Source organism: Flavobacterium silvaticum, assembly GCF_012911565.1.
Classification (GTDB): Bacteria; Bacteroidota; Bacteroidia; order Flavobacteriales; family Flavobacteriaceae; genus Flavobacterium; species Flavobacterium silvaticum.
Map to the genome: position 1 here is coordinate 173,015 of NZ_JAAMPU010000104.1, position 57,671 is coordinate 230,685.

Here is a 57,671-nt window from a genome sequence, read left to right on the forward strand (position 1 = left end):
GTTCAAGAAACTATCGCATTCCGTCGTTCAATGATTTGTATTGGGCAGATGGAGGTAATCCTGATCTCAAACCGGAATCTTCGTATCAGGCCGAAATTGGTCAGGACTTCCAATGGAAGAATCTATCCGCCGGATTGACGGTTTTTTACATGGATATTTCAGATATGATCCAATGGCTTCCGGGAACTACAGCAGCCTGGCGTCCGGTAAACGTGAATGAAGTCGAATCTTTTGGGCTTGAATTTTCAGGGAAACATTCATTTGAATCGGGTTCGCATAAATTGGTTTCGGCCGTGTTGTATTCGTACACCAATTCGCAAAATGCAGAAACCGAAAAACAGCTAATATATGTGCCCAAACACAAAGCAACGGCGGCATTGGATTATACGTACGACCGTTTTGGTGTTGGGCTTCAGGGACTTTTTACAGGTTCGGTCCCGACGCGTTCCGATAATAATCCGAGGTATGACCTTGACGGCTATTTTGTGGGCAATGGATTGGTTTCGTACCGATTCGGGAAACAAAAAAGCATAGTGGTCGAAGCCCAGGTCCGCAATGTTTTCGACCAGGAATACCAAACCATGATCAACCGTCCGTATCCCGGGCGACACTATACTTTTTCACTAACTCTAATGCTTTAAAAATGAACATCAAAAAACTACTTTTACTATCGTTTACAGCTGCGTTTTTTGCTTCTTGTAGCAATGATGATGACAACCGCGCACCACTCGGCGATTACGACAATGGCGTACTGGTACTCAACGAAGGCGGAACCGGAACCGTGACGTATATCAGCGACGATTTCAACACCGTCCAACAGGATATTTTTTACGAAGTGAATGGGGAAACACAGGATTTGGGACAATACACCCAATCGATTTTCTTTGATGGCGACCGTGCGTTCGTTATTTCGGGGTCGAACAAAATCACTGTGGTGAACCGATACACGTTTGAATATATCGCGACGATCGATTCTGGTTTTGCAGCGCCACGTTACGGAACTGTTGCCAATGGAAAGGCATATGTGACCAATTCAAATACGTTTGATTTTCCGGCCACTGATGATTATGTATCGGTTATCAACCTGCAGACTTTGGCAGTTGTGGGAACGATAAACACGAATGCATCGGCTGAAAGAATCATTGAGGCCAACGGTAAAATCTATGTTTCAAACGGATTCTTCGGAAGCGGAAATTCGATTACGGTAATCGATCCATCAACAGATGCTATAACTGCCACTATAGAAACAGATTTTGCCCCGAATTCGTTCGACATTGAAAACGGACAACTATACGCGCTTTGTGCCGGATTTTCAGGAGCTGGTGAACTGATAAAGATCAACACCCAAAACAATACGCTTTCACAGACAATCGAATTGCCGGAAACGCAATCGGGGCTTGCAAACCTTGATGTGGACAATGGGAATTTCTATTACACGGCTTCGGGCAATATCTATAAATACGCGTTGAACGCAACTGCTTTTACTGATACGGCATTTGTAGCTACGGGCTCGACGAATCCGTATATGGGTTATGGTTTTGCCGTGAACAACGGGCGTATCTATATTTCTGAAGCAGCTGAAGATTTTACTTCGGACGGAAAAATATTCGTCTATGACAATTCCAACGGAACACTTTTGAACCAGACGACGGTTGGGCTCGGGCCGAATGGTTTTTACTTTAACTAAGCAACAAATTCAACTAAGCAAAAAAGGCTTTCCGATTGGAGAGCCTTTTTTTATTATTTCTGCGGAAGATCGTCCATAAAATCGACGAGTGTCTTTGCGATTTGTTGCTGCGAATTTTCATCGGTCAGGAACTTTCGGTCGGCTTCATTCGTCACATAACCCAGTTCGATGATCATAGATGGCGCTTCTGATTTTTTCAAGACATGAAAAGGAGCTTCATCTATTTTTGGAACGGCGCGGTTCAGTATAGTCCCGAATCTGTAACCTAATCTTTCGGCCAATTCCTGGGACTGTTTTTTATAGTTGCTTTCTTTGGCGATGTAAAATTCGGTTCCTGATTTCTGACTGTTTTCACTCGCATTGATGTGGAGTGATACTACAACGTCCGGTTTTATGCCGTTGATTTTTTGTGTCCTGTCGTCAAGCTTTACATAATCGTCGTTTTCACGAGTAAGGTAAATGTCGATTTCGCGGCCTTTGCTCAATTCAAGGATTTTGGAACTGATTCCGGCGACAATGTCTTTTTCGAGAAGGCCATCGTGCTGTGCGCCAAAATCAATTCCGCCATGGCCGGCATCAATGACTACTTTGAGATGTTCACGTTCCTTAACAGGTTTCTGGATAAAGGCAAGTGCCGGAAGTATCGCGCAAGCCAAAAGCAATTTGAGGTTTGTTTTCATGGTTTGAGATTTAAGGTTGAATTGATAACGCAAACTAAATTGACTTAATTGCCTGTGTGTGGATTTTAAAACTTTCGGTGCATCGGCGGAATTTTGTTGGAATACATCTGATCCCGCAATCCGTCCATCGATTTTGAATCGCTGAATTTCCTGAAAATTATTTCTGGTTCAACCACAGCGCGTCTTCCACTGACCGTGATGGTATTGATAGCCGTACTCAAAAGTGGTTCCAATGTGTCTCCGAGAATTCCAAGGTTGGAAATATCTTCTACCTGATCGATATCCGGATCAAGTCCGTTGGTATAATCGCCAAAGCCATCCTTATTGACAATCTTTAAAACAATTGGCTGCATGGCGTAATAATGTGACGGATCCGCGCCTTCTTTCTGGAAATTTTCGGAATCATATAAAGTGACTGATCCCACGTTTTTGCCTACGGTATCGTCTCCAATCTGCACCACATTTATATAAGGTGCCAGACCATTGATTATAAGTTCGCTGGCCGAAGCCGTACTGCCCGAGGTTATGATGTAGATTTTACTCAGGTTCAGTGAATTGATGGCAGGACCATTATCTATTGAAGTTGTGAAACGATTGATGATATCTTCTGAACCATTCTGATTAAAATAATCCATGAGTTTTGCATTCCATTGTTCCTTGGCAAAAACCTGATCTGTAAATTGCCCCGTAATCATGCTCGCCAGATACGTTGCGGTTTGGACTGAGCCGCCTGAATTGTATCGCAAATCAAGCACGAGATCTGAAATTCCCGCCGATTGAAAACCTGCAAAAGCAGCATTGAGCTGATTGTCGTAATCGGGGTAGAATCCGTTATACATCAAATATCCAATTTTATGGCCGGGATAATCATAGGTTTGATGGATGTAGACCGGATTCTCGGAAAGTACGCCTTTTGTAAGTGAAACCGACTGTCCGTTTGCTGTGATGTTTCCACCATCATAATCGGCAAGGCCAAGTGTGTAGCTCGTGTTTGCGAGTAGTTGCTGGTAATTGTCCACCGTAAGTTGTGTACCATTGACTGTAGTGAACAAGTCACCACGTTGGATGTCTTGCGTCGATGCGTTGGAATTTGGAAGGATGTATCTGACCCAACCGAAAATTTCAGTCGTGCTTCCGGGCTTGTACCGGAGTGAAAAATCGACCCCGTTGTTTTCTGTCGTTCCGGACAAAATGCCTTCGAGTTCGCGATAATCACTGAATATGACACTGAATCGGTCAATCGATCGGTCAACAAGTAAATGTTCGAATAAATTTTCCGGAACTGGGTACTGGCGCAGGAAAGTATTAAGTTCATCCTGATTGGCGAACCGGTCATCGGCTAAATCCGGCTCGTCTGTCTGCCACAGATAATATAGGTTGAGGCCTTTCCATACAAAGTTCTGGACTTTGATATCGTCAGGAACGTGATAGGAATCGTCTTCCTGGCATGCTTGTATTCCTCCTAAGACCAATAGGCCAAGCAGGAAGTAGATACTTTTTTTCATTGCAATTTTTTCATTAGCAGATACCTTACAGGCATCCTGAGTAAATTTATAAAAAAAAACGTGGGTTGCGTGTTACAAATTGTAACGACTTCCGTCAGGACTTAAAACAAGCGAAAGCTATCATGGAACAAATCGAGTTCTTAAAACTGATCGAACCTTTCCGGAACAAGATTTTCCGGCTTGCACGCCGCCTTTTGGTGAGCGTCCAGGAGGCAGAAGACGCAACCCAGGAAGTCTACATAAAACTCTGGAACAAGAACGACGGACTTCGCGAATACCAAAGTGTGGAAGCACTCGCGATGACCATGACAAAGAATTATTGCCTCGACCAGTTGAGGAGTAAAAGAGCCGGAAATCTGAGTATCGTCCATAACAATTACAAAGACCGCGAGGCGCCACTTCAAACACAGGTGGAAGACAGGGACAACTGGAGTTGGGTTGAAAAAGCAATCGCTTCGTTACCTGAACAACAACAAATAATCGTCCAGATGCGAGACATCGAACAGTACGATTACACTGAAATTGCCGAAATGCTTCAAATGAACGAAACGGCAATACGCGTAGCACTTTCACGGGCACGCAAACAAATAAGGGAATTCATTACAAAAACACACGCCTATGGAATCGCATGAAATAAAGAGCTTGCTTGAGAAGTACATGGACGCGATGACGTCTGTGGAAGAAGAAAAAAGCCTCGCGGACTATTTTAGGAACAACGCTGTTTCACCTGAATTTGAGGAATACAAATCGATGTTCGGCTATTTTGAAGACCAACGATCTGTAGTTCCGGAAAAGAATTTCAGAATTTCTGACACAAAAAAACGTCGTCGTACGTGGATTCCGGCAGCTGCAGCCGCTGTATTATTACTTGGAGTCGGAATATATGGCTGGCAAAACCAAACGCCGCCGCAAACAAGTGAACTCGGAACTTTCGACGATCCCGAAGTAGCGCTCAGGGAAACCAGAAAAGCACTCGACTTGCTTTCTTCCAAAGTCAATACCGGAATGGAAAGCGTGAATTACCTCAATGAATACGAACAATCAAAAAACGTAATATTTAAAAATTAATCAATCCAAAAACCATGAAAAAAGTAGTTTTAACAATCGCACTGATGCTGATGCCAATCCTTTTCTTTGGGCAGACAGCTTTTGATAAATTCGACGGACAGGACGATGTCACCACCGTAGTCGTCACTCCAAAAATGTTCAAGATGATGGGAAGCGCAAAAAGTGACGAATCCCAGGAATTCCTCGACCTGGTCAAGAAACTGACAAGTCTTAAAGTGTTTACCACCAAAAGTGTTGCAGTGAGCAAAGAAATGAAAGCCACTGCAGACGGTTACATCAAAACCTCAGGACTTGAAGAGTTGATGCGCGTCACGGAAAACGGCCAGAACATCAAGATTATGGTGAAAACCGGTACTTCTGATACCAACGTGCGCGAGTTGTTTATGTTCATTGATGGGACAGCTGGCAAACAAGACACAGTGTTGTTATCTTTGACTGGGAATTTTGACCTGAACGATGTTTCAACCCTTACCGAAGAAATGAAATTTCCCGGCGGGGACAAACTCAACAAAGCATCAAAAGGAAGCAAAGGTCCAAAAGGTCCAAAAGGAAAAAAATAAATTATGAAATCAGTACTGCTGTTTTTGGTGACTTGCCTGTTTCTATCATGTGCCAAACGTGAAGACAAAACGCTTCAGGAATATATGGTGACCAAGTCACAGGAACCGGATTATTTTTCGGTAGATTTCAATCCGTCGATGTTCAAACCTGCCACATCAAATTTGACTTCGAACGAACAACAGGCATTGAAAGGTGTTGAAAAATTGAATGTAATTGCCTATCATTCCGATAGTATCCCTGCAGCATTCTATAAATCTGAAACAACAAAAATCAAAAAGTTCCTTACTCAAGATTCGCAATATCAGGAATTGATGCATGTCAATTCCGGAAAAGACGGTGGAATGATATCTTATGTCGGAAACGATGAACATATAGATGAGTTGGTTCTTTTCGGTAAACAACATGACAACGGTTTTGCAATTGTTCGTGTAATTGGGAAAGATATGACACCGGAAACTGTCTTCGCTCTTTTCAAAGTAATTCGGGAACGCGGATTCGGAGTCAAGGAGCTCAAGCCAATAGAACAAGCAATGGATCCGACCAGGACATTCAAAGGTTAATTAAAAACAAAGCCCCAATTGTGGGGCTTTTTTTATTCGAACAAACTACTTTGTTGAGTTGATTGGCGCTGCGGAATATGGATTTTCAAACCGAATGCGGCATTCATTTTTTCAATGAAATGCGTTGCCAGCAAAGGCGACTCGAGTTCGATATTCTGGTGGACGAAAAAATACAGTTTATTCAATCCTTCGGGCCGCCATTGTTTGATCCGTTCGACCCAATCGTCAAGTCGTTGTATATCTGTCGGATGATTTGCACCTACGTATCTGATAAAAGCCGCGTCGTTAGTCAATCGCATATGGAGCATATCGCGTCTTCCGGCCGTATCTACAATAATGTTGCTCATGCCAAGTTGTTCGAGAAGGTTTTCAAGTTTTGATTTGGCTTCGATGTCACTAAACCATTCATTGTTCCGGACTTCTACACCCAGGGGAACACCTTTTGGAAATTCGCGCAAAGCCTTTTCCAGACGTGTAAAATCCTTCGGTTTAAAATTATCGTGAAGCTGCAAAAAAGCCATTCCGAGTTTGTCGTCGAAATTGCTGATGGCATTGCAAAACGTATCGACAACTTCCCTGACTTCAATGAGTCGCTTGAAATGCGAAATCGTATTGGTCAGTTTGGGAAAGAATTTGAAACCTTCCGGTGTTTTGTCTTTCCAGGTTTCAACCTGCTTCCAATCTGGCATTCCGTAGAAAGTCGCGTTGAGTTCTATCGAATTGAATTGTGTCGAATAATACGTAAGTTCATCTTTTGTACCTCGCGGATAAAATCCTTTGAGATCAGATTTATTCCATTTCGCACAACCGATAAACACTTCGAACGGCTGTTCTTTTTTACGTGTTTTCAAAACACGTTTTGTTTCGGGAGAATCTGGTGGTAACGTAAAATCTACTTCGCCCGGATTGGGCACTTGTCCAAAAATCATAGGTTGAATTTTAGCTCCAAATTACAATAATGAGTTGAACCTGAATAATTTTTTCTTTTATAAAACTGAAATGTTTTTTGTTTCATAAAAAGAAATTTCTTACTATTGTTTGCTAAAAGTGTAATTAGTCGATAAAATCGTCTTTTTATCTTTTAAAGACTTCCCCAAGTCTAACCAAAAACAAACATCTTGAGAAACATTATCTACGCTATAGCTGTAGTTTTTTGTTTTGGGTCTGTGCATGCACAATTCACGCTGGAACAAAAAACACTGCCCGAGGAAATTTCCATTCTGGAATATGCCTCTATTGCCAATGCGGGCAATAAATTGTTATCTGTCCAAGAAGTTGAAAATGACAATATAACTTTCAACAAATTATCGGGTGAATTGGGAAACCTTGGTTTTACAGATGAAAATTTCTGGCTCAGGTTCTCTCTCAAAAATGCTACAGATTCACCTCTGTTATATTACCTCGAAACAGCGGAGCCTGTAACCGACAATGTAAATCTTTATCTCAAAAGCAATATATCGAATCCGGAAATCCAGCAAAGTGGTGACAACCTTGAATTTTACAAAAGAAGCGTGGCCAACCGACGCACATTGTTTGAAATCAGGTTAAAACCGGGCGAACAGAAAAGTGTCTTGATGGAAATCCGAAACGACGGCGAAAAAAACAGTTTGCCGCTAAAACTCATCAGCCAGAAAATGATGTTGGAAAATACCTATTACGATCAGTTAATCATGGGGGTTTTCTACGGAATATTGTTGGTCATCGCGCTTACTTATTTCTTTTTCTACTTCGCGCTGAAGGAATCCATTTTCCTGCATTATTCGCTTTATGTCACGTTTATGGGATTTTGTCAGTTCGCGCTTGACGGTTTCTACCACGAATACATCGGTCGCGGTAATTCCTGGCTGAGTCTTCATATTGTAATTCTGTCGGCTATCTTAAGTTGTTATTTCTTTGGAAAGTATAGCACGATGGCGCTTGAAATAAGGGAAAACAATCCAAAAATCTATCGGTGTTTCCAATATTTGTATGCCTTTCTTTCGGTGGCGTTTGTCGCGGTGATTCTATTCCCGGATTTTCTCAACTATTCGTACCCAATCATAAATATGTTGACTGTTTTGGGAATCGGATTGATTTTCGTGACTATTGGCACCATGTTTTTCCGTCGGCAGAAAGTAGATCCGTTCTACCTGAGCGGCATCTTGATTTTGTTCGGGTGCATCATCCTTGCCGTACTGATGAACTTTGGCATCATGCCGGACGGTTTCTCGATGGACAATGTAACCAAACCCGGAATCGGTCTTGAAATCATCGCGCTATCCTTATCGATGGCGAACAAAATCCGGATACTCAAAACCAAAAAAGAAGAACTTCAGGCAGCGGCATTACAAAAATCCGAAGAAATGAACGAGGTCAAATCCTTCTTCCTTTCGAACATGAGCCATGAATTGCGTACACCATTAAATGCAATCCTGGGTTTGGCGAGTGCTATGGAACAGGACAGCAACGATCCAAAAATCAAAGCAGATTGTGAGGTCATACGTTATGCCTCATACGGATTGATATCTTCCGTGAACGACATCCTTGATTTTTCACGTATCGAAAAAGGCGAACTCCAATTGGAAAAAGGCGAATTCCGACTCAGTGATGTGCTCGCGAAATTGGCCAGAGCAATGAAAAAGCAGCACAAAGACAAAGGACTCAAATTCAAATTTGAAAGTTCAATAGCACCTGAAATCCGTGTGTCGGGTGATGAAAGACGATTGGAACAACTGCTGTACAACCTGCTTGGAAATGCACTCAAATTCACGAATTCAGGTAAGGTGAAATTCAACGTTTCGCATCAGATTATCGATGGGAAAATACGTTTGGAATTTGTCATAAAAGACACTGGAACCGGGATAGAAAAAGAAAAACTCGAAAGTGTCTTCGAACTGTTTTCACAGAGCAATTTCGACAACAAGCGCAAATTCGGCGGATTCGGCATAGGGCTCAGTATTGTCAAGGCATTGGTCGATTTGCACGGTGGAAAAATCGACATAAAAAGTAAAGTCGGCAAAGGAACAACCTGTCGCGTAATCCTCGATTACGATGTTGTGTGTGAACCCGTAAAATTGGAACATCTGCCTACAAAAACCATCGGTTCACGAAATATCCTGATCGTAGAAGACAACGCGATGAATCAGATGGTCATGAAAATGATACTCAAAACACTTCCTGATACCACTTTCAGTATCGCGAACGACGGTTCCGAATGTCTGCGGATGATGCAAAACGAACAATTCAATTTAGTGCTTATGGATTTGCAGATGCCGGTTATGGACGGATACGAAGCGACCGATGCCATCCGAAAAGGTGAAGCCGGAGCAAAATATACAACCATCCCGATAATCGTCATCACGGCAGACATCACGCCCGAAAGCAAAGAACGCGCATACGCATTAGGCGCCAATGATTACCTGACCAAACCCGTCGACAAAAAACTGCTGATCGAAAAGATAGAAAATATGGATCTGCCCAAACTATTGTCGGCAGAAGAAGAGGCGGAAATGGCACTTGAAATGGACGAAAGCGATGCGTCCGAAGCTCCGATCGAACCTGTGATTCCAAAGAAAAAGCGACGGTTCAAAGGTGTTGAAATGATCCGGTCGTTCTTTTTGAGTTATGTGTTGTAAATCAAGCTGTGGCCAGTTTTTTTATGTCTGAAATTTCAAGGTTGGTTTTGGAATAACCGGATTCGGATACTTTTATCATCGCTTTGCCAACTTCGGCCAATGTCAACACACTTTTGGAAGCAAATAACTGGATGATTTTCGTCAGCACTTTATAAATCCATTTCCAGTTTTTCTGGCCTTCGAACGGAAGCATCACGCCGGGCCGGAAGTTGAATTCACTGCGGAATCCGAGATTTGCCAAATCGTCTTCGGTCTTTCCCTTGACACGTTGCCACATGAGTCTTCCGTTTCTGTCGGTTCCGCTTCCGGATACGTAACAAAAACACATGGAATCGTTCACTGAGAGCACTGATTTTGCAAATGCGAGCGTCGTATCATACGTAATCTGGGTGAATTTTTCCTCGTTCATTCCAACCGAACTGATTCCCGCTCCAAAAAAGCAGGCGTCATAACCTGAAATATCGGTTGCAAAATCGCTGAGTTTAGTAAAATCGGGCACGATCAATTCCCTTACTTTTGGATTTTGGATGCCGTACGATTTTCTCGAAATAGATAAGATTTCTGAAATTTTGGGATTTTCCAGACATTCAAACAAAATGCCTTCACCTACCATTCCGGTGGCTCCCGTGACGATTACTTTCATGGTTTATCCTTGTCTTTTACTTCGGGATTTTTTGACTCTTCTGTCGTGACCGGCGTTACGGCACCTTGTGGTTGGGTAATGACATCTTTTCCTTTGTATTCAGACTGCGGAACTTCATCGGTGGTTTTACTGAACACTTTTATTTTAGGGTCAGATTGCGTTCCTGTAACGGCCAAAGGAATTCCAATCAATCCCAAAGGCGGAAGCCCTAGTCGGATTTTTAATGCCAGTTGGCCATCGAAGCTGGTTTTTCCCTCGAATTTCAATCTAAACAAAGCGATTTTCATTTTGGTCTCGTCCACAAAAATCACGTTGTCTTTGATGTGTGTCTTGATATCGACTTTTGAAAGATCGGGATCGTTTATTCCGTCGGAACCTGTTTTTTGGCTCAGTCCGCTGAACAATTTCAATCCTTTGACTTTGATTTTTTTGAGCGAAACCACACCGTTGCCTTCAAGCGAATTGTAAACCGGATTCATATTGCCGTCGAGCACGCCTTTGAGTTTGTAGTCGACCGAAATAATTCCCTGTGCATTTCCGGCCGATGTAGCCAGTTCCTTGAACATCTCGATTTCTTTGAATGCGCGTTGAATGTCGAAATTTTTGGCCTGGAAACGCAAGTCGAAACCGGCTTTTAGCGCCGATTCGTCGTCGTACATGCCATCGAGATTTAATGTGGCGCCTATAATGTCGATCTGCGTTCCGCGAAACGTCAATTGACCTTTACTTATGCCCACAGTTCCGCGAAGGTTTTCCAGGTTGAATTTGTCGTATGTAATCTTTTGGGCATTGGCGGTAAGAGAAACATCGAGGTTCGTCGGTAACACCACAACGCCGCTTGAACTTGGAGCAACTGATTCGGCTGCTTTTGTCTCTGCTTTTTCCTTTGGATTATTACCTGGTTTCAAAGCCATGAATTCATTGACGTTGATGTATTTTGAATTCAGTACGAAATTGCCGTGGAGCGTTGCATGCTTTTCAAAAAAGTAATTGATGGCATTGACGAGCTTTCCGTTCAAATTGAAATCGCTTTGCCCGTAAGTCGCATTGAAACTGTCAAAATTCATGTCCTGTTGTTTGAACGTGAACAAGCCGTTTTCAATCAAAAATGATTTCGGGAAACTTTCCATCGAAGCCTTGATTTTCCTGACTTCCAATGTTCCGCGGTTATCGAGTTTTGAAAATTCTCCGTTGGTCGCATAACTCTGGCGGCCTTTTAGACGCAAATCGGCACGGATCATTCCATCCACATCGATTCCTTTCTGTGCAAATACACGATAGACTTTTCCAACGTTTACGAGTCCTTTCGCAGACACATCATAAGCAACATCGTCGAGGTTGCTGAACGTGGCATTCAAATCAAACGGTTCGCCTTCGAAAGTGAGCGTTGCGGGAGAAATTTTGATCCAGGTGTCGCTGTATTTTCCGTTTGTGTTTTCGGCATTGATATCGAGGTTGATTTTTGTGATTGGGTTCGGATAATAGTCCGTTTTGATAAATCCGTACTTGATCAACACACGGCCTTTGGTCTTTGGAAACAAATGTTCTTTGGCGTTATAGATTCCATTCACATTGACATCGGCCATAAGCAAGCCTTTCATGTCGATATTCTTGAGCCCGATGGATTTGTCCAATGTTTCCATGTCGAGCTTTCCTTTCAGGCTCGCTTTGACGGACATATTTTCCATGCCTTTTATCGCGATGTAAGACCTGAATTTTTCTTTGCCCAATTTAAAAGTCAGCGAATCCAGTTTGATGCTGAGTTCTTCCGGATTCAGCGATGGCAATATGGCATCGAGGTTGAGGTTGATGTCAGATGTAGCAACCGGCGCTTTTTTGTATTCGATATAACCGTCGCGAACGGCCGTGTGGAATTTTATGGTCGGCTGACGGTTCGTTGTGGCATCGTATCGGCCTTTCATGGTAAGCGCGATATCAATTTCACCCTTGACTTTTGTACTGTCGAGCCACGTGATGTATTCGGGCGGCAACGCGGTGAACAGGTCTTCAAAATCGCTTCCCATGGATTTGACCGAAAGATCTATGTCGTATCCGTTTTTAAGGATATTCAAAACACCTTTAAAGTTGATGGGAAGTTTGTTGATTTTTAAGTCGTTTCGTTGAAGGGAAAAAGTAAGGGCATTGGTGTTGATACGTGTCAGCAATTCTGCCTGAAGGTTCTTTTTGAGCAGGTAATGTTCTCCATCTAATTCAAAATCGAGAGAACCTATTTTAGCGTCAGATGCCAGATCGAAAATCGCCTGGTCCAGACTGCCTTTTCCAACATAATTGAAATCATCTGCCGAAACCACTATTTTCGCCGATGCATCGTGATACCTGAGGTTGCAATGTGAGATTTTAATCTTGTCAAGTCGCAATGAGGTATTTGAAACGGTGTCTTTCGGGGCATTATCATCTGAAATATAGACGTTATAGTTGGCCTGGCCTTTTTCGTTGACCTTGACGTTAATATCTGAATTTCCCACGTAAATCTCATCGATTACAATCTCGCCGTCAAAAAGAAGTCGTTTGAGGTTGATTCCAAACCCAATGTCTTCTGCCGCAACCAACGTATCTTTCTGGAAAGGCGCGGAACCTTTGAGGGAAAAGTCGTCAAGCGTTACCGTAAGTGATGGAAAATGGTCAAAGAAAGACAGGCGCGCTTTGGAGAAATTTAGTTCACCTGTAAGTTTTTTGTTCGCGAATCCTTTTACCTGTTCGGCAATCTGGCCCGGAAATAAAATTGGCAACAGGAACATCAGCAACAATAAAGAACCGATTCCGATTCCCGTCCATTTCAATGTCTTTACTATAATTGTCTTTAGTCTGGCATTCATATTTTAAAGGTATGGTAAGCCCAAAAGTCACGCGTTACACTTTTGTCAAAATTTGCAATATAACTTCCCGATTTCCGGCGTGTAAAGATACAGCCTGATCTACTGTGCCTGGAGATTTTTTGGTCAGATTTTTCACGGCAATATATTAGTGTACAGATGTATCACAAAAATTCGCCAAATAAATTGCTGAATAATACCGATTGGTATAATTTTGCAGGTAACAATCCAAACAATGCCAAAATGGGCAAAGCCGAACAAACCCGACTGTTTATCATAGAAAAAACAGCCCCGATATTCAACGCCAAAGGCTATGCAGGAACTTCTTTGCAAGACATTACCGCAGCGACGGGATTGACTAAAGGAAGCATCTACGGAAACTTTTCCAATAAAGACGAAGTCGCAGTCGAGGCTTTTGCCTACAACGTAAAACAATTGCAGGACGCTTTCAACCAGGAAATAGAAACCAAAAAAAACTATCGGGAGAAATTGCTGGTTTTTCCGTCCCGATATGAAAAGATGTTTGAAAGCCAGCTGATGGAGAAGGGCGGATGTCCTATTTTGAATACGGCAATCGATTCAGATGACACGCATCCGGAGCTTCGAGTGAAAGCATTCCAGGCTGTGATTTCGTGGAAAAAGACAATCGAATCGTTACTTGTGAAAGGAATGGAAGCAGGCGAGTTCCGGAAAGACATCGACAATCCGGAAAGTATCGCCCTGACCCTGATTGCAACCATAGAAGGCGCGGTTATGATCTCAAAACTTTCCGGAAAAGAGGCGCATATCAAAACCATCATGCAATCGGTCAAAAAAACAATTGAAGAATTAAGCTGATATTTTTTTATCTAATAAAATACCAATCGGTATAAAATAATCAAATTATGAAAAGAGTTGTAGTTACAGGTTTGGGCATTATTTCGCCTTTGGGGAATTCGGTTAGTGAATTCTGGCAGCATATCGTAGACGGAAAAAGCGGAGCCGCACCCATCACCAAATTCGATGCATCGAAGTTCAAAACGCAGTTCGCATGTGAAGTCAGGGATTTTGACCCGACGAAATATTTCGAGCACAAGCAAATCCGCAAATACGATCTATTTACCCAATATGCCATTGCCGCATCGGATGAAGCCATAAAAGATTCCGGTCTTGATTTCGAAGCTTTGGATCAGTCAGAAAGAACAAGGATCGGTGTCATCTGGGCGTCAGGTTACGGAGGAATCGGAACGTTCGAAGAGCAATTGCAAGAGTTTTATTCTGGCGATGGAACTCCGAGGTTCAATCCGTTTTTCATCCCAAAAATAATCGTCGATATCGCTGCCGGCGCCATTTCGATTAGACATAAATTGCACGGCCCGAATTACGCCACGGTTTCTGCCTGCGCCTCATCGAACACCGCACTCATCAACGCTTTCGACACAATCCGGTTGGGCAAAGCAGATGTTATCATCACCGGCGGATCGGAAGCCGCCATCACGCCTTCATCTTTCGGTGGCTTCAATGCATCCCACGCACTTTCCAAAAGAAACGATGACCCTAAATCTGCCTCAAGACCTTTCGATAAAGATCGCGATGGTTTCGTGGCCGGAGAAGGAGCAGGTGCATTGATCCTTGAAGAACTCGAACACGCCCTGAACCGCGGCGCGACTATCTATGCCGAAGTCGCCGGTGGCGGAATGGCTGCCGATGCCTATCATTTGACCGGAACGCCGCCTGACGGATACGGAGCTGTCGCCGGAATCACAGCCGCATTGAAAGACGCCAACATCGAACCTGAAAAAATCGATTACATCAATGCCCACGCGACTTCTACTGGTCAGGGTGATATCAGTGAATTGACTGGGATCAAGACGGTTTTCGGGAATCTTCCGGTAAAAATCAGCGCAACCAAATCCATGACGGGACATTTACTTGGCGCGGCTGGTGGCGTCGAAAGCATCATCTCGGTGCTGTCGGTGAAGAACGATATCATTCCGGGAACGATCAATTCTATTGAAATCGATGAGAAGATCCCGCAACTGAATCTCGTCCTCGGGAAATCCATCAAGGCCAAAGTTGATTATGCGCTTAATAACACCTTTGGATTTGGCGGTCACACCGCTACGAGCATTTTTAAGAAGTTCGATGGCGTCCCGGCGGCAAAACCGATTGAATAAAAAGAAACTTTCCGTGTGCCGCCGTCGGGCTGTCCGCTATATCTTTTGCGCTTAAGAACGCTGCAAAAGTATGCCGCTTCTATCCCTGACGCGTGCGTGTAAATTGGGATTGTCTACCTATTGTTTACCACTCAACATCCGGCACTTTCAGCAAAAAATCTACATTTGCTGCATACCAATCGAAGCATGAGGTTGAAAGCGCCGTTGTTGATTTTAGTTTTCTTTTTTTCCGGCGTTTGCTTTGGAAATGATTTTGGCAATCCCACGATCGAGAAAGGCTGGAACGAACTTGTCAAAGACCATGAAAAGGAAGCGCTCGGCTATTTCTGGCAGGCGAACCGCGTTGCCATCGCCCAAAACAACATCGGCGATATTGCAGAATCCTATTTTTACTTAGGTATCTGTTCGTATGGATCAAGCCTTGAAAACGGATTGCAATTCGCCACAAAAGCACTTTCTGAATATAAGAAACTCGAAAAGTCAGATTTGCATCGGGCGACAATCGGGCGAAGCAAATGCCTGCAATTGATCAGCACCATTTACAGCCGCCAGAAAAAATACACAGCAGCACTAAAACTCAGCAAGGAAGTTGTGCATCATCTGCAAAGCACCAATTACGACAATGCAACTTTGGGATTGGCTTACAGAAGCATTGGCGAATTATACGAACTTCAAAACAAAAAAGATTCGTCAAAAGTATTTTACCATCTCGCATTTGAGGTGTTTGAAAAATCAAAAAGTATCGCGTATCTGCCGGGCATATATTCCAAACTCGGCATGCTTTCAATGGACGAAAAAAGCAAAGCCGTCAGTTTAAATTATTTCAAAAAGGCGCTTCTATTATCGGAGCAAACCCAAAATAAGCAGGCCGAAGTCATTTCATTGATCGGTCTTGGGAAATGGCATCTGGAATTGGAAAATAAGGTATCAGAAGCCGAAAACCTGTTTGAAAAAGCCTGCAACATATCGGAACAACTTTCAGATAAGACCTTTGAAATAAAGGCAATAGAAGCATTGATTGGAGTCCGAAAAAAGCAAAACAATTTTGTCGAAGTCAGTCGGTTGCAGCAAAAAATCATTGCTATAAAAGATTCGGTTTCATCATCTGAAAAAGAGCTGATGACCAAAAAGCTCGAGGTGCAATTTGAAGTATCTGAAATAAACCGCAAGTTTGAATTGATCGCCAAACAAAAAGAGGTTTCGCGCCTGACGAATTACCTGCTCGCGACCGTAATTTTCCTTTTTATAATCGTGTTTTTGTTTTTTCGCAGAATATACAAACGCGATAAAGTACTATTGGCGACCAAGGAAGAACTCGTTTTGGCCCTCGAAGACCAAAAGTCTTTAAAGGAACTTCAGTTCACAAATGATCTTGAATACAAAGAAGGCCAACTCAGTGCCGTGGCTTTCCAGATGTTGCAGAAAAACGAATTGCTGGAAGAAATCAGGAATGTTTTGCAACAAAAAGAGGCGCAGTGGGAAGACCGGTTAACCAAAATAGTCAACACCAATCTGTCATCTGACACTAACTGGAAAGATTTCGACAAATATTTTGAAAGCGTCAACAAGAATTTCTACACTAAAGTCAAAAGCAATTATCCCGAAATCAGCCAGAACGACTTGAAGTTGTGTGCGCTTATCAAGCTCAATCTGTCGATAAAAGAAATGGCATCGATCTTAAATATTTCGCCCGATAGTGTCAAGACGGCACGGTACAGGCTCCGCAAAAAACTCGGTTTGAATACAGAAGACAACCTTACGGATTTCATTCTTTCCATTTGATACAATCCGTGTATACTCAATTTACACCAGCTATTTATAAATTGTCTACCTTTTGTCCACCTCGTTTTTTAGGCTGTTGGAAAGAGACAGGATAATTTAGCCGGACAGTTTCATCACTAATCAAAAACACAGGCTATGAAAAATCTTTACTTGTTTTTAGCAGTTACAGCCACGGCTTTCTCTTGGGCACAAGTGCCGAATGCAAGCTTTGAGGAATTTACCGGATACGGAAATGAAACCCGGTTCTGGGGTCCGAATCCAATTATAATCAGTATTACGATTCCGATTGACGGCGGCCCGTCTGTCGCGACCCCGACAATCGTTTATGAAGAAGGAACATACAATTACTGTTTTTTTACAGACGAGGCGCATACCGGAAACCGCGCCATGGAATTGCGGAATGCCTACAACCTCACCGACGCTGTCGTGGTTCCGGGGAAAATGATTCTTTTTAATGAAGATCAGGGAAGCACCACGGCCAGCGGTTGGAATGCAGGTTATCAAATGACACCGGAAACCGTTGTCGAAGGCCTTGGGTTTTACTATAAATTTTTTCCGATGGGTAACGATGTCGCTCAGGCTAAGATTGAACTTTTCAATAGTTCGAGTGGGCTTGTCGGGAGTGCGGTGGTGAACCTTTCGGGAACGCATTCGGAATACACGTATGCCTGGAGTCCGATCCAATTGCTGTCTGACGATGTGCCTACTTTTATGAGGGTGGATTTTTCAATGACTGACGGAATTTCTTCACCGACTTTAGGCAGCAGGCTTGTAGTTGACGATATCGCAACGGTCAACGTTGTATTGTCTGATGCTACTTTGAGTCAAAAACAGTTTCAGGTATACCCTACATTGGCCGATCATGAAATCAATTTGGTAAAAGGGAGTGGTATTTCGGATGGTTCGAAATCGGTAGAAATTTTTACGGCTGACGGAAAGTCCGTAAGCAATCAATTGATTGAATTCTTTGGAAACAATCCGGCGAAGATAAATGTGAGTACATTATCTCACGGGATTTACTTTTTGCGGATTGAAAACAACGTCTTGAAATTTGTCAAACGCTGATACGTATCTGAATTAAAATAATGAAGCTCCGGAAAATGGAGCTTTTTTGTTTTGACCTATCTGAATCAATTACTGCTGTTGCTTATCGGCAATCCGTTTCCGAATCCGGCTCAACGACTGGTTTTTGATCCCGAGGTAAGAAGCGATATGGAAGGCAGGTATTCGTGACACTATTTCCGGATGTTCCGCGAGCAGGTTTACGTATCGCTCTTCATGGGTAAGGAACAGTAGTTCTTCGGCACGGCGTTGTGACTGGATAAAAAAGTGTTCGGCCAGGATACGACCGAAACGCTGCCAAGCCCCATGACTGGAATAAATATTTTGGAGGTAGTTGTAGGGAATGTATATGATTTCGGCATCTTCCAAAGCTTCAATGTAATACCGGCAAGGATGCTGGTAAATAAAACTCCCGAACGACACGATGAACTGGCCCTGGGAGAAGAAGAACATGTTTTTTTCTTCGCCGGTTTCCGGATCATAATGATAAAAACGAAAAATTCCCTTGACCACGATTCCCAGGTCTTTGCACACTACATTCTGCTTGTTGTAGAAATCCCCTTTGGGTATTGTCCGGTTTTGCCAATAGGGCAAACTGACGGACACTTCGTCCAGAGTCATTCCCGCAAATGAAATCAGCCTGTCCTTTAAAATGTCGATCATATCACTCATTCCTTTAACGGAAATAAAATTAGCAGATTTATCGCATAATCTCTCTTAGTCTATCTGGTTGAGCCTTTTTTGTTTGATGAACTGGTACACAGATCCGCTTACGAACAGCAATAAAAACACAAGTAATGTTTGGGCTATTATTGGGTCGGTTGGAGCTTTTGCGAGAGGTTTGCCTACAGGAATCCGGGTCAGTGTTTCGTTTACCGTAGGAATCATAGACAGAAATAGACTAAACGACAGCAGGAAATTCTCAAAATAACGTGCCTTTTTAGCGTACCCTTTTTTGCGATTCAGATAGTAAGCAATTGTAATCAGCACCACAATGAAAAGCGAAAACACATGGCCAATGTTGAAACCTCCGTTCCGTGAAAGCCCCAACGCCGTCAGTGATGTCACAGTCGTAAACCAGAAATAGATTTTGCCAGAAACAGATCCCAGATCAATTTTACCAAATCGAACCAAAGATACCAACGCAGCCCCAATGGCTACAACCCCAATTACGGTATGAAAAATACCCAAAACAGAAAGTCCCATAATTTTTTTCTGCAAATTTTTGGTGAAAAAATAATGAGCGCGTTCACTTAAGTTAATTATCGAATCAAATTAAATGTTCAGATGTGATTGGTTAGGGCGTTGCGGCGGCAGGATCAGTTTTTACAGGTTGGGCATTTTTTTCCGCCGCCAGGCTGCCCGCTATTGGTCCGCGCCGCAATTACCGCCGTTGCAGCCCAATTGGCGAGCTCCGTTGTCGCTGCCACTCAGGCGCAACGGCCGGTAATTGTGGCTGTGGGCCAGTCGCTTGCATCCTTAACGCGTGCGTGGTTGGGTTGCACCGTATTCATTGTATTTGTCATTTCAATGGAGTCGACCCTATAGACTTTATTGTTGTGTGGGATTTTTTGTGTGGATTTTTTTTAACACGGAAAAGTTCACACGGTTCTTATTGTGGGGTTCTTTAGAATGGGGTGGGAATCAAAGCTTCTCTTTGAGATCAGATGGATGTTCACGAATGGGATTCCGCTTTGATGATACAATGATTTTTAAGTGGCTTTCAGGTTATTGCACCCATAGTTCACGAATGGGATTTACTTCGTACAGTTCGGACAAGGCCTCGGGTCCGCTTTGCGGCATCCCTCAAAGCGGAGCTTTGAGAAAAGGATTCAAAAGAAAAAAGCGCTCAAGCAGAGCTTGGCGCTTTTTTCTTTTGAATCCTTTTCATTCGTGACCTCGATGGGATTACCTTCGGTGATCTCGGTTAGCTCCGCTTTGAGAAAGTTAATCCTTGGCTTTCTGCGAAAGCCTTGGTCTTTTTTATTACAAATAAAATCCGTGAAACTTCCTGCGTCGTTTCCGGCTTTTATTTGTAATAAAAAATCCCGCTCTATCGAGCAGGATTTACTTTCATTCGTGACCTCGATGGGATTCGAACCCATACGCCTTGCAGCACCACCCCCTCAAGATGGCGAGTCTACCAATTTCTCCACGAGGCCAATAAAAAAATCGGTGGTTAAACCGATTTGTGACCCGACTGGGGCTCGAACCCAGGACCCCAACATTAAAAGTGTTGTGCTCTACCAACTGAGCTATCGAGTCAATGCTTTAGAGAAAATACGGTCAATTTTGTGACCCGACTGGGGCTCGAACCCAGGACCCCAACATTAAAAGTGTTGTGCTCTACCAACTGAGCTATCGAGTCATTAGCATTTCTCCAATGCGGGTGCAAATATACGTGCTTATAATTAATTTTTCAAACCAATTTAATTTTAAATTTACCTTTTTTACGCAATCCATTTCGAGCCCTTAATTTGTAAGGTTTTATGACAAAAAATAAACTGGTGTTATGCGGATATATGGGCTCCGGAAAGTCTGTAATTGGTCATCTTTTAGCTAAAAAGGCCAATATTCCGTTTCTCGATCTGGACGAATATGCACAGCAAAAGGAAGGGGAATCGATTTCTGAAATCATCAAAACCAAAGGCGAAATGTATTTCAGGCGTCAGGAAAGCGTCTATTTTAACGAACTTATGGATTCCAAAGAGGCATTTGTGCTTTCACTCGGTGGCGGAACTCCGGTATATGCCGGGAACCACAATAGACTAAAGGATGGTAACGTGGAATCGTTTTACCTCAAGGCATCAATTCCGGTTCTGGTTGAAAGATTATCTTCAGAAAAAGAACACAGACCTTTGATTTCAAGTCTCGAAGGCATCGAACTGGAAGAATTTATAGGGAAGCATCTGCTGGAACGACAGGAATTCTATTTTTCAGCCAAGCATGTGATTTCAGTCGATGCCAAATCTGTTGAGGAAATCGTCGGTGAAATAAACTCGATCTTATCAGCCGATTGAAGCCGAAGCCGCATTCTCTTTCAAAACCACCTTCACATGTTCCATGTAGGATGTCGATAATGAAATGCCTTTAAAATCAGCCTTTACGGGATATTTTTTGTGATTGCGGTCAACCAATACGGCTGTCTTGAATTTTTTGAGAGGGACTTCGAGAAAATGACGTACACCATAAATCAGGGTTGTTCCGGAGTTCAAAACATCATCTACCAAAACCAAACCTCTATTGCTGTATTCATCAGGTTTTAAAGATGTCTTTACAGCAGAAAATGGATGCTGCTTATCAATCTTGACTTCACACAGCAACACCTTTATATCTGAAATTTCACTGACGGTGGCAGCGATTCTTTTAGCCAGGACAAATCCGTTCGAGGCAATTCCGGCCAATACGATTTCTTCTTCTTCTACAAAGGTTTCGTAGATCTGGAAGGCGATACGGCGAATTTTGTGCTCGATTTGCTGATTGGTCAGGATAATGTTTTTTGCCATGGTTTTTGGTTTAGTCTTCGGTATGGATTTCGTCTTCGGCATCTTCATAATAGCCATCAATGTCGCGTCTGTCTTTTTTGGTCGGACGTCCTTCGCCTGCACGCCTGTAATGTTCTTTTGCCAGTTTCATGAGTTCCATTTGCTGGAAAAGTTCGGGAGGTGTTTCGTCTTTTCGGTATATATCGACCAATTTGGCACCCACACGGCTTAACGGAACATCGAGTACCTTAATGGTATACGTGATTTGGTCTTTGCGAAAGGTAATCGTATCGCCGGGAAAAACCTCACGCGATGGCTTGGCAACGTTAGCATTTACCGTAATCTGGTTTTTGCGCGCCGCCTCGGTGACCATATTGCGTGTCTTATAATACCTGACGCACCAAAGATATTTGTCTATACGCATGTAATTTTTCTAAAAGCGGCGTTAATATGGACACAAAAATAAATCAATATTGTATCTTGCGCACCTTAAAATTTATCAAAAAATGAGGAAATTTTTATCGGTTTTAGGCCTTGCGGTTTTAGCTTTGAGCATCAATGGCTGCAAACCGGATGACGATTCGAGTTCAGAGCCTTTACGCGATTATCAGACCCAGTACAATGTCGAAAAGGCGAATATTGAGGATTTCCTTAAAAGTCACACCTATTCAAGCACCGATGGGCAAGGATCTTTTGAAGACGCTGTTTTTGACAGTGTCGCATACAATGACCCTACTTGCCTTTGGAACGATCCGCGGCTTGGTCACAGAGAAGTTACGGCTAATGATGTGACTTACACTGTATATTGGCTAAAGCTTAATGAGGGAGCAAGTGCACATCCGTGCAATGTGGATCAGGTGCTTACTTCGTATCAGGGTTTGTATATCTATGACAATATCAATTCGGAAGACGATGATTTGACGCCTGTCGAATTTGAAACCAACAATTATCCGCAAACTGCTTTCAGCCTTGAATCTACCATTCGCGGTTGGGGTGAGATTTTACCTGAGTTCGGAACTGCCGGAAGTGTGATAAATGTTCCGGGCGAGCCTTTATCGTATAATGATTTTGGAGCAGGAGTGATGTTCATTCCATCTGGATTAGCATATTACAGCGTTTATCAGGGAACGATTCCTTCTTATTCGACACTTATTTTCAAGTTCAAACTGTATTCATTGACACGTTTGGATCACGACGGAGACGGAATTCCTTCATGGCTTGAAGATGTTGACCAGGAAGATGCAACATGGAATCCGGAAGACCCAATGAAGCCGCGTTACATGTATTACTTTGAGGATTCCGTGACAGACGATACAGATGGAGACGGCATTCCGGATTATCGCGATGTTGATGATGATGGAGATAATGTATTGACAAAGGTAGAAAGCCGTATTCCCGGAAGTGAAGTAGATGGTGAGTGGCAGTATTATCCGTTCGCTTCATCTCCTGAAGATCCTCAGGGCATACCAAGTTGTAGTGGCGATTATACCACACCTACAAGGCTCAGGAAACATATGGATCCGAGTTGCCAATAAAATAAAAAATAAATCCCGCCTTTCGAGCGGGATTTTTTATGTGAAATATCCAGAGATTATTTTCTGCTGATGGCTTTCTCAGAAGCTGCAATGATGGCAGCGCTGTTCAATTTATATTTGTCCATCAATTGTTCAGGCGTTCCCGATTCACCAAAGCTGTCAAAAACCGCAACGAATTCCTGAGGTAAAGGATTATTCAGTGCAAGCACACGTGAAACGCTTTCGCCAAGGCCGCCAAGAAAATTGTGTTCTTCGGCTGTTACGATGCACCCCGTCTTTTTGACTGACTTGAGGATAGCTTCTTCGTCAAGCGGCTTGATCGTGTGGATGTTGATGACTTCGGCAGAAATTCCTTTCGCTTCCAAAGCTTCTGCTGCAATAAGTGCTTCCCAAACCAAATGGCCCGTGGCTACAATCGTAACATCTGAACCTTCATTGAGCAAAATCGCTTTCCCGATTTCGAATTTCTGGTCGGCAGGAGTGAAGTTCGCCACCACCGGACGCCCGAAACGCAGGTAAACCGGCCCGTGATGATCGGCAATGGCAATAGTCGCAGCTTTGGTCTGATTGTAATCACACGTATTGATAACCGTCATTCCCGGAAGCATCTTCATAAGACCGATGTCTTCCAGGATTTGATGTGTCGCTCCGTCTTCACCCAGAGTAAGTCCGGCATGAGAGGCACAGATTTTTACATTTTTATCGGAATAAGCTACCGATTGACGAATCTGGTCGTAAACGCGTCCTGTAGAAAAATTCGCGAATGTTCCGGTAAACGGAATTTTCCCGCCGATTGTAAGTCCAGCGGCGATTCCAATCATATTGGCTTCTGCAATCCCAATCTGGAAAAAACGCTCCGGATTGTTCTTGATGAACTCTTCCATTTTAAGCGAACCGACAAGATCGGCGCACAAAGCCACCACATTCTCGTTTGTCTTTCCTAATTCTGCAAGGCCGGCCCCGAATCCGGAACGTGTGTCCTTGCTGCCTGTATTTTCGTATTTAGTCATTTTTTAGTCTTGAGTCTTGAGTCTTGAGTCTTGAGTCTTGAGTCGAATCTGGATTAGATTTTTTCTCATTTCTCACGACCCATTACTCATATCTATTAATAGTCAGATTCGGTGTCGGTATAATTCTGTGCAAGCGCTGCTTCGAGTTGGGCGTCATTGGGCGCTTTTCCATGCCAGGCGTGAGTTCCCATCATATAATCTACACCGTGCCCCATAATGGTATGCAACATGATGGCAACCGGTTTTCCTTTTCCGGTACGTGATTTGGCATCGGTCAATCCGGCAATGATAGCCTCGATGTCGTTTCCTTTTTCAATGTGGAGCACATCCCATCCGAAAGCGGCAAATTTTGCTCCAAGGTCGCCCAGATCCAAAACCTGTTTCGTCGAACCGTCAATTTGTTGTCCGTTATAATCTACAGTTGAAATCAGGTTGTCTATTTTTTTTGCACCGGCATACATGATGGCTTCCCAATTCTGGCCTTCCTGCATTTCTCCATCGCCGTGAAGCGAATAGACCAGATGATTATCGTTATTCAGTTTTTTGGCCTGGCATGCGCCGATGGCAACCGACATTCCCTGACCCAAAGATCCAGAAGCAACTCTTACGCCCGGCAAACCTTCATGCGTAGTCGGGTGTCCCTGAAGCCTTGAATTGAGCAGGCGGAATGTTGCCAGTTCAGAAACCGGGAAGTATCCGCTTCGTGCCAGTATGCTGTAAAATACCGGAGAAATGTGGCCGTTTGAAAGGAAGAAAATATCCTCCCCAATTCCATTCATGTCAAATCCTTCCTTGCGATCCATGATGTTTTGGTACAAAGCGACGAAAAATTCGGTGCAACCCAATGAACCTCCGGGATGGCCGGAATTCACAGCGTGGACCATACGAACGATATCGCGACGGACCTGGATTGCTAAATCATTTAATTGTTGTATGTTACGTTTCATTTACGTTAAAAAGTTAGTAATGTAAAGATATTCAATTGCTGATGTAAGACAGGTATCTGTAATTAACAATATGCAAGTATTAATCAACAAATAACGTCGGCCAAATATAAGTGTTTATTTTACATTTATTGTTATTAGTCAAAAAAAATCCCGGCTGGTTAACCGGGTTTTTTTTAAGTAGGGTCAAAAAGAGTATCAATTTTTCCAGATTTTCCACATTCTTCCGTAGAATCTGTCGTAAACAGCTCCCTGGGTTGACGTGGCTTTTGCAACTTCGATCTGCTTTCGGAGCAAAGCCAGTTTTTCTGTGTTGGATTTCAAGGCGTTCCATTGCAATTCGATGGGTTCGGCTATAGAGGCGAGTTTCTGGCGGACTTCGCTGTATGAAAACTCCTCATTGTCAAGCTGGGAGTCAAAATCTCCAATGATGCCGAACAACGGATAATTATATCTCGAGTCGAAATCGCGACACGAGCGTACAATCCGGAACAGGTTTCCATCTTCAAGAATCTGCGTTAAGCTGTTCCCGAATTTGAAGATGGCATATTCGTCAAGATCGAAATTGCGCAAAAGTTTGGAGAATTCGTAACCGATGTTCCCTGAACCGGATGCGTAATTGAACGACAGGAAGGTTTTCCAGAGTTTGTCGTGTTTGACTTCTTCCGAGTTTTCCTGGGATTGAAGCCAGTTCCTGAATTCTTCCAGCGAAAGTTTGCGTTCCAATACTTCGAAGTATTTTGTGGCCAGCGTTTTCATGATGATTGTAATTATAGTGATGATGATAAATTATGGTAAAAAAAAAGCACCTGTCTAAAACAAGTGCCTCTGGATATCTGACCGGTTACGGAAATCAACAATGATGCTGATGATATGTAAGGCACTTACGGAAGACCTGCTTCCAAGACAACGACGACATCGCGACACAATCCGACGGCTTCGCAGCGAGGCAATGGATATAGGTGGTCTGGATGTTCGAAATGGTCTTCATTTTCTATTTTGAAATTCTAATGGTGCAAAGAAAAGTAATCTATTTTGATTAAGCAAGAAAAAATTAAATTATTTCATTGAAAATCAATTACTTACAAGTTTATTAAACATAAGATAACCGTCCGCCTGGATTATAGTATAGGCAGAAAGCGATTGAAATTACCCGATAAAAAAAGCGCCCGATTTTTCAAAAGGGCGCTTTCTATATATTTTGACCAAAATGGCTCTCGTCATAAAATACAAAAAACGCCGTACGCATGCATCGCAGGTTTCAGGACCTGTTGGATGGTGCAGATGGATTTGTTCCAGATAGCTGTTGTACGTGTCATGGTCGCGAAGATAAGCAAAATGTTTTGGTTTAGACCGATTTTTTTTACAACCGGGTGCCGAGATTTTTCAATGTAGACGTAAATGACTCCAGGATTTTGTGTTCCGATCGATGCTGATTGCGCTCGATTTTCCACTCTCCGCCAACCATTGTTCCGAGTAAATTCGATCTGTCCGAAGCATAAATCAATGTATTGCAAAGGTTTTTGACAGATGACGAAGCTACCAACGGTGAATCGGCATCGAGAACAACGGCATCAAAAGGTTTTCCTACCTCGAAGAAATCCGACGGTTTTTCTCCCATGGCTGCACGTCCTGAATTCCACGACATTTTAATGGCATTGAATCCGCTGTCGCCAAGATTGGGTTTGTAGAAAGTCGTCCGCTTGTGTGATATCAACCGTTGCCCGTAATCGAGCAACCGCAATTCTTCCATCGGATTCAGGCTTACATGACTATCGGTTCCAATCGACCAATTTCCGCCTGCATACTGGAAATCGGCAAACCGGAACAAGCCGTCGCCTAAATTTCCTTCGGTAGTGGGGCACAAAACCACGTGCGCACCAGATTTTGCTATGCCTGTAACTTCCGAATCATCGAGATGTGTCGCATGGACCAAATGGAAATTCCCGTCAACAGCGACATGATCCAAAAGCCATTGAACCGGGCGTTTTTTATGGAAAGCCACGCTGTCTTGTATTTCTTTAATCTGTTCCGATACATGGATGTGGAACGGCAGGTTTTTATCACGGCCACTTATATAGGTAATCACGTCTTCCGGTTTTACGGCTCTGAGCGAGTGGATTCCGGTTCCAATCGATGCTTTGCCATAAGTCGAAACGGCCTTGGCACTGCTTTCCCAAAGTTTCTGGTAATCGTCAATCGAGGCACTCAAAAAGCGCCGTTGCTTTTCGCCTGCCGGTTGTCCGAATCCGCCCATCTGGTAAAACATCGGAACCAATGTAATGCGTATTCCTGCCGTTTTTGCTGCAGCGACCAATCGTTCGCCCATTTCAGCCAGGTTTGCATAAGGCTTCCCGTTTTGGTCGTGGTGCACATAATGGAATTCAGCGACCGAAGTGTATCCGTGACGCAACATTTCAGTGTATAACATTGTCGCGACCGCTTCCATATCGTCCGGAGAAAGCGTCAAAGCCAGATTGTACATTGCGGTGCGCCAACTCCAGAAATCATCAGGTACGCCAGTACCTTCGTGGTATTCGGCCAAACCTGCCATGGCGTATTGGAAGGCATGGGAATGTGCGTTTTGGAAGCCCGGAAAAGCATATCCATTTATGGTTTCGCCTTTTCCATCCGCATTGATACTGAAAATATTTCCATTGTCGTCAACGGAAACCGAAGCATTTTCGATCCAGCCTTTTTGGGTCAGCAGGCCTTTGAAGTGATATTGTTTTGCCATTAGGTCAATGCTAGGATCAGGTTTTCAAATGTCGATTGGAGCAGCGTCCGCATCTTATCGGCACGTTCCTTATTATATGCCGTTTCAGAATCATCCATATAATTGATTTTGGCCATTTCGAGTTGGAGCGCGTGGAAATTCCCACCCGGATTTCCGAAAGATCTTGTGATGTATCCGCCTTTGAACGGGTTGTTGTGTTCGAGTTTATATCCGCCTTTATTCAAGGTTTCAAAAGCGGTTGCGATTATTGCAGATGAAGCCGAATTCAAATCGTTATCACCTAAAATCAAATCCGGAAACTTTTCACTTCTGATTCCAGGGACAAACTGACGGATCGAATGCGCGTCCCACAACAACACCTTACCGAATTCGGAATGCAGTTCGTTTAATAATTCATCGATTTTTGAATGATACGGAACAAAATACCTGCTGACTCTTTCCTCGATTTCCGCGTCGTCAGGAACACCATAATCGTAAAGCGGCAAACCATTGAAATCTGTCGTCGGAACCAAGCCTGTGATCACGCGGCCGTCCGAATACAAAGGCGCCTGTTTTGGATCGCGGTTCAAATCGATGACCCAACGCGAATAATTTGCCGTAATCATCGTGATGCCGAGAGCAGGAGCGAAGTCATATAAAGTATCTATGAACCAATCGGTGTCGTCCGGTTTTGCCGCTAGATCAGGCTTGATGCGTCGCTTGATGTCTTCGGGAAAAAAAGTTCCGGAATGAGGCGAACTGATAACGATCGGGACGCGATTTCCGGAAGGTTTTATCACATTGAAAAGTTCCATTCAAATAAATTTCATCAAAGGTAGTAAAGTCAAAACAGGCAATCGTGCAAAAATCATCCGCAATTGTGTCAGTGCCTTCAAACAGTGGGAAATTATCTTTGGGCCAACTAAAAATCAGCACATGAAAAAATTGCTTTACCTTGTTTTGCTGTCGCCGATTGCCGTTTTTTCGCAGCATGACCATATGCAAATGGCACCTGATTCCACGTCGACTCACAATCATTCCGAAATGCCGGGAATGAACCACGCATTTTCCCTCAACCTGCCGATGTCGCGAAACGGTTCGGGGACATCATGGCTGCCCGATGATTCGCCAATTTATGGCGGGATGTTCCATGCCAAAGACTGGATGTTCATGGCACACGGGAATTTGTTCGTCAGATACAATCATCAGGATGTTTCGCGGAAAGGTTCGAGAGGCGCAGAGGAATTCGATGCCCCAAACTGGTTTATGTTCATGGGGCAACGAAAAGTAGGTGAAAAAGGCCTGTTTCATTTCAATGCTATGTTTTCATTTGATGCTTTGACGGGTGGAAATTCCGGTTATCCGTTGTTATTTCAAAGTGGTGAGGCGTATCGCGGAAATGCTTTGGTCGACCGACAACATCCGCATGATTTGTTCTCGGAATTATCGGTCAGTTACACTCAGGCGTTCTCTGAAAAATCAGATGTATTCGTCTACGTCGGATATCCTGGCGAACCTGCATTGGGGCCAACGGCTTTTATGCATCGTCCGTCGGCACTTTATAATCCGGATGCGCCTTTGACACACCATTGGGTAGATGCGACACACATTACTTTTGGAGTGGCGACAATCGGTTACAGATATTCCAGATTCAAGATTGAAGCCTCTTCCTTTACCGGACGCGAACCGGATGAACACCGATATAATTTCGATACACCGCGATTCGACAGTTACAGTGCGCGTTTGTCGTTCAACCCGAATCAGAACTGGTCTTTACAGGTGTCACATGGCTTTCTCAAATCGCCGGAAGCCTTGCATTTGAATGAAGATGTGAACCGAACGACGACATCGGCCAATTATGCCAAAAAACTGGAAAACGGATCATTCAATGCAGTTGCTTTATGGGGAATGAATAAATCTGCAGGCCATGATTCCGAAAATGCGGCGTTGCTTGAAGCTTCGTGGCAAAAGCGCAAACTGGCCATTTATGGGCGCTATGAATTTGTCGAGAAATCATCAGAAGAATTAAGTCTTGAAAATACATTCGGGGAACGGATTTTTCCGGTGAATGTCATTACGTTGGGGGCGAATTATGAATTGCTGTCGGTAGGGAAATTGCGTCTTGCCGGCGGCGGACAATTTTCGGTTTACGCTGCCTCGTCATCACTTGATAACCTATATGGAAAGAATCCGGTTGCTGTTGAAGCCTATATTAGGTTATATCCGGGGTTGATGATGTGATAATTTTGTTGGATACTTCTTTGCGAGTTTTAACAAAATGTACATAAAAAATGTACTTCAATTAATCCGGGATTTCGTAGGGACACGATTGGCCCCTCCCCACGGCCAAGGTAGCTATCGGATCGATACACTGAATACAGAAAAAATGCCTGAAATGTTAAAATTAAATTCAGCAAGCTCCAAATAAGTTGCCCAGTATCAAAACCAACCAAAATATTAGTCTTTGTCCTACCTACATTGACTAATCCATCTTCAATTTAAACAAACGTCCTCTTGAATGCACGAACCAGAAATTCCAGTATTCGCTAATTACGAAAAAATCGTTTCCGTCGCTTGCAATGCCTTCGGTTTGCCTGAACCGGCTTTTGATCTTTATTTTTTTTGCATCTCCCGAAAAGAAATCGGTGTCTTTGAAGTTCGAGAAAACCAGTAAAAAAGGACGCAGCGTGAGACTGTATCCCAAAAGGGTAAGCGTGTTCGGGTCGTTTGAATAATAAGCGCCGGTTACAAGGATTTTTGTCTTCAGAGTGCGTATGTATTTCGCGGTATATTTTCCGGGACGTTTTGGAATCGAAAAGATTTTTGTCTCACATCGTGTTTTGTGTTCTTTGGTGAAAAGATAAATTAAATCATTAATGATTACCATGGCTTCACAATTGAAATTTATCTTTTGCTTTATACCGTCATTCGTAGTTTCAGGCCATACAAACGTCAGCTTTTCTATGTTGGGTTTTGAAGAATCGATCAGTGATTTTTTATCGATACGGTAAATGTGAAGCGTATCGGTATCGCCAAGGTTGTTCCCGATGTCGCCAAGATAAAAATAAGTCGAATCCTGGGTCAGTTCTTCAAAATCGCGATTCCTTATTCCCGGCAATTTATATTCCTTTACGACCGATGCCGTGTTTGGATCCAAAGCGAATAAGGTAGCTGGATGACCACCGTCGTTATGTGTCCAGAGTTGGTCGTTCCAGAAGACAAGGCCCGATGCCTCGGGAATCTTTCCATCAACAATGAAAGATGCCGAAGGCTTTATTGCACTGCGTTTGAAATCCGGATCGAAGACATTTTTTTGTGCGCTTGCAGCTAAACTCAACAAAAGCAGCAGGTAATAATATCGGATTGGCATTTTATTTTTAAGATTGGAATATCAGATGATTCTATAAAGGAAATAAAAAAACCGCCGAAGCGGTCTGTATCACTATTCGTTTTCTTCTTCGGCGACTTTTCGCAACCCGTCGAGGACCTGTTCCCAGTTCTGTTTCGAATGCCCGAGCGCTTCTTCATTGACAAAACCTACTTGTTCCAGAGTGAGTTTGCTGAACTCGTCATCTGTCGTTTCTATCGAATAATTGAGTACCGAATAATTCTCAGGATTGTCTTCAAGCATACTGCTCAGGTAACTCATGCTGATTGAATTTCCGGGGTCTATGTCAAGTATTTCGCCTTTTTCCTCATACGCTTTTCCATCCCATTCACCTCGCCAGAAAATGGGGCTTCCGGGTTGCCAGCTGGTTTCGATTTCGGTATTGAAGAAATATTTTTTTACGAGTTCCGGATTGGTGATCGTGTCCCAGACTACATCGGCGGTTGCGTGGATGTCTATGGTTGTCGAGAATTTCAATGAATTGTCCATGATTGTATTTTTTATAAAGATAGTAGTTGGATCAGATTAGGATCTTCTGTTTTTTGAAATGTGTTTTACAGATTTTACGGTCAGTTCCCGTTCCAGGCTTTTTCGAGTTCGGCCAAATCGAGCCTGACCATTTTGAGCATGGCCTGCATCAGCCGGCTGTTTTGCTCTTTGGTTCCTTTCTTCATCATTTCATCCATCTGGACTGGGACAATCTGCCATGAAAACCCGAATTTATCTTTAAGCCAGCCACATTGTGACGGTTTTCCACCTTCGAGCAATGCGTTCCAGTATCGGTTTATTTCCTTCTGGTCACGACAATTGACTACAAGGGAGACGGCTTCGGAAAATTTGAATTGGGGGCCACCGTTCAGCGCCAGGTATTCATTTCCGTTGATTTCAAAAGTTACCAGCATGGCCTGCCCTTCTGGGCCAGGTTCGTCTTTTCCGTAGTAAGCAATGTGTTTGATACGTGAATTGTCAAAGACCGAAACATAGAAATTTGCAGCTTCTTCGCCATTTTTGTCAAACCACAGGCAGGTCGAGATTTGCGGATGATGTAGTGCTCCCATAATTTAATGTTGTTGTGTCATTTAAAGTTAGTGAGATTTCTGAATCTGATAAAATAAAAAAAGGCCGCCTTTTGAGACGACCTTTTTACAAACTAACTTCGAATTATAACTTATCGTTTAACAATCCTAAGGGTTTTGACATCGGCTTTCTGGCTGATGATGACATTATAAACACCTGCCGGATAGCTGCTTCCAAACTGCTGGAGTTCCAATTCCGATGGTTCGTATGATGCATCCTGCAACAGTTTTCCGGTCATGTCAAAAATACGAACCTGTACTTTCTCCGTTGCGGCTGATTCCATTTTGATACTGAATTCAGTGGCAAACGGACTCGGATAAGCTACGGCAGCAAAGCGAATCGAAGCGACATCAGGTTTTGGCTCAACATATACCTGACGTGCTGCACCCGGAGCAGTCACGGAACAAGTCGGTCCGTAAGGCGACCAGGTGTCTGCCGTGTGTACCGAAACACGCACATTATACGTCCTGCCTGAAGCATAACCGGGAACGTTGTTGAACGTGAAGAATGCGGTAGGCCTGTTGACCACAATAACTTCTGAGGTCACGGTATCGGTCAGCTCGAAGCGATACTGATTCGATTTTAGCAGGCTTAGCGTCGCGATGGTCGTACTTGCCGTAGGGATCATGGCGTTGCAGTTGGACAAAGCCGGAACCGCAGGTGTCTCTATAGTACAAGGTGAGCCATATTCGGTATATATTCCGTTTACAAGGGTTGAAATTTCAATCTGGTATGTTGTTCCATAGGCATAACTCGCCAGCATTTGAAGGCTGAAGAAATTCTGCGGACGCGTAATTACCTGGATTTGGTTCGGTGCCGACGGATCTGTGAGGTTCGTAATGCGGTATCTGTAACCCTGGGCTGCATTCAGGCTTTGCGTCGAAATAAGCGTCGTGATGGTTGGCAATATGCCTCCGCATTGTGCCTGTGAAATCACTGAAGGCCCGGGCGTAGTCGCCGGCGGAGAAGTTACCTGGCAAACCGGCCCGTAAATTCCGGTCCATGTCCCGTTGTACTCGATCTGGACAGCCAAACTGTATGTGGCCCCATACGCAATGGACGGCAAATACATCAGGTTGTATTCCGGAGTGTTGCCTGTGTATACGAGTACCTGACCGTTTGGTTTTGTCACGCGTACCCGATATGCGGTGGCTCCGATTACAGGATCGATATGAATTGGAGTTCCGATAGATTCCAATGTAGCACCACATTGTGCGGCTGCTACCTGTGTCAGTGGAATTTCCGTTCCTTCATCTATGGTACCATTACAGTTGTCGTCTATGCCATTTCCGGGAATTTCCTGCGCCCCCGGATTAGCTGATGCATTCTGGTCGTCGCAATCCATTCCGGATGTGGTTTCCGCATAACCTTCAGGTACTTCTGAACCATAACAAACGGTCTGTGCCGAATCGTCCGGAGAATAGCCATCGCCGTCTTCGTCCGTAAAGAATTGCCCATTTTGGTAGATGGTGGCATCAAAATCGTTACAATCTGAATTGTCCGTGGCGTAACCTGTGGGCGCTGTACCGGCATTTTCGGCGCAAACATTTACCGCTTCACCAGAACCGAATCCGTCGCTATCTGCATCTGTATAAAAATCAAATCCCTGATGTACAAGCGCATTCTGGTCGTCACAGTCTGAGTTGTTTAAAGAGTAGCCTTCAGGCGCCATTTCAGGGTTGTTCGTACAGACATTTACCATTTCTCCCAAACCGAATCCGTCGTTATCTGAATCGACATAAAAGTCATAACCCTGGAAAATGGCACCATTCGTATCGTCGCAATCTGTTCCGAGTGTTGCTGCGGAAAATCCTTCGGGAAGCGAACTGCCGTAGCAAATCGTCTGGCTTCCGGCATCATAACCGTCCGCGTCCATATCTATGAATACATCAGCAGATTGATAAATAGTGGCATCCGAATCGTTGCAATCCGTATCTGAAAGCGAGTAACCGGATGGGGCAATACCAGCATCTGCCGTACAAACCGCAGCGCTTACCGTAGACCCGAATCCGTCGCCGTCTTCATCCACGAAGAAATCAAATGCGGCATGTGCCGTGGCGTCGCTGTCGTCGCAATCCGTTCCTAAAGTAGAGGCTGCATATCCGTCAGGCACGGTTTCCCCGGCACAAACAACGGCGGTTCCGGCATCGTAACCATCATCATCCGTATCGATGAAGAATGTTGTTCCTGCAAAAAGTGCTGCATTGGTATCGTCGCAGTCTGTGCCCAGGGTTGCATCTGAATATCCGTCTGGGATGCCTGCTCCATGGCATACGGTCGTCTGTCCGTTATCGTAACCATCGCCGTCCGCATCTACATAATATTCTGTATTCTGATAGACAGAAGCATTGGTGTCGTCGCAATCTGAGCCGTCAAGAGAATATCCGGCCGGAGGGGAATCGGGGCCGTCAGCCGTGACCAGAACCGTTTCACCTGTACCGAATCCGTCACCGTCTTCGTCTGCATAAAAAGGGAACTGGGTAGAAACGGTAATGCTTATGGCTTTACGCGTACTCTCGCAACTGTTGAGTGTTTGAGTTACGTAATAGGTTCCAGTTGAAAGAGCGGTGTCAGGAGATAGCGCGCTGCCTCCGGTAAGTGCCGCATACCATTGGATCACGCTTCCCGTAGCCGCCAGGTCTGCAACCGTGGCCGTTCCAACGAAATCCTGTGGAGAGGCAGCGACAGGCTGAGGAGTGGCGTTGACTGTAACGGTAACTGCAACTCTTTCGCTTTCAAAACCACCGATAGTCTGGGTTGCATAGTAAGAGCCCGACGTAAGCAACGTGGTTGGAGACAGGGCAGAACCTCCACTGGCATTTGCGTACCACTTGATGTCGGTTCCTTCTGCCTGTAAATCAGCTACAGTTGCGCCCTGGCAGAATTCCTGATTCGGGACAACAGGCGGCACCGCAACAATTTCGATGACTTCCAATACTACTTTATTATTATCCTGGCAACTTACGCTGAAGGTATAAAGCAGGCCTTCACGTGCTGCTGTAGCCTGGCTCTGGAGTTCACATGAGCTGATGGAGTCCGAAGTAGCCACGGTGAACGAATCGTGCAGGGCAGGAGCGAAGCCTAAGTTTACGGTTACGGATCCGGCTAAGTTTGAATTGCCGTCAATGGCCAGTAAATCATAATCAGCGGTATCTGTTCCGTTAAGATCGACAGCAATCCTGGATGATTCGCTTCCTTTGAAAAAGCCGGAAACAGCAAGCGTACCCGGATTTCCACCCGGGGCGAATGTTCCGTCGTTGGTGAAATTGGCAGCTGTGGAAGGCAATAGGATGGAGCCTGTTCCCGTGATGACACCCGTCGTGGTGTTGTCGAGCCCGTTTGAACTGGTAAAATTGAATGCTCCTGTCGATTGGATGATGCCGTAATTGTTGACCTCGACATAAACGACGGTCGACCCGGCATTCGACTTGAGAAATTGCCCGTGGTTGTTGAAAACGTGAGATCCTGATCCGCTCCAGGTTAATTGATAATCGGACTGGAAATCGAATATCCCTGTAGCAGTCGTGTTCAGCGTTCCATCGTTTATTGATAATGATCCCTCAGTCTGAGCTAATGTAGATGAAACATTGAGCGTGCTTTCACCTGAAATGTATTTTGTGTTTCCGGAAATCGATTGGACAGGGCTATTGAGATTGAGTGTTCCACTTACAAGAGAGCCGGCGAACCAACTGACTGGCTGGCTTCCGCCAAAGTTGAACGTAGTTTCGGCTCCTGTTTCCGCAGCCAGGTTTCCGTTCCAGCGCAATGTCCCGTCGAGTGTCCCGGAAAGCGTTCCTTGAAGGTTGACGTTGCCAGAAAGCTCCAGCAAAGCGCCGCTTGAAACGTTATACGTACCCGTTCCCAAGACGATAGCATCATTGCTGAAATTCATGCTCCCGGACTGAATATCAATCGTTCCGTCGTTATGAAGCTCCTGATAAACCACTGTATTCCCTGTCGCCTCCGTCTTGCGGATAAGCCCGTGGTTATTGAATACGTGAGATCCGTTGCTGCTCCAGGTAAGCTGGTAATCTGATTTGAGATCGAAAATACTGTTCGGCTGGTTGTTGAAAACACCGTTGTTGATGCTGAAAGCTCCTTCTGTAGCCAATACCGTAGACGTGTTATTCACCGTGGTTCCGCCTTCAAGGTATTTGGTATTTCCGCTGATGAACTCTATTGGAGTCGATACGTTAAGGGTTCCGCCCCCGGATAAGGTTCCGCTGTACCATTTGAACGGTGTGTTTCCGCCAAAATTAAATGTGGTTGAGGCCGGAATGTTGAGTGTGGCATACAGGATGAAGTCGCCGTTCAGTGTTCCACCCAGCATTCCGTCTGCCATAATCGAATCGCCTATTTTAATGGACGCGCCGGAAGATATATTATACAGACTTCCGTCGTGGAAAACGGTGGACGTGTTGTTGAGGTTGAAACTTCCGGTTTGCATTTGAAGTGTTCCGTAATTATGTAACTCCGCATACACCGTGTTTTCTCCGGTGGCTATTGTTTTTTTGAGCAGACCATAGTTGTTGAACACATGTGATCCGGAACCTGACCACGTAAGCTGATAGTCCGACTGCCAGTCAAAGATTGCGCCGGCAAGGTTGTTCAAAACACCGCTATTTATTGAAAAGGCTCCCGACTGTCCGTAAATCGTTCCTGAATTATTGAGTGTGGTTCCACCTGAAATGTATTTTGTATTTCCGCTCGTAAGCGTGAAGTTTCCGGTGTTGTTCAGTATGCCGCCTCCGCCAACGGAATTGGAATACCAATAGATTTGTGAAGCTCCTGTAAAGCTAAGCGTGGCAGGGTTTCCATCGATAATATTGACATCTGCGCTCCATTGGAACGGCCCGTTCAATACACCGGTCAGGTTTCCCTGGATTATCATGGTATTGTCGTTTTCCAATTGGGCACCGGCCGAAACAGTGTAAATACCACCGTCAAGCAAGATAGTCGGCGCATTCAGCACCAATATCCCCGAAGCCACCTGGATGGTTCCGGTATTGGTAAAATCAACCACAATTGAGCTGCCAGATGTACTTCCGGTTTTTTTGAGAAGCCCACTGTTTGTGAAATGGTGGATTCCGCCTGAGTAGGTAATCTGTGAACCATCCGAAGCGATGTCTATGATTCCTGAAACTTGATTGTTTAGAGATCCGTCTGAAATCTGAAGCGCACAGGTATCTGAAAAAGTAAGGGTAGACGTATTGCTGATTGTAGTGCCGCCGGAAACATATTTCGTATTCCCGGATGTAAGATGTAGCGGTGATTGCAGGTTAAGCGTTCCTCCGCCGGTGATGTATCCGCTGTACCATTGCAAAGCTGTTCCCGTAAAATGGAACGTACTTGATGCGGCCACCGACCACGCCGAATTAATAACAAAATTACCCTGAAGGTTTCCGGTAAGCGTTCCTGAAACAGCGGTGTTTGAAATCGTTGTCAGCGTTGCCCCCGAACTTACGTTATAAACACCGCCTGTAAACATATTTTCGCTGTTATTAAGCGTCATTGATCCTGACTGGACGGCGATAGTCCCTGTATTGTGGATTGCTGCCACCATTTGGCATTCTCCCGTATTCGAGGTCTTTTTGATTGTCCCGCTGTTGTTGATCACATTGGCACCGCTGTACGTAGTTCCGTATGTTCCCTGAAAATCGATAGTCCCGGAATTATTCACAGTAGCGGCTTGCAGATAAAAAACTCCTTCCATACTGTTGATGGTTCCGGAATTGTTCAGGATTCCCGACAGGTATTTGGTATTGCCGGTTATAAAATTAATGGTTCCCGATGCGGAAAGTACGCCGTTCGCAGCTATGGAGTTGCTGTTCCAGTTTACTGTACTGGTACCTGAAAAAGAGGATGCATCGGAAAAAGCCAGGTTGGCGTTGATGTCCAACACGGCTGTTCCCTGAAGTGAGAGCGATTTGATCGAGGTGTTGACGTTCAGGTTGACAGTACTTCCTGTTGGGATAATGACATCGTCCGTATCGTCCGGAATACCGGATGGCGTCCAGTTCGCCCCAACGTTCCAGGAAGAATCCGCAGAACCGTTCCAGGTCTTTTGCGCCTGTGCCGATATAGAAAGGACAAAAGCGATTAATAATAAAATTCGTTTCATAAAAATTAAATTGGTGAGATAATAAAGGTTAAAAGTGACTGAAATACGTTCTGTTCTATTGACGAAAGCAACTTGCAGAATTCCTGTCCGGGAAATTTGAATTCCGGAATCGGATCTGTTTTTTAAAATGAAGGATGCTGAAAATGCCATCTTTGAAATTCGATTTACAAAGCATAGCACAAGAGGAGAAGTGTGATAGATTAGGTAGCCGAAAAGTACCCAGCTGTTCCGTTTACGATGTGCAGAAAAATGCGAAACCGCAAAAATCAGAACTCATTTTTTCAGGATTAAGCGTAAGAAAAAGATTCATATCTGCATGTAAGGCATTACCTTTTTGGCTTTTGAAAGCTGTAATATTGCTGATTATCAGGTGTGTTTGGATTTTTTTACAATCGTGTATTTTCAGGTCGATTTTTACTTAATGCAATAGCTTGAATCCAGGGTAGGAAAGTGCAAAAAATGGCCAATTCGCAATTTTTGGAACGTATAACGGACTTTTTTTAGGTGTCTGAAGTGTCGCTTACGATGGGATTGCAGGCATTTTTTCAAAAACAGACTGTCGGTAACCGGAAGGAGTAAACCCGGTCAGTTTTTTAAACGTACCATTAAAAGTAGTTTTGGAAGCAAATCCGGCTTCAAGCCCTATTGCCGTAATCGTGTAGTTTTCATAGGTGCGGTCTGCCAGATACATCTTTGCTTCTTCGACGCGCAATTTGTTGAGGTAATCCGGAAAACTCGTTCCTGATCCGTTGAGGACGCGCGACAAATGACTTTTACTTATGTCCATATCAGAAGCGATCCTTTCCATGTTGAGGTGGGGATCAAGATAGCGCTTTTCCGTTTTTACAAAATCTTCGAATTCCTGAAGCATCGCACTTTTTCCAGACTGTGTTTTTCGTACAATGACACGAAGATTTTGATTGGGAACCGTCACTTTTTTTCGCAGCATCTCTGTATGGCCGAGTGCATAAATGATAACGGACATATTTATATAAACGATATTCCAGTATTCGATATCAAAAAAGTAATCGGCTACGGTTACGAAAGCCCAGGCCGTGCACGTAATCATAAGGAACCACGTAGAAATCCTGGTTTGTCTTAAAACGATGGATTTTTTCAATATGCCGAGGCGCATCAGGTAAATGAGCACTGAAAAATCCAGGATGATGCAGGCGAATTCAAAAATCATTTCCATATAGAGCCATATGCTTTCGATTCCAGGACCAGGAAAAATCAACTCCTTCAATTTAACGGCAAAACTGTAAGCTAAGGCAGTGAAAAAAGGCAGGAATAGCCAGCGGTTTGTTTTTGCGTTTGGCATAGGCATGCCTGAAATGGACAAATTATAGAGCAAATACAATGGCGCACTCAGGAAACCGTAGGGAAGAAAAAGGGCAACAAGCGTCTGTTCAGAGATCCATTCGCAGTCTGCTGCAAAATATTGCAGGTTGTCAAGAGCAAAAGATAAGACTAGAATGCCAAGATAGAAACGTTGCTTTTCATTCCTCCGTAGCAATAGCGCAGCCAATACAAAACCCTGCACGATTCCAACAATGATCAGGCTTTGTAAAAAACTCAGGTTCACGCGATGTTCTTTTTGAGTATTGTGTTGCCGAATTGGCTTTTGTATTCAGACGGTGTCTGGCCGGTGACTTTCTTAAAGGTCTGGTTGAACGTTGTTTTGGAGGAAAAACCAGCTTCAAGACCAATAGCTATCAGCGTATAGTTTTCGAAATCCGGATTGGTGAGGTAGGATTTGGCTTCCTCTATCCTCAGGTTGTTCACATAATCCGGAAAGCCCGTTTCGAGTTCCGAATTGATGAGGCGTGACAAATGGGTTTTACTGATTTTAAGCTCATCGGCAACCAGGTCAAGCGTCAGGTTTGGGTCGAGATAGCGCTTCCCGGTGTTGACAAACCGGATAAATGACGCAATGGTTTCGCTCTGAGGTTTTTCATAAACGGTTTCCCGTGTATGTTCTATACGGAAGGTCCTGATTTTTTTGCGTTCTTCCTGAACCCCGAATTTATATACGCCAATGTGCCCAAGCCAGTAAATCATTACCGAAATGGCGATCCAGATGATATACCACCAATTCCCTATAGCATTCAGGGCCAGCAGCGTAACAGCCAGCCAGACGAAACTCAACCCAAAGAAAGACCACAGGATGCTGCGGAACCAGCCAAGTTCAGGCCGGACGGTTTGCATAGGAGCTTCGTGCTTTGATACCTTCCTGATTTGCCCGATGAGATACAATACAATACTGATGTCGAACAAAATGGAGAACAACTCGATTCCGGCCAAAACATACGTAGAGAAACGGAAGTACGCTTCATCATACAAGCCCATGCCCCGGTAAGTTTTGTAAATGCTGCTGTATGTAAATCCAACCAGGAAAGGAATCAGCATCATATAATTTTTGCGTGTTATCCGGCGATCCGGATAAATCAGGCGAAGCCCATAAAACAGTATAAGTGGCCCTGAAAGCAGCTGGAACGGAATGAAAACCAGCGTATACAATTGGTCTGAAGTGATGATACGCGCATTCCCAAGGTAATATTGCAGGTTATTTAGCGAAAATATCGCAATAAGCAAACCAAGCCATCGCGTTGCCGGAGCCTTGTATTTTGGGGAAAACAAAATGACTGCGCCAAATACGAATCCCTGTAAAATGCCCGCAAGGATAATACTGTTAAAAATATTGAAATTCAAAAGCCTGGTGTTTGAACCAAATGTATGAAATATAGGTATTTGCAGACCTATGGATTTTTGACATTAACGTTAAGATTTCAGGATGGCGATTTACACCTCTTGCCAACTCAATGTTCTGTTTCAGACTTCAGGAGGTTCATTAGTCCTGTCTTAAAATCAGATTAAATTTGGATAGCGAACGTCTTTAACGACTATATTTGCCGGCCAAACAAGTAACCGCTTTACATGATATTTGACCTGATCCATACCGACCCGCAAACCAAAGCCAGAGCCGGTAAAATCACCACTGACCACGGAGTGATCGAAACTCCCATTTTTATGCCTGTAGGAACGGTTGCTTCTGTCAAAGGCGTGCATCAGCGCGAATTGAAGAACGATATTAATCCGGACATTATCCTTGGGAATACGTATCATCTATATCTTCGGCCACAAACCGACATCCTTGAAAAAGCCGGCGGATTGCACAAATTCATGAATTGGGACAGGAATATCCTGACGGATTCGGGCGGTTATCAGGTGTATTCGTTATCGGCTAACAGAAAAATCAAGGAAGAAGGCGTCAAGTTCAAATCGCATATCGACGGATCATACCATGTGTTCACACCGGAAAATGTGATGGAAATCCAGCGCACGATTGGTGCCGATATCATTATGGCTTTTGACGAATGTACGCCGTATCCTTGCGATTACCGCTACGCCCAACGATCGATGCATATGACGCACCGCTGGCTCGACCGATGCATCAATCATCTGGGCAAACTGCCTTATAAATACGGTTACGAACAAGCGTTTTTTCCTATCATCCAAGGAAGTACGTATAAAGATTTGCGTCGTCAATCGGCGGAATATATTGCCAATTCCAACCAATCCGGAAACGCTATCGGCGGATTATCGGTAGGAGAACCAGCCGAGGAAATGTACGCGATGACCGAAGTCGTGACCGAAGTGCTTCCGACAGATAAACCGCGTTACCTGATGGGTGTGGGAACACCTATCAACATTCTGGAAAATATCGCCCTCGGAATTGACATGTTCGATTGCGTCATGCCGACGAGAAACGCACGGAACGGTATGTTGTTCACGGCAAACGGAACCATCAACATCAAAAATAAAAAATGGGCTGACGATTTTTCACCACTTGATGAAATGGGGCATACGTTTGTAGATGTCGAATACACAAAGGCTTACCTGCGCCATTTATTTGTTGCCGATGAATATCTGGGGAAACAAATCGCTACGATACATAACCTAGGGTTTTATATGTGGTTGGTACGCGAAGCCAGAAAACATATCTTAGCGGGAGATTTCAGAGGCTGGAAAGAGATGATGGTGAAGCAGATGGATCAGCGGTTGTAATTGATTAAAGAGTATCAGATTTACAGAAACTGACAGTATAAAACTTAATTGTTATTACGGATTATCACATAATTTAGAATCCGATAATCCAAAAATCCCCTTCATGAAAATCATCGATCTCTACATCCTCAAACGCTACCTCGCCACCTTCACGGTGATGTTGCTCATGTTCATTCCGATCGGGATTGTGATTGATGTATCTGAAAAAGTCAACAAAATGATCGAGAACAAGATTCCGTTCCCGGCCATTGCGATGTATTACCTCAATTTTACTATTTATTTTGCCAATTTACTGTTCCCGATTTTCCTGTTTTTATCGGTTATCTGGTTTACATCGAAGTTGGCAAACAACACAGAGATTATTGCGATTTTAAGTTCCGGGATTTCGTTTACGAGATTTTTGCGGCCTTACATCATTGGGGCTTCAATCGTTTCTATAGGCGTTTTGCTCGCCGGTTTTTTCATTGTCCCAAAAGCAAGTGAAGGTTTCAACGACTTTCGATATACCTATCTTAAAGGTGGCGGAAAAGAAGCCATGCGCAAATCCCAGGACGTTTACCGACAGCTTGGCGACCAGACTTTTGTGCATGTGGCGAGTGTGAATTCCGTAAGTAAAGTAGGTTTCAATTTCATGCTCGAGAAGTTCGATAAGAACAACAAGCTCCAATACAAGATCACTGCAAATCGCATCAAATACAACAAAAAGAAAAAGAACTACACGTTGTTTACCTATCAAAGGCGGAATGTTGGCCCGCTTGGCGATAAACTGACTTCAATCGAAAAAAAAGATACGGTCTTCAACTTTGATTTCGAAGATCTTACACCGACCGTTTACATCGCGGAAACATTGTCGCTTGGTCAACTAAACGACTTCATTGCCCGTGAACGCAAACGAGGTTCTGGAAATATCGATACGTATCTGGTTGTTTTATACAAAAAGTACAGTCTTCCCGTATCGGCTTTTATCCTCACGATTATTGCGGTTTCGGTTTCTTCCATGAAGCGTCGGGGCGGAATGGGAATGAACCTGGCAATCGGGATCGGCATCGCTTTTACGTTTGTGTTCTTTGATAAAATCTTCGGGACATTGGCTGAAAAATCATCCATACCGCCGTTTGTCGCCGTGTGGTTGCCGAACTTCCTTTTCGGGATTCTGGCCGTTTACCTTTTGCGCAATGCAAGGCGGTAGTCTGAAATCCTATCTGAATCTTCACCTCATAGTCTTTATCTGGGGCTTTACCGGAGTGCTTGGCGGACTCATCAGCGTGAGGGGCGCAAGTTTGGTTTGGTACAGAATGCTGCTGGCTTCTTTGTTTATGCTGATATGGCTCATGGCCAATAAAGTTCCGTTGAAGCTTCCGTGGCGCGAAGCCCTCAAACTGCTTTTTACGGGAGTGCTTATAGGAATTCACTGGATTTTGTTTTTTACGGCAATCGACATTTCAAATGTTTCTGTCACACTCGCCATGTTTTCGATGGGCGCTTTTTTTGCCGCCATCTTCGAACCTATTTTCTACGGACGCAAAATGCTGTGGTATGAAGTCTTTTTCGGTTTGCTTATCATCGGTTCGCTTTGCCTGATTTTAAAGGTAGAATTCAAATACCTCGCGGGAATGGTATGTGCGCTGGCTTCTGTTTTTTTCGGCGTTATGTTTACGCTTGTCAACGGAAAACTGACTCAAAAATACCGGCCGGATGTTATCACGCTTTACGAATTCATTGCCGGTTTTGTCTTTGTCAGTTTGTGGCTGACATTCAACAATAGCTTTACTGTCGACTTCTTCAATGTTCCTTTAAACGACTGGTGGCTTATTTTGCTGCTGGCTTCGGTCTGTACCGCTTATGCCTTTACCGCATCGGTCAACATCATGCGAAAACTCACGCCTTATACGGTGATGCTCACCACTAACCTTGAACCTGTGTATGGAATTTTACTCGCCTATTTCATAATCGGGGAAGCCGAACACATGAGCCCGGCGTTTTATTTTGGGGCGGCGATTATTATTTTGGTGGTCATTACCAACGGCGTAGTCAAGCATAAGTTCAAAAAAGAGGTTTCTTAGTTTTTGGAGCTGATCCCGCTGCCCGCTTTTAGTCCTCGCTCCTTCAGCCGTTTTTACTCAACATTGCCACGGCTTCCGGTGGTCGCCGCGCCATGTTGGTAAAAACGGGCTGCCGGCACTGTGGGCTAACCGCTCGCATCGGGGCTAGACCATAGGATGGTTGTATCTTTCATGGATTATTTTGGCCCTGATGGAATTAGCGAAATGGGAGTTGATTAGGGGCAAATATTTAACGGGCGATTTTAACAAAAAGTACATAAAAAATGTACCTCAATACATTCCAGATTTTGTAGGGACACCATTGGCCCCTCCCCAGTGGCAATATCGTTTTTGTATCGATACGGCTGATACATGAAATCTGCCTTTAATGTTAAATTTACTTACTGCGGCTTCTTCATTCCATTAACTTGGGACAGGCTTTGCCCTAATATCACCTTAGCCATTCCAAACTTTTCGTGCTTTATCTTTTATCATTAGTCTTTCGTCTTTCATCATACATTCCTATCTTTGCCTTTCGTACCAAAACTAAAATGCCACTATGGAATATTTAGATTTTGAGCTTCCTATCAAGGAACTCGAAGAACAATTGGACAAATGCCAGATCATTGGCCAGGAATCCAATGTAGATGTGACCAACACCTGCAAGCAGATCGAAAAGAAACTCGAAGACACCAAAAAGAAAATATATAAAAACCTGACGGCCTGGCAGCGCGTCCAGTTATCGCGTCACCCGAACCGTCCGTATACCATGGATTACGTCCGTGCGTTATGTGGAGAAACGTTCCTGGAACTGTTCGGTGACAGAAGTTTCAAAGATGATAAAGCCATGATTGGCGGTCTGGGTAAAATTGGTGGCAAATCGTTCATGGTCATCGGCCAGCAAAAAGGTTATAATACCAAAACACGTCAGTACCGCAACTTCGGTATGGCCAATCCGGAAGGTTACCGCAAGGCATTGCGCCTGATGAAGATGGCCGAAAAGTTCAATATTCCCGTGGTGACTTTCATTGATACGCCCGGCGCTTATCCTGGGCTTGAAGCCGAAGAACGCGGACAAGGTGAAGCCATAGCAAGGAACATCTTTGAAATGGTGCGTCTTAAAGTCCCTGTCATTGCAATCATTGTTGGAGAAGGGGCTTCAGGCGGTGCACTTGGAATTGGCGTAGGAGATAAAGTATATATGATGGAGAATACCTGGTATTCAGTTATTTCTCCCGAAAGCTGTTCTTCCATCCTTTGGAAAAGCTGGGATTTCAAGGAACAGGCTGCCGAAGCCCTGAAACTGACATCGACCGATATGAAAAAGCAAAAGCTTGTAGACGATGTAATCCCGGAACCTCTTGGTGGCGCACATTACGACCGCGAAACCGCTTTCCGTTCGGTAGAAGAATACATTCTGAAAGGCTATAACGAGCTCAAGGATTTATCAACAGAACAGCTCGTCAACAAACGCATGGATAAATACAGTAAAATGGGAGAATTCCGCGAGTAAGTTGCGACAATCCCAACAAAACAGTCCGAGGCCTTATCGTTTCGGATTTTTTTTGCGTTATAAACAGGTAATGAACAGCTTTTCAACATCCAAGGGCCAATAAGTCCGGGAACCATTTCTTTAAAATTAATTTACTTTCGCTTCATGGAAAATTTCAGAAGTATCCAACCGGTCCGGGTCGAAAAATCGGCCTTGATAAACCTTGAAAGAGGCAAGCTTCCGCCACAGGCAGTCGAGCTTGAGGAGGCCGTATTGGGTGCTATGATGATCGATAAAAAAGGGGTCGATGAGGTCATCGATATTTTGCAACCTGATGCTTTTTACAAAGAGGCGCATCAATACATTTATCAGGCGATAACCGACTTATTCAACGATTCGCAGCCCATCGACTTATTAACCGTTTCCGCACAGTTAAAAAAGTCAGCGAAACTCGATTTGTCTGGCGGTGATTTTTATCTGATCCAGCTTACACAAAAGATTTCGTCCTCGGCCCATATCGAATTCCACTCGCGTATCATTTTACAGAAATACATCCAGCGAAGCCTGATCCGGATATCGAATGAGATTATCGAAGAATCTTACGACGAAACCACAGACGTTTTCGATTTGCTTGACAAAGCAGAATCACGCTTGTACGAAGTGACCCAGGGAAATATCAAACGAAGTTCAGAAACCGCACAAAGCCTCGTAATCCAGGCCAAAAAGCGAATCCAGGAAATAGCTACCAAAGAAGGTTTGAGCGGAATAGCAACTGGTTTTGAAAAGCTCGATCAGGTAACTTCAGGTTGGCAGCCAAGCGATTTGATCATCATTGCGGCTCGTCCGGGTATGGGTAAGACGGCATTTGTATTGTCGATGGCAAGGAATATGGCGATTGATTTCAATCAGCCGGTCGCCGTTTTTTCACTTGAGATGTCGTCGGTACAGCTCATTACCCGTTTGATTTCTTCTGAAACCGGATTGTCATCAGAAAAACTCCGTACCGGAAAACTCGAACAGCACGAGTGGAACCAACTCAGTGTAAAGGTCAAAAACCTTGAAAAAGCGCCGTTGTTCATTGATGATACGCCATCGCTTTCGATTTTCGATTTACGGGCCAAATCACGCCGTCTGGCCTCGCAACACGGTATCAAACTGATTATCGTAGATTATCTGCAGCTTATGACCGCAGGCGGAAATTCAAAAGGTGGAGGCGGAAACCGCGAACAGGAAATTTCCACGATTTCACGAAATTTAAAGGCACTCGCAAAAGAACTCGGTGTTCCGGTAATCGCTTTGTCACAGCTTTCGCGGGCCGTTGAAACCCGTGGATCGAGCAAGCGTCCGTTGCTTTCTGACCTTAGGGAATCCGGAGCGATCGAGCAGGATGCCGATATCGTATCGTTTATCTATCGTCCTGAATATTATAAAATAGATGAATGGGATGACGAAGACCAAAGCCCGACAGCCGGACAAGCGGAATTCATCATCGCGAAACACCGGAACGGTTCACTTGAGAATATACGGTTGAAATTCATCGGAAGCCTTGGTAAATTTGATAACCTTGAAGATTACGGAAGCGGCTTTAATGACCTTCCTTCTAAGATGAACGCCGACGATATGCCATTCCAGCCGCGCACGTTGCCAAGCCCTAATGAAGCCTTTGGAAGCAGTTCGAATTCAAACTTCCCTGACGATAGCGAAGTTCCGTTCTAAATAAAAAAAGCCTTCAGGGAAAACTGAAGGCTTTTTTACAACGAATGCTTGGCTTATGCATTTTTTACTTTTACAGGTTTGACGCTGTGGTGGTAAGTTTCAAAAATAAGCTTCCTGAACGAAAATTCGCATTTTTCAGATGGATAGTTATCAACAATCCTGTGTTTTAGCTTTTTGGGACATCTTCGGATTTTTTTAGAAAATCTTCAAACAATTTAATTTCAATAGCGTTATTTTTACCAAAATGAGACATATGATGTCAATCCGGAATTTCCTTTTCATAACGCTGTTGATATGTAACTTTTGTCGGGCGAATTTTATCCTGCTGCCTATGGATGAAACAACCCAGCAGAATCACCTCAAAGCTTATGGGATTACCTATTGGTGTCTTGATAAACAGTATAAGGCAAGTTGGTTGCTTAATTATCGCGGTGGTTCTTTCCTGCTTCCCGATGCGCCCGAAATTCGCAAGGAATGCCAGATACGAGGTGTGAGTTTTGAAGTTCTTTCAGACAGTCAGGCCAATGCAATTCTCGACGAAATCTCAAGTCCTTCACAAAATATGGAAACGGTCGTATTGGAGAAAGCTCCCAAGATTGCTGTTTATACTCCGCCCGGAAAGCAACCTTGGGATGATGCCGTGACTATGGTGCTCAAATACGCTGAAATCCCGTTCACCGAATTATACGACGAAGCTGTTCTGTCAGATCAGCTGTTACTCTATGACTGGCTGCATTTACACCATGAAGATTTCACCGGACAATACGGAAAATTCTACGGAATGTATCGCGATGCGCCTTGGTATATCGAGCAAAAACGCGATGCGGAAGCATTGGCTAAAAAGCTAGGTTACAATAAGGTTTCGGAAGAAAAACTCGCGGTTGCCAAAAAGATTCGGGACTTTGTAATCGGTGGCGGATTTATGTTCGCCATGTGTTCTGCGACCGATAGTTTTGATATTGCTCTATCTGCCGAAGGCGTCGATATTTGCGAGCCGATGTTCGATGGTGATGGCAGCGATGCATCATATCAGTCTAAAATCGATTATTCAAAAACCTTCGCATTCAAAGATTTTACCCTCGAAAGAAGACCGGAGCGATACGAATTCTCCGATATCGACATGACCGAAAAACGCAAGATTCCGTTCGAACAGGATTATTTTACACTCATGGAATTCTCAGCCAAATGGGATGTCGTTCCGAGTATGCTCTGCCAGAACCACACCCAATTGGTCAAAGGGTTTATGGGACAAACGACTTCATTCGAACGCGACCTGATAAAAAGCAATGTGCTTGTTCTGGGAGAATGCCAGCTTAACGGTGAAGCCAGATATATCCACGGACAGAAAGGCAAAGGGATGTTTACGTTTTACGGCGGACACGACCCGGAAGATTACCAGCATAGGGTAGGAGACGAGCCCACAGTGCTTGATCTGCATCCGAATTCTCCGGGTTTCAGGTTGATATTAAACAATGTATTGTTCCCGGCGGCCCGAAAAAAGAAACAGAAAACCTGATTTCAATTACTCGAATACCTCAAGATTTTCTCCGTCAAATGATGCAAATACCATCTTCGGATGCGAATGCCTATGGCAGATTTTACCCGTGGAATCAATGGCAATCGCACCTGCAAAACCATCAAACGGAAGCAGTTCTTCAAACGTTTTGTCAAAAGCGTCGCATAACGAAAACCCATCGGTGACACGGGTTACGATTTTGGCGGCAACGGCTCCGCTCACAATATCTTCACCGACTCCGGTACAACTCACGCCACAAAGCGCGTTGGCATAATTTCCGGCCACGGTTGCCGAATCACTTATCCTGCCCGGAATTTCAAAACCTTTTCCGCCGGTAGAAGTAGCTACCGCAATGCGTCCGTGTGAGTCCAGGGCAACGCAGCCAACGGTTCCGGTTCCGGTAGGTTGTTTTTTGGCTTCATATTCAGTGCGTCTTTGAGGGATTTCGGTTGAGAATTCTGCAAAGCCCATTTTTCGGGCAAAATCTGTAGCGCCTTCGCCTCCGAGTACTTTATCATCACTGTCCAAAAGCAATTGGGCCACCTGTACCGGATTTTTTACCGCTTCGATATTGATGACACCGCTCATTTTTTGGGTCAATCCATCCATGATAGAAGCACTCATGCGGATTTTTCCGTCGCTTTGTATTTGTGATCCTGTACCGGCGTTGAAAAGTTCATCATCTTCCAAAAGCGTAACGGCATATGCCACGGTTTCCAAAGCTGAATTGTGCTTCAGGAATGCATAAGATTCACGCACGATACGGGCAAGAGCTTCCTGTTTTGCGATTTTTGTTTCGTTATTGGTTGAAGATTCAGAAAAGAAGCCGCCGTGGATGATGATTTTCATTAGAAGGTGTTGTTTTAATGTTGGGCAAAAATAGCTTTTTGAAACAATCGGGCATAAAAAAACAGAACCTAAGCTCTGTTCATTCGTTTTTAATTTGTGATTTGTCTATTAAGAATCCAGATTTGGCTTGGACTTATTCCATTGGTCATTATCGCGTTTTGCAGCGTCGTATTCATCATCAAGATGCTGACCTTCATGATCATTTTCAAAAACCATTTCGTTTCCGGTTGTCAATAGCGAGCGGCTGCTGTCGCTTCCGGTTCCGTATGAATTTTCATAAAAAGAATCGTCCTGATTTTGTGTGTTTCCAAAGTCTTTCTGGCGACTTTCATTTTCAGACTGCTGCTGAAAATTAGCATCGTTCAGCCATCTGTCGGAATCCATATTATTATGGTGGCTTTCCTCGCCCCAAACATTCCTGTCGTTGTTCTGTGTAGTTGACATAAGAGTAAAATTGAAATTGATTGTACTAATACATATCAAATTTCAAAATTTCCCTTCAAATCCATTTACACGAAATTTTTATTCGATTGCAGGATTGTGTGAGCGAAAAAACATACTAAATCAATCTGTGGGAATTCCAAGGTCTTCGGCGTATTGTGACGATTTGATCTGCATCTTAAATGTCTTGAGGTTGAATGTGTCGTTCATGCTCATCACGTGTGTCACCAAATGGCTTATTGAAATAGGCTGACCAAGTTCCACCTGAGTCAGGTTGGTGTCTTTTATCTCGCGTCCGTCAACCAGAATGACAAGGCCGCTGCCGATGGCTTCCATGTTTTCACCATTCGTGATCAAAAGCCCGGTGTCTTCACCAAGTCCTATTCCGAGCACTTTCGGGTTTCCGACGACCGCCTGGAACAATCGTCCGATACGTCCGCGTTGTACAAAATGCGTATCGATAATGACACCGTCGATCATGCCGAGGCCACTTGTGATTTTTACTTCACCTTTAAGCAAAGCCTCAGAACTGCTTCCCTGATAAATCATGTTATTCGAAGCAGCAGCAGCTCCTGCAGAAGTTCCGGCGTAGATGAAATCTTCATTCTGGTACTTTTCGAGCAGCAAATCATGCATGGCCGTTCCGCCCAGAATCGAGGTCAGGCGCAATTGGTCACCGCCTGTAAACATGACCACATCTGCCGCTTTGATCCGTTTTATGGTTTCCGGATCAGATGCCATTTCGCGTTTATCCAGATACAAAACGTCGACATTTGTGGCATTCAAATAAGCGAGTGCCTTGACATATTCCGGCCCGATGATTTTTGGGATTTTCGATGCCGTTGTAATGATTTCGATGCGGGACTTTTCTTTTAAGCGGGATTCACTGATGATCCGCTTTAAAATTCCGGTTTCAAAGAAATTGATATTGTTGGCTGCGTTCTGGTCTAAATCTGTTTCTGAAAAACTTCCTTTATCGACCGCACCGCCTATAATGATTAGTTTACCTCTTACATTCATGGCCGTAAAAATACCCAAAACAAAAGGAAAGGCAATTTCAATTGGCGGCTTTTTTTGAGTTTTTTACCAACTTTCCGACAATTTTGCAACACTTGAAATTAAATTTTGTTCAAAACGCCAAAAAATCTATTTTAGTCGAAATGTATCTGTTCCATTTTAACAGATTCGCTGAAATTTCCGTATTCTGAAACCAAACAAATTCATCTGCGGAATCGTAACTATTTAAACGTCAAAATATTAAGCAGAATTAACTCTTTTTGTTTTATGAAAATCCTTAAAATACAGGCATTGCGCGGGCCGAATATCTGGAGTGTGCAACGCAAGAAACTAATCCAGATGCGTCTTGATCTGGAAGAGATGGAAAATTTTCCAACCAATAAAATCGACGGATTCCGGCAGCGCATCGAAGCCTTATTGCCGAGTCTTTATGACCACAGATGTTCCGAAGGCGTTCCCGGCGGATTCTTTTCCCGCATAGACCGCGGTACCTGGATGGGACACGTAATCGAACACATCGCGCTTGAAATACAGACGCTTGCCGGAATGGAAACCGGTTTTGGCCGCACGCGTGAAACCAAAACACCAGGCGTTTATAATGTAGTCTTTAGTTATACCGAAGAAAATGCAGGCCTTTTTGCAGCCGAAAGTTCCGTCGCGATTGCCGAAGCATTGATTGCCGGGACCGATTACGACCTGGAAGCCGATATCCAGAAAATGCGTGAAATCCGCGAACGCGACCGTCTTGGCCCGTCTACCGGAAGTATCGTGGAAGAAGCTGTTGCGCGTGACATTCCGTGGATCCGTCTGGGGACAAACTCACTTGTACAGCTTGGTTATGGTGTCAACCAGATGCGGTTCCAGGCGACGATAACGTGCAAGACTTCGAACATTGCGGTAGACATTGCCTGTAATAAGGAAGAAACCAAACGGATGCTCGAGATGAATTCGGTTCCTGTCGCCAGCGGAAGCATTTGCGTGGACGAGGAAGATCTTGAAAACACCATCAAAAAAATCGGTTATCCAATCGTATTGAAGCCGCTCGACGGAAACCACGGAAAAGGCGCTTCGATCAATGTCACGACTTGGGAAGATGCCGTCGCCGGATTGGCACACGCCAAAAATTACAGCCGTCGCGTGATTGTTGAAAAGTTCATTACCGGTTTCGATTTCCGGGTTTTGGTCATTGATAACAAACTGGTTGCAGCTGCCAAACGCGTTCCGGCCCACGTTGTCGGAAATGGAGCAGATACGATCCAGCAACTTATCGATACGACAAACCTTGACCCAAGACGCGGTTACGGACACGAAAATGTACTGACCGAAATTTCGGTTGACCGCGACACGACAGATTTGCTGACCAAACTCGGCTATTCACTTGAAACCGTTCCGAATGCAGGGGAAATCGTCTACCTCAAATCGACTGCGAACCTTTCTACAGGCGGAACTTCAGTTGATGTGACCGATATGATGCATCCCGAAAATATCTTCCTCGCCGAACGTATTTCCAGGATCATCGGGCTTGACGTCTGCGGAATCGACATCATGGCAGAGAACCTTACACAGCCTCTTAAAGAAAACGGTGGTTGTATCCTTGAAGTAAACGCCGCTCCGGGTTTCCGGATGCACCTGGCGCCGAGCGAAGGCTTGCCCAGGAACGTAGCAGCTCCGGTAATTGATATGTTATATCCGCCTGGAAAACCAAGCCGTATTCCAATCATTGCCGTGACCGGAACGAATGGTAAAACAACCACGACGCGTCTGCTTGCACATATCGTAAAAAATAATGGATACCGTGTCGGTTTTACGACTTCGGACGGCATCTATGTCCAGAACCACATGATGGAAAAAGGCGATACGACCGGGCCGTTGTCTGCGGAATATATCCTCAAAGACCCGACTGTGGAATTCGCGGTGCTTGAAACGGCCCGCGGAGGAATTTTGCGTTCCGGTTTAGGTTTCAGCCGATGCGACATCGCTGTCATCACAAACATCCAGGAAGATCATCTCGGATTGTCCGACATTCATACATTGGACGATCTGGCCCGCGTGAAGAGCACCGTGGCCCGAAGTGTCAAAAAAGACGGTTGGGCCGTGCTCAATGCAGAAGATCCGTATTCGATAAAAATTGCTTCAGATTTGACCTGCAACGTTGCCTGGTTTGCAATGGACGAGGAAAATCCGTTCGTCAAAAAACTGAGCAAGGAAGGAAAGATCGTCGCCGTTTATGAGAATGGATTCATAACGATAAAGAAAGGCGAATGGAAAATCCGTGTCGAACGCGCTACGCACGTGCCGTTGACTTTGGGCGGAAAAGCGAAATTCATGATTGCGAATGCGCTTGCCGCTACACTTGCTTCGTATTTGTACGGTTTTAAGACAGATGATATTTCATTGTCGCTCCAAACCTTCATTCCAAGTGTGGCACAAACGCCTGGCCGTATGAACATCTTCGAATTCAAGAAATTCAAGGTACTTATTGACTTTGCGCACAATCCGGCGGGTTATCTTGGCGTCGAGGATTATTTGTCAAGTGTCGACGCGAGCAAGAAAATAGGCATTATTTCCGGTGTTGGCGACAGACGCGATCAGGACATCAAGGAATGCGGTGCCATCGCCGGCAGAATGTTCGACCATATCATCATCCGTCAGGAAAAATATTTACGCGGAAGGACCGAACAGGAAATCATCGACTTAATTCTGGAAGGCATCCATGAATCTGATAAAAGCGTCACATATGAAATAATTCCCAAAGAGGTCGAAGCTATAAAACATGCTATAAATTCGGCAGAAGAAGGTACATTCATAACTGCTTTGAGCGACGTTGTGACCAATGCCATTGAAATTGTTCAGGAGTATTTAGATAAAGAAAATGAAGAAGGGACACTTTAGGATTGGCAATGGTGTTGGAAAATGAAGCATGTACCTAATCATTCCGAGTCATGATTCCTAAGGCAAAGACCAAAACCTTATGGATAGAAAACCTGAGAGCGATTGCAACAGTAAGTGTTATATTGCTTCACGTTTCAAGTCCGTTGCTTTATGCTCATGATGAATCGTTGAATTCATATTGGTGGCTGGGGAATGTATTTGACAGCGCGGTTCGCTACTGCGTTCCTGTTTTTGTTATGATTACGGGGACGTTGCTACTGCCTCAGGAGATCGATCTGAAAGTGTATTTTTCCAGGCGGATCAGCAGGATACTTATTCCATTTTTGTTTTGGAGTTTAGTGTACATATGCAATGATTTACTCCAACTCAGGGCAGACGGAAAAAGCTTTGCAGTGCATGATATCATATCATTCTCGATCTCACATTTATTATACGGAGCTTCTTATCATCTTTGGTATGTGTACATGCTGATTTGTTTGTATTTGGTCATCCCGTTTTTAGGCAGGTGGATCAGGCACAGTTCAGAAAAGCAAATACAATATTTTTTGTCACTTTGGATTTGTATAAATGCCGTGTGGCTATTTGGTAATTTTGGGAATAATACCGTCTTTTATTTTGGCCAGTTCATAGGCTATTTGGTATTGGGGTACTACATTTCCACAAAAGATTTTAAGCTTAGCCTGAAAGTTTCTGACAAAGTTGCTTTGTTGCTATACTTGACAGGTGTAGTCGTTACTCTATTAGGAACATACATAGTGACTGAGAGGACAGGAAAATTCAGTAATATTTTCTATGATTACCGTTCCGTGAGTGTAGTCGCATCGGCAACAGGTATTTTTATCCTTACAAAAAACAATGCATTTACTGTTAATCGTCATGTTTCGAGCCTTGTGAGTTTAATAGGTAAGTTAAGCTACGGAATATATCTGGTTCACGTTCTTGTATTATATTTCCTTGATAAATCAGGCATTAATGCAACGTTTATTCATCCGTTGATTGGCATACCATTAACTGCCATTCTTTGCCTTTTCCTTTCTATGCTTGTACCGTTGCTGGTGCAAAAATTACCGTATGGAAAATACATCGCCGGATAATACAAAACATTTTTAAAAACGGGAAGCAGGCACTTCCAAGCTGCTTAGTCAAACAATTTGTAACAAAGGATACCGATTCCCGACAAAGGTTTCAGTATCCTTTTTACATTTGCAAACAATAATTTTTATTCGTATTTGTATTATTTATTGGCGATTCAAATCCAAAAGATTCATTTTTAGCCCATAAAAAATAATAATATCAATAAATAATAATCTTCTTCATGATTAAAAAAATAACTGTCGCTTTCAGTCTTTTCGTTGCTTTGGCGGCGTCGGCTCAAACCAAACAACTGACACTCGACGAAAGTGTTCTGCAACAATATCGTCAATTCCGAGCCGATCAGCTTTCCGGTTTCCAGTGGATCCCGAATACAGATAAATATGTGTATTATGCAGATAACGGACGCAAGCTGCTTACGGCATCGGCAGCAAATCAGACAGCCACGGAATTAGTGACTTTAGCCGATTTGAGTACAGCATTGGGCGATGATTTCCGATCTGTCGGCGGTTTTGAATGGAAAGACCAAAATACCATGATCATCAGCAATGGTGCGGCTTATTTCGCCTACAATCCGTTTACGAAGAAAGGGAATAAGTTGTTTCCGGTTCAGGCCGACGGTGATAATTTTACCTTTGATCCGACAAAAAAACGCGGTGCTTTTACCGAGAAAAACAATCTCTACATTCTCGATACGGACGGAAGCAAAAAAGCAGTCACGTCTGAATCCGATCCCGGAATCGTATCAGGCCAATCGATAGCCCGGAATGAATTCGGTATCAACGGTGGCATTTTTTGGTCGCCAAAAGGAAACCTGCTTGCCTTTTACCAGAAAGATGAAAAAGGGGTCGCCGATTATCCGCTGCTCGACATCAATGAAACGCCTGGGAAACTGCAAAGCATCAAGTATCCGATGGCGGGCCAGACAAGTGAAAAACCAAAAGTTGGAATCTATAATGTGACAACAGGAAAATCGGTTTTCGTCTCTCCAAAAGGAGCCGAAGACGATTACCTGACAAATCTTTCGTGGACGCCCGATGAAAAATTTGTTCTCATCGCCGAAGTCAACCGCGGACAGAACGATATGCGACTCAATTTATATGATGCATCGACGGGTGCTTTTGTCCGCACTTTGCTTCAGGAGAAAAACACGGCCTGGAGCGAACCGGAACACCCGGCGTTTTTCCCATCGGAGAAGTGGAATGATTTTATCTGGATCAGCGAACGCGATGGTTTCAACAATCTGTATCTGTATTCGATTGACGGAAAACTCAAAAAGCAGCTGACTTCAAATAAGTTCGTGCTTCATGACATCATCGGATCGAATCCGGCGGGAACAGAAATTTTCTTCAGCGCGACCGGCCCAAACCCGACGAATATGTTGGCGTACAAAGTCAGCTTAAACGGAAAGCAAACCCAGATCACCAAAGACGAAGGCGTCCACAATGTTTCGGTTTCAACAGATGGGAATTGGGTCTTTGATGATTTCTCCAATCATTCCACACCTGGAAAATCGTTGCTTTACGACAAATCTGGCAAATCGAAAACGCTGCTTGAAAGTGCCAACAAATACAAGGATTATGTGATAGGCACTTCCGAAATCAAAACGATAAAAGCAGCTGACGGAACTACGGATTTGTACACCAGATTAATAAAACCATCGAACTTCGATGCATCCAAAAAATATCCGGTTCTGGTATATGTCTATGGCGGCCCGCATGCGCAGATGATCACGAATTCTTACCTCGACGGAGCAAACCTTTGGATGTATTGGATGGCCGAGCAAGGGTATTTGGTGTTTACGGTAGATAACCGCGGATCTGAAAACCGTGGCTATGCGTTCGAAAGCGTCATCCACAGAAACGTCGGAACCAATGAAATGGCAGACCAGCTCAAAGGTGTCGATTATTTGAAGTCGCTTCCGTATGTCGATGCGAACCGGTTGGCTGTACACGGCTGGAGTTTTGGCGGTTTCATGACGACTTCACTCATGCTTCGCGAACCAAATACCTTCAAAGTTGGCGTTGCCGGCGGCCCGGTCACCGATTGGAAGTACTACGAAGTCATGTACGGCGAACGCTATATGGACACGCCGGCTGAAAATCCGGATGGTTTCAA

The 57,671-nt window shown here is 44.1% G+C and carries 46 protein-coding genes and 3 tRNA genes (2 of these 49 running past the window's edge); 23 read left to right on the top strand and 26 right to left on the bottom strand.

Going from position 1 to position 57,671, the window contains the following annotated elements:
* Positions 1-641, top strand: partial view of a TonB-dependent receptor plug domain-containing protein gene (locus tag G6047_RS08845; protein WP_169527245.1) — the 3' end only. The gene continues 1,189 nt to the left of window position 1, outside the view; only the last 641 of its 1,830 coding nucleotides appear in the window; its start codon lies off the left edge, out of view; it ends in the stop codon at positions 639-641.
* A 2-nt stretch (positions 642-643) separates the two neighbouring features.
* Positions 644-1,687, top strand: a complete 1,044-nt coding sequence (locus tag G6047_RS08850) for a DUF5074 domain-containing protein (RefSeq protein ID WP_169527246.1) — start codon at positions 644-646, stop codon at positions 1,685-1,687.
* Positions 1,688-1,740: 53 nt separating this feature from the next.
* Here G6047_RS08850 and G6047_RS08855 read toward each other — a convergent pair whose 3' ends face one another.
* Together G6047_RS08855 and G6047_RS08860 are read right to left on the bottom strand one after the other, a co-directional pair.
* The gene (locus G6047_RS08855) at positions 1,741-2,367 is read right to left on the bottom strand and encodes an N-acetylmuramoyl-L-alanine amidase family protein (RefSeq protein WP_169527247.1); all 627 of its coding nucleotides are present in this window, start codon (positions 2,365-2,367) and stop codon (positions 1,741-1,743) included.
* A gap of 65 nt (positions 2,368-2,432) precedes the next feature.
* Positions 2,433-3,872: a S41 family peptidase gene (locus G6047_RS08860; RefSeq protein WP_169527248.1), complete on the bottom strand. Its 1,440-nt coding sequence runs from the start codon at positions 3,870-3,872 to the stop codon at positions 2,433-2,435.
* 122 nt (positions 3,873-3,994) lie between these two features.
* Here G6047_RS08860 and G6047_RS08865 point away from each other — a divergent pair, with 122 nt between their 5' ends.
* Genes G6047_RS08865 through G6047_RS08880 form a run of 4 tightly spaced genes read left to right on the top strand, consistent with a single transcriptional unit; the run spans position 3,995 to position 6,061 of the window.
* Complete coding sequence (locus G6047_RS08865; RefSeq protein WP_169527249.1) at positions 3,995-4,504, top strand: RNA polymerase sigma factor; 510 nt, start codon at positions 3,995-3,997, stop codon at positions 4,502-4,504.
* The gene (locus tag G6047_RS08870; protein ID WP_169527250.1) at positions 4,491-4,940 is read left to right on the top strand and encodes a hypothetical protein; all 450 of its coding nucleotides are present in this window, start codon (positions 4,491-4,493) and stop codon (positions 4,938-4,940) included. Before G6047_RS08865 ends, G6047_RS08870 begins: the two co-directional genes overlap by 14 nt.
* A gap of 14 nt (positions 4,941-4,954) precedes the next feature.
* The gene (locus tag G6047_RS08875) at positions 4,955-5,500 is read left to right on the top strand and encodes a DUF4252 domain-containing protein (protein WP_169527251.1); all 546 of its coding nucleotides are present in this window, start codon (positions 4,955-4,957) and stop codon (positions 5,498-5,500) included.
* A 3-nt stretch (positions 5,501-5,503) separates the two neighbouring features.
* Complete coding sequence (locus tag G6047_RS08880; protein WP_169527252.1) at positions 5,504-6,061, top strand: DUF4252 domain-containing protein; 558 nt, start codon at positions 5,504-5,506, stop codon at positions 6,059-6,061.
* Between the two features lie 32 nt (positions 6,062-6,093).
* On the opposite strand, the gene G6047_RS08885 is transcribed toward G6047_RS08880, so the two are convergent.
* Positions 6,094-6,990 (bottom strand): DUF72 domain-containing protein, encoded by an 897-nt coding sequence (locus G6047_RS08885; protein ID WP_169527253.1) that lies wholly within the window; start codon positions 6,988-6,990, stop codon positions 6,094-6,096.
* Between the two features lie 189 nt (positions 6,991-7,179).
* Between G6047_RS08885 and G6047_RS08890 the strand changes: the two genes are divergently transcribed.
* Positions 7,180-9,675, top strand: coding sequence for a hybrid sensor histidine kinase/response regulator (locus G6047_RS08890; RefSeq protein WP_169527254.1), 2,496 nt, complete (start codon positions 7,180-7,182; stop codon positions 9,673-9,675).
* Between the two features lies 1 nt (position 9,676).
* Here the strand turns inward: G6047_RS08890 and G6047_RS08895 are convergent, their stop codons facing one another.
* Both G6047_RS08895 and G6047_RS08900 read right to left on the bottom strand, forming a co-directional pair.
* Positions 9,677-10,318 carry an NAD-dependent epimerase/dehydratase family protein gene (locus G6047_RS08895; protein ID WP_169527255.1) on the bottom strand — a complete coding sequence of 214 codons (642 nt, stop codon included), beginning with the start codon at positions 10,316-10,318 and terminating at the stop codon, positions 9,677-9,679.
* A complete protein-coding gene (locus G6047_RS08900) occupies positions 10,315-13,155 on the bottom strand; it encodes an AsmA family protein (protein WP_169527256.1) in 2,841 nt (946 codons plus the stop codon). The genes G6047_RS08895 and G6047_RS08900 overlap by 4 nt, the downstream gene beginning before the upstream one ends.
* A 156-nt stretch (positions 13,156-13,311) precedes the next feature.
* Here G6047_RS08900 and G6047_RS08905 point away from each other — a divergent pair, with 156 nt between their 5' ends.
* From G6047_RS08905 to G6047_RS08920, 4 genes are all read left to right on the top strand, one after another.
* Entirely contained in the window at positions 13,312-13,989 is a 678-nt protein-coding gene (locus G6047_RS08905) for a TetR/AcrR family transcriptional regulator (RefSeq protein ID WP_235946523.1), read from the top strand.
* Between the two features lie 47 nt (positions 13,990-14,036).
* Positions 14,037-15,308, top strand: coding sequence for a beta-ketoacyl-ACP synthase II (gene fabF, locus G6047_RS08910; RefSeq protein ID WP_169527257.1), 1,272 nt, complete (start codon positions 14,037-14,039; stop codon positions 15,306-15,308).
* Between the two features lie 186 nt (positions 15,309-15,494).
* Positions 15,495-17,090, top strand: coding sequence for a transcriptional regulator (locus tag G6047_RS08915; protein ID WP_169527258.1), 1,596 nt, complete (start codon positions 15,495-15,497; stop codon positions 17,088-17,090).
* A 135-nt stretch (positions 17,091-17,225) separates the two neighbouring features.
* Positions 17,226-18,155: a T9SS type A sorting domain-containing protein gene (locus G6047_RS08920; protein WP_169527259.1), complete on the top strand. Its 930-nt coding sequence runs from the start codon at positions 17,226-17,228 to the stop codon at positions 18,153-18,155.
* Positions 18,156-18,224: 69 nt separating this feature from the next.
* Here G6047_RS08920 and G6047_RS08925 read toward each other — a convergent pair whose 3' ends face one another.
* From G6047_RS08925 to G6047_RS08945, 5 genes are all read right to left on the bottom strand, one after another.
* Entirely contained in the window at positions 18,225-18,815 is a 591-nt protein-coding gene (locus G6047_RS08925; RefSeq protein WP_211165413.1) for a Crp/Fnr family transcriptional regulator, read from the bottom strand.
* 54 nt (positions 18,816-18,869) lie between these two features.
* Positions 18,870-19,358: a hypothetical protein gene (locus G6047_RS08930; RefSeq protein WP_169527261.1), complete on the bottom strand. Its 489-nt coding sequence runs from the start codon at positions 19,356-19,358 to the stop codon at positions 18,870-18,872.
* A gap of 874 nt (positions 19,359-20,232) precedes the next feature.
* Positions 20,233-20,314 (bottom strand) — tRNA-Leu (locus G6047_RS08935).
* Positions 20,315-20,344: 30 nt separating this feature from the next.
* Positions 20,345-20,417: transfer RNA gene (locus G6047_RS08940), tRNA-Lys, on the bottom strand.
* Positions 20,418-20,447: 30 nt separating this feature from the next.
* Positions 20,448-20,520: transfer RNA gene (locus G6047_RS08945), tRNA-Lys, on the bottom strand.
* 121 nt (positions 20,521-20,641) lie between these two features.
* Between G6047_RS08945 and G6047_RS08950 the strand changes: the two genes are divergently transcribed.
* Positions 20,642-21,172: a shikimate kinase gene (locus tag G6047_RS08950; RefSeq protein ID WP_235946524.1), complete on the top strand. Its 531-nt coding sequence runs from the start codon at positions 20,642-20,644 to the stop codon at positions 21,170-21,172.
* Here G6047_RS08950 and G6047_RS08955 read toward each other — a convergent pair.
* Entirely contained in the window at positions 21,161-21,658 is a 498-nt protein-coding gene (locus G6047_RS08955) for a phosphoribosyltransferase family protein (RefSeq protein WP_169527262.1), read from the bottom strand. The two genes, G6047_RS08950 and G6047_RS08955, sit on opposite strands and share 12 nt — an antisense overlap.
* Before the next feature lie 10 nt (positions 21,659-21,668).
* A complete protein-coding gene (locus G6047_RS08960) occupies positions 21,669-22,061 on the bottom strand; it encodes an RNA-binding S4 domain-containing protein (protein ID WP_169527263.1) in 393 nt (130 codons plus the stop codon).
* An 82-nt stretch (positions 22,062-22,143) separates the two neighbouring features.
* On the opposite strand from G6047_RS08960, the gene G6047_RS08965 reads away from it, so the two are divergent.
* Positions 22,144-23,172 (top strand): FKBP-type peptidyl-prolyl cis-trans isomerase, encoded by a 1,029-nt coding sequence (locus G6047_RS08965; protein ID WP_169527264.1) that lies wholly within the window; start codon positions 22,144-22,146, stop codon positions 23,170-23,172.
* A gap of 56 nt (positions 23,173-23,228) precedes the next feature.
* On the opposite strand, the gene G6047_RS08970 is transcribed toward G6047_RS08965, so the two are convergent.
* The 5 genes from G6047_RS08970 to G6047_RS08990 all read right to left on the bottom strand — a co-directional run bounded on the left by G6047_RS08970 (position 23,229) and on the right by G6047_RS08990 (position 28,657).
* Complete coding sequence (locus tag G6047_RS08970; RefSeq protein WP_169527265.1) at positions 23,229-24,182, bottom strand: transketolase family protein; 954 nt, start codon at positions 24,180-24,182, stop codon at positions 23,229-23,231.
* A 95-nt stretch (positions 24,183-24,277) separates the two neighbouring features.
* Positions 24,278-25,129 carry a transketolase gene (locus tag G6047_RS08975; RefSeq protein ID WP_169527266.1) on the bottom strand — a complete coding sequence of 284 codons (852 nt, stop codon included), beginning with the start codon at positions 25,127-25,129 and terminating at the stop codon, positions 24,278-24,280.
* 195 nt (positions 25,130-25,324) lie between these two features.
* Positions 25,325-25,885 carry a hypothetical protein gene (locus G6047_RS08980; RefSeq protein WP_169527267.1) on the bottom strand — a complete coding sequence of 187 codons (561 nt, stop codon included), beginning with the start codon at positions 25,883-25,885 and terminating at the stop codon, positions 25,325-25,327.
* Positions 25,886-26,489: 604 nt separating this feature from the next.
* Positions 26,490-27,863 carry a formimidoylglutamate deiminase gene (gene hutF, locus G6047_RS08985; RefSeq protein ID WP_169527268.1) on the bottom strand — a complete coding sequence of 458 codons (1,374 nt, stop codon included), beginning with the start codon at positions 27,861-27,863 and terminating at the stop codon, positions 26,490-26,492.
* Complete coding sequence (locus G6047_RS08990; protein WP_169527269.1) at positions 27,863-28,657, bottom strand: N-formylglutamate amidohydrolase; 795 nt, start codon at positions 28,655-28,657, stop codon at positions 27,863-27,865. The genes hutF and G6047_RS08990 overlap by 1 nt, the downstream gene beginning before the upstream one ends.
* A 121-nt stretch (positions 28,658-28,778) precedes the next feature.
* Here G6047_RS08990 and G6047_RS08995 point away from each other — a divergent pair, with 121 nt between their 5' ends.
* Entirely contained in the window at positions 28,779-30,083 is a 1,305-nt protein-coding gene (locus tag G6047_RS08995) for a hypothetical protein (protein WP_169527270.1), read from the top strand.
* A 241-nt stretch (positions 30,084-30,324) separates the two neighbouring features.
* Here G6047_RS08995 and G6047_RS09000 read toward each other — a convergent pair whose 3' ends face one another.
* The 6 genes from G6047_RS09000 to G6047_RS09025 all read right to left on the bottom strand — a co-directional run bounded on the left by G6047_RS09000 (position 30,325) and on the right by G6047_RS09025 (position 41,140).
* On the bottom strand, positions 30,325-31,212 hold the full coding sequence (locus G6047_RS09000; protein WP_169527271.1) for a T9SS C-terminal target domain-containing protein: 888 nt from the start codon (positions 31,210-31,212) through the stop codon (positions 30,325-30,327).
* A gap of 72 nt (positions 31,213-31,284) precedes the next feature.
* Entirely contained in the window at positions 31,285-31,719 is a 435-nt protein-coding gene (locus G6047_RS09005) for an SRPBCC family protein (protein WP_169527272.1), read from the bottom strand.
* A gap of 80 nt (positions 31,720-31,799) precedes the next feature.
* Positions 31,800-32,288 carry a VOC family protein gene (locus G6047_RS09010; protein ID WP_169527273.1) on the bottom strand — a complete coding sequence of 163 codons (489 nt, stop codon included), beginning with the start codon at positions 32,286-32,288 and terminating at the stop codon, positions 31,800-31,802.
* A 110-nt stretch (positions 32,289-32,398) separates the two neighbouring features.
* Entirely contained in the window at positions 32,399-38,428 is a 6,030-nt protein-coding gene (locus G6047_RS09015) for a MopE-related protein (RefSeq protein WP_169527274.1), read from the bottom strand.
* A gap of 520 nt (positions 38,429-38,948) precedes the next feature.
* Positions 38,949-40,013 (bottom strand): helix-turn-helix domain-containing protein, encoded by a 1,065-nt coding sequence (locus G6047_RS09020; protein ID WP_169527275.1) that lies wholly within the window; start codon positions 40,011-40,013, stop codon positions 38,949-38,951.
* Entirely contained in the window at positions 40,010-41,140 is a 1,131-nt protein-coding gene (locus tag G6047_RS09025) for a helix-turn-helix transcriptional regulator (protein WP_169527276.1), read from the bottom strand. Before G6047_RS09025 ends, G6047_RS09020 begins: the two co-directional genes overlap by 4 nt.
* 225 nt (positions 41,141-41,365) lie before the next feature.
* On the opposite strand from G6047_RS09025, the gene tgt reads away from it, so the two are divergent.
* From tgt to G6047_RS09055, 6 genes are all read left to right on the top strand, one after another.
* On the top strand, positions 41,366-42,496 hold the full coding sequence (tgt, locus tag G6047_RS09030) for a tRNA guanosine(34) transglycosylase Tgt (protein WP_169527277.1): 1,131 nt from the start codon (positions 41,366-41,368) through the stop codon (positions 42,494-42,496).
* A gap of 103 nt (positions 42,497-42,599) precedes the next feature.
* Positions 42,600-43,685: an LptF/LptG family permease gene (locus G6047_RS09035; protein WP_169527278.1), complete on the top strand. Its 1,086-nt coding sequence runs from the start codon at positions 42,600-42,602 to the stop codon at positions 43,683-43,685.
* Positions 43,672-44,559, top strand: a complete 888-nt coding sequence (locus tag G6047_RS09040; RefSeq protein WP_169527279.1) for a DMT family transporter — start codon at positions 43,672-43,674, stop codon at positions 44,557-44,559. The genes G6047_RS09035 and G6047_RS09040 overlap by 14 nt, the downstream gene beginning before the upstream one ends.
* A gap of 538 nt (positions 44,560-45,097) precedes the next feature.
* Entirely contained in the window at positions 45,098-46,051 is a 954-nt protein-coding gene (locus tag G6047_RS09045) for an acetyl-CoA carboxylase carboxyltransferase subunit alpha (RefSeq protein WP_169527280.1), read from the top strand.
* A gap of 144 nt (positions 46,052-46,195) precedes the next feature.
* Positions 46,196-47,746: a replicative DNA helicase gene (gene dnaB / locus G6047_RS09050; RefSeq protein ID WP_169527281.1), complete on the top strand. Its 1,551-nt coding sequence runs from the start codon at positions 46,196-46,198 to the stop codon at positions 47,744-47,746.
* Between the two features lie 331 nt (positions 47,747-48,077).
* Positions 48,078-49,262, top strand: a complete 1,185-nt coding sequence (locus tag G6047_RS09055) for an asparagine synthetase B (protein WP_235946525.1) — start codon at positions 48,078-48,080, stop codon at positions 49,260-49,262.
* Positions 49,263-49,268: 6 nt separating this feature from the next.
* On the opposite strand, the gene G6047_RS09060 is transcribed toward G6047_RS09055, so the two are convergent.
* From G6047_RS09060 to G6047_RS09070, 3 genes are all read right to left on the bottom strand, one after another.
* Positions 49,269-50,111, bottom strand: a complete 843-nt coding sequence (locus tag G6047_RS09060; protein ID WP_169527282.1) for an isoaspartyl peptidase/L-asparaginase — start codon at positions 50,109-50,111, stop codon at positions 49,269-49,271.
* A gap of 108 nt (positions 50,112-50,219) precedes the next feature.
* Positions 50,220-50,555 (bottom strand): hypothetical protein, encoded by a 336-nt coding sequence (locus G6047_RS09065; protein WP_169527283.1) that lies wholly within the window; start codon positions 50,553-50,555, stop codon positions 50,220-50,222.
* A 120-nt stretch (positions 50,556-50,675) separates the two neighbouring features.
* Positions 50,676-51,572, bottom strand: a complete 897-nt coding sequence (locus G6047_RS09070; protein WP_169527284.1) for a cyanophycinase — start codon at positions 51,570-51,572, stop codon at positions 50,676-50,678.
* Positions 51,573-51,836: 264 nt separating this feature from the next.
* Between G6047_RS09070 and cphA the strand changes: the two genes are divergently transcribed.
* From cphA to G6047_RS09085, 3 genes are all read left to right on the top strand, one after another.
* Positions 51,837-54,461, top strand: a complete 2,625-nt coding sequence (cphA, locus tag G6047_RS09075) for a cyanophycin synthetase (RefSeq protein ID WP_169527285.1) — start codon at positions 51,837-51,839, stop codon at positions 54,459-54,461.
* 50 nt (positions 54,462-54,511) lie between these two features.
* The gene (locus G6047_RS09080; RefSeq protein ID WP_169527286.1) at positions 54,512-55,555 is read left to right on the top strand and encodes an acyltransferase; all 1,044 of its coding nucleotides are present in this window, start codon (positions 54,512-54,514) and stop codon (positions 55,553-55,555) included.
* Between the two features lie 221 nt (positions 55,556-55,776).
* Positions 55,777-57,671 carry the 5' portion of a S9 family peptidase gene (locus G6047_RS09085; RefSeq protein WP_169527287.1) on the top strand. 238 nt of this gene lie beyond the right edge of the window, so only the first 1,895 of its 2,133 coding nucleotides appear in the window; its start codon is at positions 55,777-55,779; its stop codon lies beyond the right edge, outside the window.

What these genes read in the sequence shown, in the direction of transcription:
- G6047_RS08875 (WP_169527251.1), top strand. Translation starts at nt 4,955, where the DNA reads ATGAAAAAAGTAGTTTTAACAATCGCACTGATGCTGATGCCAATCCTT.
- G6047_RS09010 (WP_169527273.1), bottom strand. Translation starts at nt 32,288, where the DNA reads ATGGGAGCACTACATCATCCGCAAATCTCGACCTGCCTGTGGTTTGAC.
- G6047_RS09035 (WP_169527278.1), top strand. Translation starts at nt 42,600, where the DNA reads ATGAAAATCATCGATCTCTACATCCTCAAACGCTACCTCGCCACCTTC.
- G6047_RS08960 (WP_169527263.1), bottom strand. Translation starts at nt 22,061, where the DNA reads ATGCGTATAGACAAATATCTTTGGTGCGTCAGGTATTATAAGACACGC.
- G6047_RS08925 (WP_211165413.1), bottom strand. Translation starts at nt 18,815, where the DNA reads ATGATCGACATTTTAAAGGACAGGCTGATTTCATTTGCGGGAATGACT.
- G6047_RS09015 (WP_169527274.1), bottom strand. Translation starts at nt 38,428, where the DNA reads ATGAAACGAATTTTATTATTAATCGCTTTTGTCCTTTCTATATCGGCA.
- G6047_RS08990 (WP_169527269.1), bottom strand. Translation starts at nt 28,657, where the DNA reads ATGGAACTTTTCAATGTGATAAAACCTTCCGGAAATCGCGTCCCGATC.
- G6047_RS09070 (WP_169527284.1), bottom strand. Translation starts at nt 51,572, where the DNA reads ATGAATGTAAGAGGTAAACTAATCATTATAGGCGGTGCGGTCGATAAA.
- dnaB (WP_169527281.1), top strand. Translation starts at nt 46,196, where the DNA reads ATGGAAAATTTCAGAAGTATCCAACCGGTCCGGGTCGAAAAATCGGCC.
- G6047_RS08850 (WP_169527246.1), top strand. Translation starts at nt 644, where the DNA reads ATGAACATCAAAAAACTACTTTTACTATCGTTTACAGCTGCGTTTTTT.
- G6047_RS08880 (WP_169527252.1), top strand. Translation starts at nt 5,504, where the DNA reads ATGAAATCAGTACTGCTGTTTTTGGTGACTTGCCTGTTTCTATCATGT.
- G6047_RS08865 (WP_169527249.1), top strand. Translation starts at nt 3,995, where the DNA reads ATGGAACAAATCGAGTTCTTAAAACTGATCGAACCTTTCCGGAACAAG.
- G6047_RS09060 (WP_169527282.1), bottom strand. Translation starts at nt 50,111, where the DNA reads ATGAAAATCATCATCCACGGCGGCTTCTTTTCTGAATCTTCAACCAAT.
- G6047_RS08930 (WP_169527261.1), bottom strand. Translation starts at nt 19,358, where the DNA reads ATGGGACTTTCTGTTTTGGGTATTTTTCATACCGTAATTGGGGTTGTA.
- G6047_RS08915 (WP_169527258.1), top strand. Translation starts at nt 15,495, where the DNA reads ATGAGGTTGAAAGCGCCGTTGTTGATTTTAGTTTTCTTTTTTTCCGGC.
- tgt (WP_169527277.1), top strand. Translation starts at nt 41,366, where the DNA reads ATGATATTTGACCTGATCCATACCGACCCGCAAACCAAAGCCAGAGCC.
- G6047_RS09040 (WP_169527279.1), top strand. Translation starts at nt 43,672, where the DNA reads ATGCAAGGCGGTAGTCTGAAATCCTATCTGAATCTTCACCTCATAGTC.
- G6047_RS09045 (WP_169527280.1), top strand. Translation starts at nt 45,098, where the DNA reads ATGGAATATTTAGATTTTGAGCTTCCTATCAAGGAACTCGAAGAACAA.
- hutF (WP_169527268.1), bottom strand. Translation starts at nt 27,863, where the DNA reads ATGGCAAAACAATATCACTTCAAAGGCCTGCTGACCCAAAAAGGCTGG.
- G6047_RS09005 (WP_169527272.1), bottom strand. Translation starts at nt 31,719, where the DNA reads ATGGACAATTCATTGAAATTCTCGACAACCATAGACATCCACGCAACC.
- G6047_RS08895 (WP_169527255.1), bottom strand. Translation starts at nt 10,318, where the DNA reads ATGAAAGTAATCGTCACGGGAGCCACCGGAATGGTAGGTGAAGGCATT.
- G6047_RS08965 (WP_169527264.1), top strand. Translation starts at nt 22,144, where the DNA reads ATGAGGAAATTTTTATCGGTTTTAGGCCTTGCGGTTTTAGCTTTGAGC.
- G6047_RS08950 (WP_235946524.1), top strand. Translation starts at nt 20,642, where the DNA reads ATGACAAAAAATAAACTGGTGTTATGCGGATATATGGGCTCCGGAAAG.
- G6047_RS08995 (WP_169527270.1), top strand. Translation starts at nt 28,779, where the DNA reads ATGAAAAAATTGCTTTACCTTGTTTTGCTGTCGCCGATTGCCGTTTTT.
- G6047_RS08920 (WP_169527259.1), top strand. Translation starts at nt 17,226, where the DNA reads ATGAAAAATCTTTACTTGTTTTTAGCAGTTACAGCCACGGCTTTCTCT.
- G6047_RS09000 (WP_169527271.1), bottom strand. Translation starts at nt 31,212, where the DNA reads ATGCCAATCCGATATTATTACCTGCTGCTTTTGTTGAGTTTAGCTGCA.
- G6047_RS08870 (WP_169527250.1), top strand. Translation starts at nt 4,491, where the DNA reads ATGGAATCGCATGAAATAAAGAGCTTGCTTGAGAAGTACATGGACGCG.
- G6047_RS09055 (WP_235946525.1), top strand. Translation starts at nt 48,078, where the DNA reads ATGGATGAAACAACCCAGCAGAATCACCTCAAAGCTTATGGGATTACC.
- G6047_RS08955 (WP_169527262.1), bottom strand. Translation starts at nt 21,658, where the DNA reads ATGGCAAAAAACATTATCCTGACCAATCAGCAAATCGAGCACAAAATT.
- G6047_RS08900 (WP_169527256.1), bottom strand. Translation starts at nt 13,155, where the DNA reads ATGAATGCCAGACTAAAGACAATTATAGTAAAGACATTGAAATGGACG.
- G6047_RS09080 (WP_169527286.1), top strand. Translation starts at nt 54,512, where the DNA reads ATGATTCCTAAGGCAAAGACCAAAACCTTATGGATAGAAAACCTGAGA.
- cphA (WP_169527285.1), top strand. Translation starts at nt 51,837, where the DNA reads ATGAAAATCCTTAAAATACAGGCATTGCGCGGGCCGAATATCTGGAGT.
- G6047_RS08905 (WP_235946523.1), top strand. Translation starts at nt 13,312, where the DNA reads ATGTATCACAAAAATTCGCCAAATAAATTGCTGAATAATACCGATTGG.
- G6047_RS08855 (WP_169527247.1), bottom strand. Translation starts at nt 2,367, where the DNA reads ATGAAAACAAACCTCAAATTGCTTTTGGCTTGCGCGATACTTCCGGCA.
- G6047_RS09065 (WP_169527283.1), bottom strand. Translation starts at nt 50,555, where the DNA reads ATGTCAACTACACAGAACAACGACAGGAATGTTTGGGGCGAGGAAAGC.
- G6047_RS08885 (WP_169527253.1), bottom strand. Translation starts at nt 6,990, where the DNA reads ATGATTTTTGGACAAGTGCCCAATCCGGGCGAAGTAGATTTTACGTTA.
- G6047_RS08860 (WP_169527248.1), bottom strand. Translation starts at nt 3,872, where the DNA reads ATGAAAAAAAGTATCTACTTCCTGCTTGGCCTATTGGTCTTAGGAGGA.
- G6047_RS08975 (WP_169527266.1), bottom strand. Translation starts at nt 25,129, where the DNA reads ATGAAACGTAACATACAACAATTAAATGATTTAGCAATCCAGGTCCGT.
- fabF (WP_169527257.1), top strand. Translation starts at nt 14,037, where the DNA reads ATGAAAAGAGTTGTAGTTACAGGTTTGGGCATTATTTCGCCTTTGGGG.
- G6047_RS08970 (WP_169527265.1), bottom strand. Translation starts at nt 24,182, where the DNA reads ATGACTAAATACGAAAATACAGGCAGCAAGGACACACGTTCCGGATTC.
- G6047_RS08980 (WP_169527267.1), bottom strand. Translation starts at nt 25,885, where the DNA reads ATGAAAACGCTGGCCACAAAATACTTCGAAGTATTGGAACGCAAACTT.